Origin of the sequence: Streptomyces sp. NPDC006335 (genome assembly GCF_040612795.1) — a bacterium.
Classification (GTDB): domain Bacteria; phylum Actinomycetota; class Actinomycetes; order Streptomycetales; family Streptomycetaceae; genus Streptomyces.
In genome coordinates, this window is sequence record NZ_JBEXQX010000002.1 from 1 (window position 1) to 55,180 (window position 55,180).

At 70.3% G+C, this 55,180-nt stretch carries 55 protein-coding genes and 1 rRNA gene (1 of these 56 cut by a window edge); 31 read left to right on the forward strand and 25 right to left on the reverse strand.

Annotated elements, in window-relative coordinates; all coding sequences use genetic code 11:
* The first annotated feature begins 134 nt into the window (after positions 1 to 134).
* The 10 genes from rrf to ABZ098_RS05880 all read left to right on the forward strand — a co-directional run bounded on the left by rrf (position 135) and on the right by ABZ098_RS05880 (position 8,065).
* Positions 135 to 251: ribosomal RNA gene (gene rrf, locus ABZ098_RS05835) — 5S ribosomal RNA — on the forward strand.
* A gap of 72 nt (positions 252 to 323) precedes the next feature.
* A complete protein-coding gene (locus ABZ098_RS05840) occupies positions 324 to 968 on the forward strand; it encodes an HAD family hydrolase (RefSeq protein WP_356587656.1) in 645 nt (214 codons plus the stop codon).
* Between the two features lie 69 nt (positions 969 to 1,037).
* Complete coding sequence (locus ABZ098_RS05845; protein ID WP_356587658.1) at positions 1,038 to 1,721, forward strand: VC0807 family protein; 684 nt, start codon at positions 1,038 to 1,040, stop codon at positions 1,719 to 1,721.
* A 66-nt stretch (positions 1,722 to 1,787) separates the two neighbouring features.
* On the forward strand, positions 1,788 to 2,999 hold the full coding sequence (locus ABZ098_RS05850) for an MFS transporter (RefSeq protein ID WP_356587660.1): 1,212 nt from the start codon (positions 1,788 to 1,790) through the stop codon (positions 2,997 to 2,999).
* Positions 2,950 to 4,122, forward strand: a complete 1,173-nt coding sequence (locus tag ABZ098_RS05855) for an acetoin utilization protein AcuC (RefSeq protein ID WP_356587662.1) — start codon at positions 2,950 to 2,952, stop codon at positions 4,120 to 4,122. Before ABZ098_RS05850 ends, ABZ098_RS05855 begins: the two co-directional genes overlap by 50 nt.
* 155 nt (positions 4,123 to 4,277) lie before the next feature.
* A complete protein-coding gene (locus ABZ098_RS05860; protein ID WP_356587664.1) occupies positions 4,278 to 5,093 on the forward strand; it encodes a phosphatase in 816 nt (271 codons plus the stop codon).
* A gap of 129 nt (positions 5,094 to 5,222) precedes the next feature.
* Positions 5,223 to 5,432 carry a helix-turn-helix domain-containing protein gene (locus ABZ098_RS05865; RefSeq protein ID WP_016437488.1) on the forward strand — a complete coding sequence of 70 codons (210 nt, stop codon included), beginning with the start codon at positions 5,223 to 5,225 and terminating at the stop codon, positions 5,430 to 5,432.
* 178 nt (positions 5,433 to 5,610) lie between these two features.
* Complete coding sequence (locus tag ABZ098_RS05870; RefSeq protein ID WP_003948845.1) at positions 5,611 to 5,709, forward strand: AURKAIP1/COX24 domain-containing protein; 99 nt, start codon at positions 5,611 to 5,613, stop codon at positions 5,707 to 5,709.
* A gap of 227 nt (positions 5,710 to 5,936) precedes the next feature.
* Complete coding sequence (locus ABZ098_RS05875; RefSeq protein WP_356587666.1) at positions 5,937 to 6,998, forward strand: NAD-dependent epimerase/dehydratase family protein; 1,062 nt, start codon at positions 5,937 to 5,939, stop codon at positions 6,996 to 6,998.
* Between the two features lie 14 nt (positions 6,999 to 7,012).
* On the forward strand, positions 7,013 to 8,065 hold the full coding sequence (locus ABZ098_RS05880) for a lysophospholipid acyltransferase family protein (protein ID WP_356587668.1): 1,053 nt from the start codon (positions 7,013 to 7,015) through the stop codon (positions 8,063 to 8,065).
* A 69-nt stretch (positions 8,066 to 8,134) separates the two neighbouring features.
* Here ABZ098_RS05880 and ABZ098_RS05885 read toward each other — a convergent pair whose 3' ends face one another.
* The 3 genes from ABZ098_RS05885 to ABZ098_RS05895 form a co-directional block, all read right to left on the reverse strand.
* Positions 8,135 to 9,352 carry a DUF5667 domain-containing protein gene (locus ABZ098_RS05885; protein ID WP_356587670.1) on the reverse strand — a complete coding sequence of 406 codons (1,218 nt, stop codon included), beginning with the start codon at positions 9,350 to 9,352 and terminating at the stop codon, positions 8,135 to 8,137.
* A 233-nt stretch (positions 9,353 to 9,585) separates the two neighbouring features.
* Complete coding sequence (locus ABZ098_RS05890; RefSeq protein WP_356096583.1) at positions 9,586 to 10,359, reverse strand: ECF subfamily RNA polymerase sigma factor, BldN family; 774 nt, start codon at positions 10,357 to 10,359, stop codon at positions 9,586 to 9,588.
* Positions 10,360 to 10,673: 314 nt separating this feature from the next.
* Positions 10,674 to 11,600 (reverse strand): HAD-IB family hydrolase, encoded by a 927-nt coding sequence (locus ABZ098_RS05895; RefSeq protein ID WP_356587672.1) that lies wholly within the window; start codon positions 11,598 to 11,600, stop codon positions 10,674 to 10,676.
* A 116-nt stretch (positions 11,601 to 11,716) separates the two neighbouring features.
* Here ABZ098_RS05895 and ABZ098_RS05900 point away from each other — a divergent pair, with 116 nt between their 5' ends.
* The 5 genes from ABZ098_RS05900 to ABZ098_RS05920 all read left to right on the forward strand — a co-directional run bounded on the left by ABZ098_RS05900 (position 11,717) and on the right by ABZ098_RS05920 (position 17,366).
* Positions 11,717 to 12,004 carry a glutaredoxin family protein gene (locus ABZ098_RS05900; RefSeq protein WP_356587674.1) on the forward strand — a complete coding sequence of 96 codons (288 nt, stop codon included), beginning with the start codon at positions 11,717 to 11,719 and terminating at the stop codon, positions 12,002 to 12,004.
* Between the two features lie 235 nt (positions 12,005 to 12,239).
* Positions 12,240 to 13,007, forward strand: a complete 768-nt coding sequence (locus tag ABZ098_RS05905) for a redox-sensing transcriptional repressor Rex (protein WP_356587676.1) — start codon at positions 12,240 to 12,242, stop codon at positions 13,005 to 13,007.
* Entirely contained in the window at positions 13,004 to 14,707 is a 1,704-nt protein-coding gene (locus ABZ098_RS05910) for a glutamyl-tRNA reductase (RefSeq protein ID WP_356587678.1), read from the forward strand. Before ABZ098_RS05905 ends, ABZ098_RS05910 begins: the two co-directional genes overlap by 4 nt.
* Positions 14,704 to 15,663: a hydroxymethylbilane synthase gene (hemC, locus tag ABZ098_RS05915; RefSeq protein WP_356587680.1), complete on the forward strand. Its 960-nt coding sequence runs from the start codon at positions 14,704 to 14,706 to the stop codon at positions 15,661 to 15,663. Before ABZ098_RS05910 ends, hemC begins: the two co-directional genes overlap by 4 nt.
* Positions 15,660 to 17,366, forward strand: a complete 1,707-nt coding sequence (locus tag ABZ098_RS05920; RefSeq protein WP_356587682.1) for a bifunctional uroporphyrinogen-III C-methyltransferase/uroporphyrinogen-III synthase — start codon at positions 15,660 to 15,662, stop codon at positions 17,364 to 17,366. Before hemC ends, ABZ098_RS05920 begins: the two co-directional genes overlap by 4 nt.
* Positions 17,367 to 17,403: 37 nt before the next feature.
* Here the strand turns inward: ABZ098_RS05920 and ABZ098_RS05925 are convergent, their stop codons facing one another.
* Complete coding sequence (locus tag ABZ098_RS05925) at positions 17,404 to 18,792, reverse strand: FAD-binding oxidoreductase (protein WP_356587684.1); 1,389 nt, start codon at positions 18,790 to 18,792, stop codon at positions 17,404 to 17,406.
* Between the two features lie 343 nt (positions 18,793 to 19,135).
* On the opposite strand from ABZ098_RS05925, the gene hemB reads away from it, so the two are divergent.
* Positions 19,136 to 20,128: a porphobilinogen synthase gene (gene hemB / locus ABZ098_RS05930; RefSeq protein WP_356587686.1), complete on the forward strand. Its 993-nt coding sequence runs from the start codon at positions 19,136 to 19,138 to the stop codon at positions 20,126 to 20,128.
* Between the two features lie 294 nt (positions 20,129 to 20,422).
* Positions 20,423 to 20,779 carry a DUF805 domain-containing protein gene (locus ABZ098_RS05935; protein WP_356587688.1) on the forward strand — a complete coding sequence of 119 codons (357 nt, stop codon included), beginning with the start codon at positions 20,423 to 20,425 and terminating at the stop codon, positions 20,777 to 20,779.
* Between the two features lie 29 nt (positions 20,780 to 20,808).
* Here the strand turns inward: ABZ098_RS05935 and ABZ098_RS05940 are convergent, their stop codons facing one another.
* Complete coding sequence (locus ABZ098_RS05940) at positions 20,809 to 20,991, reverse strand: hypothetical protein (RefSeq protein ID WP_356587690.1); 183 nt, start codon at positions 20,989 to 20,991, stop codon at positions 20,809 to 20,811.
* 243 nt (positions 20,992 to 21,234) lie between these two features.
* On the opposite strand from ABZ098_RS05940, the gene ABZ098_RS05945 reads away from it, so the two are divergent.
* Together ABZ098_RS05945 and ABZ098_RS05950 are read left to right on the forward strand one after the other, a co-directional pair.
* On the forward strand, positions 21,235 to 22,137 hold the full coding sequence (locus tag ABZ098_RS05945; protein ID WP_356587692.1) for an SAM-dependent methyltransferase: 903 nt from the start codon (positions 21,235 to 21,237) through the stop codon (positions 22,135 to 22,137).
* 116 nt (positions 22,138 to 22,253) lie between these two features.
* On the forward strand, positions 22,254 to 23,450 hold the full coding sequence (locus ABZ098_RS05950; protein WP_356587694.1) for a PLP-dependent aminotransferase family protein: 1,197 nt from the start codon (positions 22,254 to 22,256) through the stop codon (positions 23,448 to 23,450).
* Positions 23,451 to 23,537: 87 nt separating this feature from the next.
* Here the strand turns inward: ABZ098_RS05950 and ABZ098_RS05955 are convergent, their stop codons facing one another.
* From ABZ098_RS05955 to argS, 3 genes are read right to left on the reverse strand one after another with little or no spacing between them, the layout of a single operon-like run.
* Entirely contained in the window at positions 23,538 to 24,362 is an 825-nt protein-coding gene (locus ABZ098_RS05955; protein ID WP_356587696.1) for a DUF4253 domain-containing protein, read from the reverse strand.
* 36 nt (positions 24,363 to 24,398) lie between these two features.
* Positions 24,399 to 24,563, reverse strand: coding sequence for a DUF397 domain-containing protein (locus tag ABZ098_RS05960; RefSeq protein WP_356587698.1), 165 nt, complete (start codon positions 24,561 to 24,563; stop codon positions 24,399 to 24,401).
* Positions 24,564 to 24,623: 60 nt separating this feature from the next.
* Positions 24,624 to 26,378, reverse strand: coding sequence for an arginine--tRNA ligase (argS, locus tag ABZ098_RS05965; protein ID WP_356587700.1), 1,755 nt, complete (start codon positions 26,376 to 26,378; stop codon positions 24,624 to 24,626).
* Positions 26,379 to 26,526: 148 nt separating this feature from the next.
* Here argS and lysS point away from each other — a divergent pair, with 148 nt between their 5' ends.
* Entirely contained in the window at positions 26,527 to 28,269 is a 1,743-nt protein-coding gene (lysS, locus tag ABZ098_RS05970; protein WP_356587702.1) for a lysine--tRNA ligase, read from the forward strand.
* 49 nt (positions 28,270 to 28,318) lie between these two features.
* Here the strand turns inward: lysS and ABZ098_RS05975 are convergent, their stop codons facing one another.
* The 3 genes from ABZ098_RS05975 to ABZ098_RS05985 form a co-directional block, all read right to left on the reverse strand.
* Positions 28,319 to 29,572, reverse strand: coding sequence for a DUF2637 domain-containing protein (locus ABZ098_RS05975; RefSeq protein ID WP_356587704.1), 1,254 nt, complete (start codon positions 29,570 to 29,572; stop codon positions 28,319 to 28,321).
* Positions 29,573 to 29,676: 104 nt separating this feature from the next.
* Positions 29,677 to 30,483 (reverse strand): DUF3558 family protein, encoded by an 807-nt coding sequence (locus ABZ098_RS05980; protein ID WP_356587706.1) that lies wholly within the window; start codon positions 30,481 to 30,483, stop codon positions 29,677 to 29,679.
* A gap of 253 nt (positions 30,484 to 30,736) precedes the next feature.
* The gene (locus ABZ098_RS05985; RefSeq protein WP_356587708.1) at positions 30,737 to 31,558 is read right to left on the reverse strand and encodes a DUF3558 domain-containing protein; all 822 of its coding nucleotides are present in this window, start codon (positions 31,556 to 31,558) and stop codon (positions 30,737 to 30,739) included.
* A 204-nt stretch (positions 31,559 to 31,762) separates the two neighbouring features.
* Here ABZ098_RS05985 and ABZ098_RS05990 point away from each other — a divergent pair, with 204 nt between their 5' ends.
* Positions 31,763 to 32,956 (forward strand): RtcB family protein, encoded by a 1,194-nt coding sequence (locus ABZ098_RS05990; RefSeq protein WP_356587710.1) that lies wholly within the window; start codon positions 31,763 to 31,765, stop codon positions 32,954 to 32,956.
* Positions 32,957 to 32,996: 40 nt separating this feature from the next.
* On the opposite strand, the gene ABZ098_RS05995 is transcribed toward ABZ098_RS05990, so the two are convergent.
* The 3 genes from ABZ098_RS05995 to ABZ098_RS06005 all read right to left on the reverse strand — a co-directional run bounded on the left by ABZ098_RS05995 (position 32,997) and on the right by ABZ098_RS06005 (position 34,884).
* The gene (locus ABZ098_RS05995; RefSeq protein ID WP_356587712.1) at positions 32,997 to 33,830 is read right to left on the reverse strand and encodes a hypothetical protein; all 834 of its coding nucleotides are present in this window, start codon (positions 33,828 to 33,830) and stop codon (positions 32,997 to 32,999) included.
* 155 nt (positions 33,831 to 33,985) lie between these two features.
* Positions 33,986 to 34,111 (reverse strand): hypothetical protein, encoded by a 126-nt coding sequence (locus tag ABZ098_RS06000; protein WP_260470693.1) that lies wholly within the window; start codon positions 34,109 to 34,111, stop codon positions 33,986 to 33,988.
* Complete coding sequence (locus ABZ098_RS06005; RefSeq protein ID WP_356587715.1) at positions 34,108 to 34,884, reverse strand: SDR family NAD(P)-dependent oxidoreductase; 777 nt, start codon at positions 34,882 to 34,884, stop codon at positions 34,108 to 34,110. Before ABZ098_RS06005 ends, ABZ098_RS06000 begins: the two co-directional genes overlap by 4 nt.
* 134 nt (positions 34,885 to 35,018) lie before the next feature.
* Here ABZ098_RS06005 and ABZ098_RS06010 point away from each other — a divergent pair, with 134 nt between their 5' ends.
* The gene (locus ABZ098_RS06010; RefSeq protein WP_356587717.1) at positions 35,019 to 35,453 is read left to right on the forward strand and encodes a nuclear transport factor 2 family protein; all 435 of its coding nucleotides are present in this window, start codon (positions 35,019 to 35,021) and stop codon (positions 35,451 to 35,453) included.
* Between the two features lie 10 nt (positions 35,454 to 35,463).
* On the opposite strand, the gene ABZ098_RS06015 is transcribed toward ABZ098_RS06010, so the two are convergent.
* Entirely contained in the window at positions 35,464 to 35,799 is a 336-nt protein-coding gene (locus ABZ098_RS06015; RefSeq protein ID WP_356587719.1) for a YnfA family protein, read from the reverse strand.
* Positions 35,800 to 35,929: 130 nt separating this feature from the next.
* Here ABZ098_RS06015 and ABZ098_RS06020 point away from each other — a divergent pair, with 130 nt between their 5' ends.
* The gene (locus tag ABZ098_RS06020) at positions 35,930 to 36,388 is read left to right on the forward strand and encodes a hypothetical protein (protein ID WP_356587721.1); all 459 of its coding nucleotides are present in this window, start codon (positions 35,930 to 35,932) and stop codon (positions 36,386 to 36,388) included.
* A 10-nt stretch (positions 36,389 to 36,398) separates the two neighbouring features.
* On the opposite strand, the gene ABZ098_RS06025 is transcribed toward ABZ098_RS06020, so the two are convergent.
* A complete protein-coding gene (locus ABZ098_RS06025) occupies positions 36,399 to 36,800 on the reverse strand; it encodes a helix-turn-helix domain-containing protein (protein ID WP_356587723.1) in 402 nt (133 codons plus the stop codon).
* 126 nt (positions 36,801 to 36,926) lie between these two features.
* Between ABZ098_RS06025 and ABZ098_RS06030 the strand changes: the two genes are divergently transcribed.
* Positions 36,927 to 37,814 (forward strand): NADP-dependent oxidoreductase, encoded by an 888-nt coding sequence (locus ABZ098_RS06030; protein ID WP_356587725.1) that lies wholly within the window; start codon positions 36,927 to 36,929, stop codon positions 37,812 to 37,814.
* Positions 37,815 to 37,887: 73 nt separating this feature from the next.
* Here ABZ098_RS06030 and ABZ098_RS06035 read toward each other — a convergent pair whose 3' ends face one another.
* Entirely contained in the window at positions 37,888 to 38,703 is an 816-nt protein-coding gene (locus ABZ098_RS06035) for a helix-turn-helix domain-containing protein (RefSeq protein ID WP_356587727.1), read from the reverse strand.
* 76 nt (positions 38,704 to 38,779) lie between these two features.
* Between ABZ098_RS06035 and ABZ098_RS06040 the strand changes: the two genes are divergently transcribed.
* From ABZ098_RS06040 to ABZ098_RS06060, 5 genes are all read left to right on the forward strand, one after another.
* Positions 38,780 to 39,376, forward strand: coding sequence for a TIGR03086 family metal-binding protein (locus ABZ098_RS06040; protein WP_356587729.1), 597 nt, complete (start codon positions 38,780 to 38,782; stop codon positions 39,374 to 39,376).
* Between the two features lie 203 nt (positions 39,377 to 39,579).
* Complete coding sequence (locus ABZ098_RS06045; protein WP_356587731.1) at positions 39,580 to 40,671, forward strand: LLM class flavin-dependent oxidoreductase; 1,092 nt, start codon at positions 39,580 to 39,582, stop codon at positions 40,669 to 40,671.
* The gene (locus ABZ098_RS06050; protein ID WP_356587733.1) at positions 40,668 to 41,273 is read left to right on the forward strand and encodes an FMN reductase; all 606 of its coding nucleotides are present in this window, start codon (positions 40,668 to 40,670) and stop codon (positions 41,271 to 41,273) included. The genes ABZ098_RS06045 and ABZ098_RS06050 overlap by 4 nt, the downstream gene beginning before the upstream one ends.
* Positions 41,274 to 41,346: 73 nt before the next feature.
* Positions 41,347 to 42,072: a response regulator transcription factor gene (locus ABZ098_RS06055; protein WP_356587735.1), complete on the forward strand. Its 726-nt coding sequence runs from the start codon at positions 41,347 to 41,349 to the stop codon at positions 42,070 to 42,072.
* Positions 42,073 to 43,497: a HAMP domain-containing sensor histidine kinase gene (locus ABZ098_RS06060; protein WP_356587737.1), complete on the forward strand. Its 1,425-nt coding sequence runs from the start codon at positions 42,073 to 42,075 to the stop codon at positions 43,495 to 43,497.
* A 161-nt stretch (positions 43,498 to 43,658) separates the two neighbouring features.
* On the opposite strand, the gene ABZ098_RS06065 is transcribed toward ABZ098_RS06060, so the two are convergent.
* From ABZ098_RS06065 to ABZ098_RS06095, 7 genes are all read right to left on the reverse strand, one after another.
* Complete coding sequence (locus tag ABZ098_RS06065) at positions 43,659 to 44,507, reverse strand: PaaX family transcriptional regulator C-terminal domain-containing protein (protein WP_356587739.1); 849 nt, start codon at positions 44,505 to 44,507, stop codon at positions 43,659 to 43,661.
* A gap of 52 nt (positions 44,508 to 44,559) precedes the next feature.
* On the reverse strand, positions 44,560 to 45,933 hold the full coding sequence (locus ABZ098_RS06070; RefSeq protein WP_356587741.1) for an alpha/beta fold hydrolase: 1,374 nt from the start codon (positions 45,931 to 45,933) through the stop codon (positions 44,560 to 44,562).
* Positions 45,930 to 47,267, reverse strand: a complete 1,338-nt coding sequence (locus ABZ098_RS06075; RefSeq protein ID WP_356587743.1) for an MFS transporter — start codon at positions 47,265 to 47,267, stop codon at positions 45,930 to 45,932. The genes ABZ098_RS06070 and ABZ098_RS06075 overlap by 4 nt, the downstream gene beginning before the upstream one ends.
* 188 nt (positions 47,268 to 47,455) lie before the next feature.
* Positions 47,456 to 48,487 (reverse strand): LacI family DNA-binding transcriptional regulator, encoded by a 1,032-nt coding sequence (locus ABZ098_RS06080; RefSeq protein WP_356587745.1) that lies wholly within the window; start codon positions 48,485 to 48,487, stop codon positions 47,456 to 47,458.
* Between the two features lie 76 nt (positions 48,488 to 48,563).
* The gene (locus ABZ098_RS06085) at positions 48,564 to 49,400 is read right to left on the reverse strand and encodes an ATP-binding cassette domain-containing protein (RefSeq protein WP_280895417.1); all 837 of its coding nucleotides are present in this window, start codon (positions 49,398 to 49,400) and stop codon (positions 48,564 to 48,566) included.
* A complete protein-coding gene (locus tag ABZ098_RS06090; RefSeq protein ID WP_356587748.1) occupies positions 49,397 to 50,410 on the reverse strand; it encodes an ABC transporter permease in 1,014 nt (337 codons plus the stop codon). The genes ABZ098_RS06085 and ABZ098_RS06090 overlap by 4 nt, the downstream gene beginning before the upstream one ends.
* A gap of 131 nt (positions 50,411 to 50,541) precedes the next feature.
* Entirely contained in the window at positions 50,542 to 51,561 is a 1,020-nt protein-coding gene (locus ABZ098_RS06095) for a sugar ABC transporter substrate-binding protein (protein ID WP_356587750.1), read from the reverse strand.
* A gap of 410 nt (positions 51,562 to 51,971) precedes the next feature.
* Here ABZ098_RS06095 and ABZ098_RS06100 point away from each other — a divergent pair, with 410 nt between their 5' ends.
* Positions 51,972 to 54,533, forward strand: a complete 2,562-nt coding sequence (locus ABZ098_RS06100; protein WP_356587752.1) for a GH32 C-terminal domain-containing protein — start codon at positions 51,972 to 51,974, stop codon at positions 54,531 to 54,533.
* A 14-nt stretch (positions 54,534 to 54,547) separates the two neighbouring features.
* Positions 54,548 to 54,841, forward strand: a complete 294-nt coding sequence (locus ABZ098_RS06105) for a putative quinol monooxygenase (RefSeq protein WP_356587754.1) — start codon at positions 54,548 to 54,550, stop codon at positions 54,839 to 54,841.
* On the opposite strand, the gene ABZ098_RS06110 is transcribed toward ABZ098_RS06105, so the two are convergent.
* A protein-coding gene (locus ABZ098_RS06110) for an ROK family transcriptional regulator (protein ID WP_356587756.1) crosses the window boundary here: on the reverse strand, positions 54,792 to 55,180 show its final stretch. Its footprint extends 904 nt past the window's final position; only the last 389 of its 1,293 coding nucleotides appear in the window; its start codon lies beyond the right edge, outside the window; it ends in the stop codon at positions 54,792 to 54,794. The genes ABZ098_RS06105 and ABZ098_RS06110 overlap by 50 nt on opposite strands.

Below are 55,180 nucleotides of genomic sequence, written 5' to 3' on the forward strand. Positions count from 1 at the left end.
CCGGATCTGGAAGGCGGGTAACCGCTGGAGGTGACCGGTACTAATAGGCCGAGGGCTTGTCCATATTTGCTCGCGTCCACTGTGTTAGTTCTGAGGCAACGACCGTGTGTTTTCCGGTCTGAGTTTCATAGTGTTTCGGTGGTCATAGCGTGAGGGAAACGCCCGGTTACATTCCGAACCCGGAAGCTAAGCCTTACAGCGCCGATGGTACTGCAGGGGGGACCCTGTGGGAGAGTAGGACACCGCCGAACAATTATTGAGAAAACCCCCGTGCCATTCGGCACGGGGGTTTTCTGCGTTCAGGGTCGATTAGTGTCAATGACATGCGCCATGACCTCGTCATCTTCGACAACGACGGTGTTCTCGTCGACAGTGAGCCGATCTCCAACCGGCATCTCGCCGCGTATCTGACGGAGCTCGGGCACCCTACTTCCTACGAGGACTCCATCCGTGACTACATGGGCTCCGCCATGCACCGGATCCATGACCTCGTCCTGGAGCGGACCGGGCGGCGATTGCCGTCGGACTTCGACGACGTCTTCCACGCGAGGGTCTTCGCCGCGTTCGAGCGGGAGTTGAGGGCCGTGGCCGGCGTCACCGGTGTGCTGGAGAAGCTGGTCGCGGACGGGGTGCCGTACTGTGTCGCGTCCTCCGGGAGTCATGAGCGGATCCGCGTGGGGCATCGCGCGGCCGGGCTGGACCAGTGGTTCGAGGACGCGCGGATCTTCAGCTCGGAGGATGTGGGGCGGGGCAAGCCGGCTCCGGATCTGTTCCTGTACGCCGCTGAGCGGATGGGGGTCGAGCCCGGGCGGTGTGTGGTCGTCGAGGACAGTCCCCTCGGGGTGCAGGCGGCCAACGCGGCCGGGATGGACGTGTATGGGTTCACCGCGATGACTCCAGCCGCGAAGCTCGCCGGGGCCACTCAACTCTTCTCCGACATGGGTGAGTTGGCGGACCTGCTCGCCTGACATTTGTCATGCCGAGGTCCGGACGATCGTTTCTACTGGCACCCCCTCGCCGGACGAGAAGCTGAGGGCATGACGACGAAGACGAACTCGAAGCGCGCGAACCTGGTTCCTCTGATCGTGGACGTGGCTGTGCCGATCGGGGCGTACTACCTGCTCAAGGACGGGGTCGGGATGAGCACGTTGATGGCGCTGGGCCTCAGCAGTGTCGTTCCGGCCGTGCGGACCGGCTGGAGTGTGGTGAAGGAGCGGGCGGTCAACGGCCTTGCCGCGCTCATCCTCGTCGTCAACGTCGTGGGGCTGCTGCTCAGCTTCGTCGCCGGGGACCCGCGGCTGATGCTCGCCAAGGACAGCGGGGTGAGCAGTGTCATCGGGATCGGCATCCTCGTCTCCGTCGCGCTGGGGAGGCCGATGATGACCGCGGGCATGAAGCCCTGGCTGGTGAAGGGGATCGCGGAGCGGGAGGACGCCTGGACGCGGCTCCAGGCCGGGTCGGAGGACTTCCGGCGGGCCGAGCGGCGGTTCTCCGTGGTGTGGGGGGTCGTACTGCTGACGGAGTGTGTGCTGCGGGTCGTGGGGGCGTACACGCTGCCGGTGGACACGATGGTGTGGGCCGGGTCCGTGGTCATGGTCGTGTCGATGGTGGTGGCCTTCCTGGTCAGCGGGGCGATCGGGGCCGGCCCCATGGCCCGGATGCTGATCGCTGAGACCCGGGCGTGCGCTCCCGCGAGGCCCGAGGTCGCCCTCGCCCGATAAAGCTGAGGGAAACTCATCTTTGGCTGGATCTACCCACGAGTACGCCGGGGCCCTACGCTCGCCGCCATGACAGATGTGCTGCGGCGCGGTAGGGCCTCGCTGGCGTTCAGCTTCTTCGCGCAAGGTATCGCCTTCGCTCTGCTGGTGACGCGGATCCCCGCCATCCAGGACCGGTACGGGGTCTCCGACGCGCTGCTGCCCGCCTTCCTGGCCGCCGTGCCGATCCTCGCCGGGGTCGGAAGCGTCTCGACCGAGCACCTGGTGAAGCGGATCCCGCCCAGCCGGCTGCTGCGGTTCGCCCAGCCCGTCGTCCTCCTGGCGCTGCTCGGGGTGGGGGCCGGGGACACGACGGTCGAGCTGGGTGTCTCGCTCGCCGCCTTCGGGCTCGCCGTCGGCATGCTCGACGCGTCCATGAACATGCTCGGGGTGAGCTTGCAGCGGGCGTACGGGCGCAGCATCATGCTCAGCTTCCATGCCGTGTTCAGCCTCGGCGGGATCGTGGGGGCCTCGCTCGCCTGGGTGGGGGCGCACTGGCATCTGGCGCTGTTCGTGTCCTATCTGCCGGTCGTGGTGGTGCTGGTGCCGCTGTGCCTGCTGGGGAGCCGCTGGTACGTCGACGGGGGCGTGGCTGCCGTGGAGGAGAAGGCCGAAGGCGGGGACGGCGTCGTCTTCAAGCTGCTGCTGCCGCTCTGCCTGGTGATGACCTTCGCCTACATCGGCGACTCCACCGTCTCCAACTGGAGTGCCAAGTACCTCCAGGACGTGCTGGGAAGCAGTGAGCAGTTGGCGACCGTGCCGTACAACGTGTACATGGTGACGACCCTGCTGGGGCGGGCCGTCGGGGACTTCGGGGTACGGCGGTTCGGGGCGGCGGCGGTCGTACGGCTGGGGGCGCTGGTGGCGGCCGGGGGGTTCGCGGTGGTGGCCGTGGCGCCCGGGCCGTGGGTGGGGATGCTCGGGTTCACGCTGCTGGGGATGGGGCTGTGTGTGTTGGTGCCGCAGACGTTCGCGGCGGCCGGGCGGTTGTTCCCGGGGGCGTCGGATGCCGCGGTCGCCCGGCTCAATGTCTTCAACTACGTGGGGTTTCTGGTCGGTTCGCCGTTGGTGGGGGCCCTGGGGGACGCGTGGAGCTATCGCGGGGCCATGCTCGTGCCGATGGTGTTGGTGCTGGTGACGCTGGTGTACGCCAAGTCGTTCGCGGCTCAACCGGACCGATACGGTGGCGGGCATGAGCGGCCGCGCACAGCTGATGTGGGACGAGGCAGTAACGGGCTATGACTTCGGTCCGGACCATCCGATGGATCCGGTCCGGCTCGACCTGACCCGGCGACTGGTGGACGCCTTCGGGTTGGACCGTGACGTGGAGGTCGTGGCCGCGAAGGCGGCGGGCGAGTCGACGCTGCGGCTCGTGCACCGGGAGGACTACGTCGAGGCGGTTAAGGCGGCCTCCGTGGACCCGGGGGCGGCCGACCAGTCGTACGGGCTGGGGACGATGGACGATCCGGCCTTCGCGCGGATGCACGAGGTGTCCGCGCTGATCGCCGGCCAGTCGGTGGGCGCGGCGGAGGCCGTGTGGCGGGGGGACGCGCTGCACGCGGTGAACTTCGCGGGTGGGCTGCACCACGCGATGCCGGGTGGGGCGTCGGGGTTCTGCATCTACAACGACGCCTCGCTGGCGATCGCCCGGCTGCTGGAGTTGGGCGCCTCGCGGGTGGCCTATGTGGATGTCGACGTGCATCACGGGGACGGGGTGCAGGCGGCGTTCTGGGAGGATCCGCGGGTCCTGACGATCTCCTTGCACGAGCATCCCCGGACGCTGTTCCCGCAGACCGGGTGGCCGGAGGAGACGGGCGCGGACTCGGCCGAGGGCAGCGCCGTGAACGTGGCGTTGCCGGCGGGGACGGGGGACGCCGGGTGGCTGCGGGCGTTCCACGCGGTGGTCCCGGAGCTCATCGCCGACTTCCGGCCCGATGTGCTGGTCACGCAGCACGGGGCGGACACGCACTTCGAGGACCCGCTGGCCCACCTCGCGGTGTCGCTGGACGCGCAGCGGGCGGTGCAGGTCGCCTGCCACGAGCTGGCGCACGAGTACGCCGGGGGGAAGTGGATCGCGCTGGGCGGCGGGGGCTATGCCGTGGTGGACGTCGTACCCCGGTCCTGGACGCATCTGGTGGGGATCGCCGCCGGGCGGCCCATCGAGCCCGAGGCGATGGTTCCCGAGGGGTGGCGGCAGGAGGTGTTCGCCCGGACCCGGCAGTTGGCGCCGGCGCGGATGACGGATGGGCGGTGGCCGGTGTCCTACGCGTCGTGGGATGCGGGGTACGACCCTGCGGATCGGCTGGATCAGGCTGTGCTGGCCACTCGGCGGGCGGTGTTTCCGTTGCGGGGTCTGTTGGCCTAGGGCGCCCGAGGATGTGCCGCGTCCGGTCGTAGGGCGGCTGCGGGATTGTTGTGGCTGGTCGCGCAGTTCCCCGCGCCCCTTGGGCGCTACTCCGACTGTGCGGTGTTTTTCAGTTCCCCCACCTTCCTCACTCCCCATCCGCCACCATCACCCTCGTGTTGACCACCGGCGCCCTCCGCGCCCATCTGCTGGCCGCTCGTCTGGCCGGACCCGTGGCCACCTCCCGGGAGGAGAGTCTGCGGAGTTACCGGTTGTTCGCGGCTCGGGACCCGAGGGCGCTGATCGGTATTGATCCTGAGTGGGCATGGACTGAGCGGGATCTGATCGGTCTCATGGCCGACAAGTGCGGGGTTTCGGGCAATCCTCGGCATAGAACAGGCCGTGATGTGATCGATCCTGATCGGACGCTCGCCGCGCTCGACGCCTTCGCGGACCGGCTCGCGGCAGTTGCCCAGCGCAGCGGGGCCGTGCTGCTCGGCACCGGCCATCCGCACCGACTGCTCGGGTTCTACGCCGCCTTCGCGGACGCTCTCTCGGCGGCGGGATGTACCGTCCTCACCCCTGCGCATGGTCGCCGTGTCGACATAACGACCCGGTTCGGTCTACGCACGCACAACCTTGAGTACGTACGAGGAGTCGCGCTCGTGCGGGCACCGGAGGCGAAGAGCTCCGGTGGTGAGCCCGGCGCACACACGCATTCGCCGCTCCCGGTTCGTACTGCCCTGGCGGCCGCGGCGGAGAGCGGCGGGCCGCTTCCCGAGCTCGTGATCGGGGATCACGGATGGGTCTGCGGGGCAGGTCAGCTCGGGTTTGAGGCCATGGGGCCCGCGGATACGAATGACCCCGCGCCCTTTGTGGGGGAGGCCGAGGGGGTCGTGTCCCTCGTCGTTCCACTTGATGACGCTGTGCGGTCTGATTACTACCGTCCGCTGACCCGCTACGTACTCAATCGAGCGTGTCTGTCACAGTAGGCCGCCGATGGGTGCACCTCTTCCCCACTTGCATCACCCGCCCCTACATTGGGGAGTGAGCACGCAGCGACGAAGAGTCACCGGAAGGGGAAGCCGGTGGCCGTCGAGTGCGGAAGGTTCAGGTGTGTCATGGCTGCTGAACAGAGGCCTCTGAGTGAGGTTCAGTTCCTTACCGTGGCGGAAGTCGCCTCGGTGATGCGAGTGTCGAAGATGACCGTGTACCGGCTGGTGCACAGCGGTCATCTGCCCGCGATCAGGGTGGGACGGTCCTTCCGTGTCCCCGAGAACGCGGTTCACGAGTACCTCCGCGAGAGTTATGTGGGGGTGGAGACGGCCTGACGACGACCGGACTCGGGGAGGTTCCAACGGGGCCTCAGGGCACTCGTGGACCCCTGCCGGATCTCCCCGGTTCACCTCGATTACGACCTCAGCGCTCGGGCGGGTAGGCTAGCCCCTCGTAGGTCGTATGGGCCCATGGCGCCCAGCACCGAGTGATGAGAAGTGAGCGAGGGTAGTCGTGGGCTCTGTTATCAAGAAGCGGCGCAAGCGGATGGCCAAGAAGAAGCACCGCAAGCTGCTCAAGCGCACGCGCGTCCAGCGTCGCAACAAGAAGTAAGCGGCGACGCGTAAGCGTGTTTGTGGCCCCCCACCTGATATCGGTGGGGGGCCACACGCGTGTCGGGACGTGCGTGTGGGCCGGATGTCGTCACCTCGTGCAGTGGGCGGTCATCACAGGGCAACATCGAACCGCTAAGTTGGCGGAACACGGGGAACGCGGCACAGGACCGGGCTGTACAAGGGCCCGACCAGGGCTGGACTACGGCGGGAAGGAAGGCGCTGATCTTGGGAAAGGTCGTGCTCGTCACCGGAGTGGCCCGACAGCTCGGGGGCCGTTTCGTACGACGCATACAGCGTGACCCGCGGGTGGACCGGGTGATCGCCGTGGACGCGGTGTCGCCGGAGCACCATCTGGGCGGTGCCGACTTCATCCAGGCGGACATCAGGCAGCCCGGCATCGCACGGGTCCTGGCCGAGACGGCCGCCGACACCGTCGTACACCTGGACGTGACGGCGATGGCGTTGGGCAGCGGGAGCCGGACCACGGTCAAGGAGACCAACGTCATCGGCACCATGCAGCTCCTCGGCGCCTGCCAGAAGTCGCCGAGCGTGCAGCGGCTCGTGGTGAAGTCCAGTACGAACGTGTACGGGTCCGCGCCCCGCGATCCCGCCGTGTTCACGGAGACCACCCCGCCCAAGTCCCTGCCCTCCGGCGGCTTCGCCAAGGACACGGTCGAGGTCGAGGGGTACGTGCGGGGCTTCGCGCGGCGGCGGCCCGACGTGGCGGTGTGCGTGCTCAGGTTCGCCAACATCCTGGGGCCCACGGCGGACACCCCGCTCGCCTCGTACTTCGCGCTGCCGGTGCTGCCGACCGTGTTCGGGTACGACCCCCGGCTCCAGTTCGTGCACGAGGACGACGTGATCGACGTCCTCAGGATCGCCTCGCACGAGCCGGAGCGGGGCACGCTCAACAGCGGCACCTTCAACATCGCGGGCGACGGGGTCCTGTTGCTCTCGCAGTGTTCCCGGCGGCTCGGCCGACCCACCGTGCCCCTGCTGCTGCCGGCCGTCACCTGGGCCGGGTCGCTGGTCCGTACGCTGGGGATGACGGACTTCTCGCCCGAGCAGATCCGGTTGCTCACCCACGGCCGGGTCGTGTCGACGGTCCAGATGCGCGAGACGCTCGGATTCCGGCCGAAGTACACGACGGCGGAGACCTTCGCGGACTTCGCGCGCAGCCAGGGCCCCGGGCTGCTGCCGCCGGAGGCCCTCGCGGGGGCCGTCGACCGGATCGCCGCGCTGCCCCTCGCGGGTGGCGGCAACCCCCCGACGCAGAGCGCCAACTGAGGAGCGCATCAACGATGGCGGACGCCAAGGTCATTCCGTTCGACGACGACCGGTCCCGCGCAGGCGCCGTACAGCGGCCGGCGCGGCGCCGGAGCGCGGGGAGCCGGCGCAAGGGCACCGAGCCCGGGCTGGTCCGCGAGGTCCAGCCCCTGCCCAGCGGGGCTTCCGCGCAGGATGATGATCCCGTGACGCGTGAGGAACAGCCGCCGCAGCAGGCGAACGACGAAGGCGGCCTGGAGCGGCGTATCGCCGGGGGGCTCGGCTTCCTGCGCCGCCGGCTCACCGGGGACTACGAGGTCGACGACTTCGGCTACGACGAGGAACTCACCGACCAGGTCCTGATGTCCCTGCTGCGGCCGGTGTACGAGAAGTACTTCCGGGTCGAGGTGAAGGGCGTCGAGAACATCCCGGCCGAGGGCGGCGCGCTGATCGTCGCCAACCACTCCGGGACGCTGCCGTTGGACGGCCTGATGATGCAGGTCGCCGTCCACGACCACCACCCCGCTAACCGGCATCTGCGGCTGCTGGCGGCGGACCTGGTGTTCATGCTGCCGGTGGTCAACGAACTCGCCCGCAAGCTCGGCCACACCCTGGCGTGCGCGGAGGACGCCGAACGGCTGCTGGGGCAGGGCGAGCTGGTCGGTGTGATGCCGGAGGGCTTCAAGGGCATCGGCAAGCCCTTCAGCGAGCGCTACAAGCTCCAGCGCTTCGGCCGGGGCGGCTTCGTCTCCACGGCCCTGCGCCAGCGCACCCCGATCATCCCGTGCTCGATCGTGGGCGCGGAGGAGATCTACCCGATGATCGGCAACGCGAAGACGCTGGCCCGCCTGCTGGGCTTCCCGTACTTCCCGCTGACGCCGACCTTCCCGTGGCTCGGTCCCCTGGGCGCGGTCCCGCTGCCGACCAAGTGGACGATCCAGTTCGGTGAGCCGATCCCCACGGACGGCTATCCGCCGGAGGCCGCCGAGGACCCGATGCTGATGTTCAACCTGACGGACCAGGTCAGGGAACAGATCCAGCACACGCTGTACAAGCTGTTGGTGCAGCGGAGGTCGGTGTTCTTCTGAGTTCTGTTTCGGTACGACGGTGGGGGCGCCCTTCGCAGGAAGGGCGCCCCCACCGTCGTACCGGGAGAGCTAGTTGGCGTCCTCGCCCTGGATGCCCAGGCCCGGGAGGAGGCCAGGGAGGAGGGGCGGGAGGGTGACGTCCGGGTCGGCCGAGGGGGCCGGGGACGTCGGGGTGGTGGTGCCGGTGTCCTTCGGCGGGTCGAGGAGGCCGCCGGTGTCCCCGCCGAGCAGGCCGTCGTCCTCGCTGCCGGACGGGGCCGACCTGCTGGGGCTGCCGCCGCCGCGGTCCTCGGCGGAGCCGCCGGTTCCGGGGGCCGTCGAGTGGCCGGAACCGGGCGAGGTGTCCGAAGGCGCCGAGCCGGAGCCGCCCTGCCGCCGGCCTCCGCTGTCCCCGCTCGGTGCCGGGGGCTCGGGGAGCAGGGACTGGAGCGGTGCGACCTCTTCGTCTATGGCGTCGAAGACCTCGGACACCTGGTCGCTGACGTCGCCGAGCTGCACGGGCAGCCGGTCGCGGAGTGCGCCCCACGCCTCGCGGTGTGAGCGCGAGAAGCCGGCGAGGGCCTGGATGGGGCCCAGGGAGTTCGGGTCGCGCTCGTACGCCGCGTGCAGCAGGCGGTGGCCCTCGGAGGCGTCGTGCTGCATGCCGGACAGGGCGCGGCGGATCTCGCCCACGGACTCGTGGTCGAGGTGACCGCCCCGGCCGCGCTCCATCAGGCGACGGGCCTCGTTCAGCCGGGTGGAGGCCTGGTCGAGGTAGGCGACCCCGCGCTCGTCGTCCCCGTCGGACAGGTGGTTGAGCTTGAAGTCCTCGATACCGCGCTTGAGGCCGTACAGCGAGTCCCCGGGCAGGGCGTCCGAGCTGGCCGCGGCCACGCCGCCGAAGGCTCCGGCGGCGACTCCGACGCTCAGGCCGCCCGCGGCCAGGCCCTTGGTGAGCCGGGAACGCGGTCGCAGTTTCCCGAGCGGACTCGCCCGGTGGGTGCCCTTGGCCCGATGGGAGCGCTGCTCGGGGACCGCGGGTTCCGCCCCGTCGCCCGCCAGCAGCATGGCCTCCATCGCGGCCACGAGCTGGGCTCGCTGGACGACCTTGACCTCGGGGTCCAGCTCAGGCCTGGGCAGCTCGCCGAGACACTCCGCGAGGGCCAAAAGACGGCCCGGATCGGGGTGTTCAGCGGCGGCCGACGCCTGTCCTTCGGACTGCTCGGCCGCCGGTTCCCGGTCGGACTGCTCCTCCAGGGCCTGGGCGAAGGCGTTCGCCCGCCGGTGCGCCGATACGTTCGCGATCACTGGCGGCACCTCCTCTCGTCGTGACGGTCGACTCCCCAGGGGGTCCTGAGGGTTGCACACCCTGAGCACAAGCACACGATCGGGTGATCGGAGTCGGCCAGGGAGTGACCACAGGGAGCCTGCATCCCGCACAACGAGTGGCGCGGCACTTGGGTTACGGACTGCGGATGATCGGATCGGGGAGTCAACGGACTTTCACCGAGAGCGAGTTGCCGATTACCGGGCGTGCGCCCTCAGCGGGCGTCGTCCGGCAGGAGCCGGGCCAGGGTGCGGACGGCCCGGTACTGAAGGGTCTTGATGGCGCCCTCGTTCTTGCCCATGACCCGGGCGGTCTCGGCGACCGAGAGGCCCTGGAGGAAGCGCAGGGTCACGCACTCCTGCTGCTGTGGATTGAGCCGTCGGACGGCGTCCAGCAGCGCGGCGTTGGAGAGGGACTCCAGGACGGAGTCCTCGGGCGAGCGCTCGACCTCGTTGGCGTCGAGCATCTCGCCGGTGGTGACCTCCAGCCTGAACCGGCTCGACTTGAAGTGGTCGGCGACGAGATTGCGCGCGATGGTGACGAGCCAGGCGCCGAAGTCGCGGCCCTGCCAGGTGAAGGTGCCGATCCTCCTGAGCGCGCGCAGGAACGTCTCGCTCGTCAGGTCCTCGGCGGTGGCCTTACCTCCTACCCGGTAATAGATGTACCGGTACACCGTGTCGCTGTACTGGTCGTACAGGCGGCCGAAGGCGTCGGCCTCGCCGGCCTGGGCGCGTTCGACCAGGTCCATCATGCGGGCGCTGTCGCTGTCCGCGGCGGGACGGCGGGCGGGGGCGGCGCCGGTCGAACGCCCTCGTCTGCCGACGGCCGCGGAACCGTCGGCCAGTGCGTAGCACGGGCCGATCGGTGCCGCGGCTACGGCGAGGGCGGGGACGGCGTACGCGGTGGGGACGAAGCCGCGCAACAGGTCTTGGACCGTTGCGCGCAGCGTAGCCAGGCCCGAGGCGTCAACCCCGACGTGTGGGTACACGGGACTCCCAGAGGCAGAGCTTCCATCACGTGCAGTGCGGGTCCGTTCACCCGTCGTAGCGACGGAGAGGTACCCGAATGCGTTTGAGGAGAATAACGCTTAGTGCAGGCGCTGCTACACCCAGTTGCTCTATTCATCGATTACGTCGCTTCTGTAACCGATTGGGAGCCGTTCAAGTGCCACAGAGTGACCGTTTGTTGATCGAAAACGGTCGTGATCTGTCAGGGAACGGGGCGTGTTGTGGCCGTGTGCAGCCAATGTGCCTGCACACGGAGTTACGCGTATAAAACCCGTGGATCGGTGTGTTTGCCTGGTTACCGGCGGCGCTTGTGCAGGGCGATCGCCGCCGCCGTGCCGCCCGCCACCGCTCCCACGCCCGCGGCCGCCGGGATGCCGACCTTCGCCGCCTTGCGGCCGGTGCGGTAGTCGCGCAGGCGCCAGTCCAGTTGACGGGCGTGCTTGCGGAGCTTGGTGTCCGGGTTGATCGCGTAGGGGTGACCCACCAGCGAGAGCATCGGGATGTCGTTGTGGCTGTCGCTGTACGCGGCGCAGCGCGACAGGTCGAGGCCCTCGGCCGCGGCCAGGGCCCGGACCGCCTCCGCCTTCGCGGGGCCGTGCAGGGGCTCGCCGACCAGCTTGCCGGTGTAGACGCCGTCCACCGACTCCGCCACCGTGCCCAGGGCGCCGGTGAGTCCGAGGCGGCGGGCGATCACCTGGGCGATCTCCACGGGGGCCGCTGTGACCAACCACACCTTCTGACCGGCGTCCAGGTGCGCCTGCGCCAGCGCGCGGGTGCCCGGCCAGATGCGCTCGGCCATGTACTCGTCGTAGATCTCCTCGCCGATCGACTGGAGCTCGGCGACGCGGTGGCCCTTCACGATGGAGAGCGCCGAGTCCCGGGCCTCCTGCATGTGTTCGGGGTCTTCGGAGCCGGCCAGCCGGAACCAGGCCTGCTGCCAGGCGAAGCGGGCGAGATCGCGGGTCTCGAAGAACTTCCGTTTGTACAGGCCGCGGCCGAAGTGGAAGAGGGACGCGCCCTGCATCACGGTGTTGTCCAGGTCGAAGAAGGCGGCGGCCTTTTCGTCGCCCAGGACCGGGAACTGTGACTCCGGTCCCGTACCAGGGGTCTCCTCGACCTCCTGGGAGGACTTGCGCGCAGCCTCCGCCGAGGCCTCGCCTGCCAACACGCTTCGCGCCGTGGCGGAGCGCCTACGGGGGGTGAGCCATCCGAGAGCGGCCATGGCGTGAGCATAGCCAGTTTGTTCGGTGGTTCCGGAGTCGAGAGGTTTGAAGGGTGTGAACACTCCGGGACTGTGCCGTTAAGCGGGCGGTCCGGTCGGCGTCGACGCGCGGGACAATGGCCCGCATGAGTCCCATCTTCCGCCGAAAGCAGGCCAAGGCCCCCGAGGACCGGCTCGTCACGCTGATCCGCAAACCCGGGTGCCATCTGTGCGATGACGCACAGCTCGTGATCGAGAAGGTTTGTGGAGATCTCGGGGTTCCCTGGGAGTACAAGGACATCGACCAGGATCCTCAACTCCACGACCAGTACTGGGAACAGATCCCCGTGGTGCTCGTCGACGGTGAACAGCACACCTTCTGGCGGGTCGACGAGGAGCGCCTCCGCAGGGCCCTGGCGGACTAGTCCGTCCAGGTCGGTCGGTCGCTTAGGATCGATGGCGAAGTGGTCTCGGGGGCGGGATTGATGAGGGAAGTGTGCGGTTTTGCCTCCGAGAGAGACGCGCGTGACCCCGGTCACGTTGGCCGGGCAAATCGGACACCATCTTTGTGCACGCGTTCACAAAGACATAGCCTGCATTCGACGGGGCGGTCCGGGGACGTGTGACCGCCTACAGCCCCGCTCTACCCGCAGGAGCACCGTGGCAACTGGCCGAACTCACCGACCGGCGACCCGTAGCCGAGGGATTCCCGAGGCCACCGTCGCCCGGCTTCCGCTGTACCTCCGCGCCCTGACGGCACTGTCCGAGCGCTCGGTACCCACGGTCTCCTCCGAGGAGCTCGCGGCCGCCGCGGGGGTCAACTCCGCGAAGCTGCGCAAGGACTTCTCCTACCTCGGTTCCTACGGAACCCGCGGTGTCGGCTACGACGTCGAGTATCTCGTCTACCAGATCTCCCGCGAACTCGGCCTGACCCAGGACTGGCCGGTTGTGATCGTCGGTATCGGTAACCTCGGCGCCGCTCTGGCCAACTACGGCGGCTTCGCGTCCCGTGGATTCCGGGTCGCCGCGCTGATCGACGCCGATCCGGCGATGGCCGGAAAGCCCGTCGCGGGCATTCCGGTGCAGCACTCTGACGACCTGGAAAAGATCATCGAGGACAACGGCGTGTCCATCGGTGTCATCGCGACCCCCGCCGGTGCCGCCCAGCCGGTCTGCGACCGGCTCGTGGCCGCCGGGGTCACCTCCATCCTGAACTTCGCGCCCACCGTGCTGTCCGTGCCGGACGGTGTCGACGTGCGCAAGGTCGACCTCTCCATCGAGCTTCAGATCCTCGCCTTCCACGAGCAGCGCAAGGCCGGTGAGGTGGCCGCCGCCTCCGACGGCGCCGCTCATGTCGCCGCGGGCCGCGGTGACTCCGCCGCCGACAAGGGGCCCGACGGGGACGTACCCGCCGTGATGCCGGCATGAGTCTCCTCGTCGTCGGGCTGAGCCACCGCAGCGCGCCGGTCAGTGTGCTGGAGCGGGCGGCGCTGCATGCCGATGCGCAGGTGAAGTTGCTCCAGGACACGGTTGCCGCGGAGCCGGCGGCGGAGGCCGCGGTGCTCGCGACCTGCAACCGCATCGAGCTGTACGCCGACGTGGACAAGTTCCACGCCGGTGTCGCCGAGCTGTCCACGCTGCTCGCCCAGCACAGCGGGGTGGGGCTGGACGAGCTCACTCCCTATCTGTACGTGCACTACGAGGACCGGGCCGTCCACCACCTCTTCTCCGTGGCCTGCGGGCTCGACTCCATGGTCGTGGGGGAGGGCCAGATCCTCGGGCAGATCAAGGACTCGCTGGCGCGGGCGCAGGAACTGCACACCGCCGGGCGGTTGCTGAACGACCTCTTCCAGCAGGCGCTGCGGGTCGGGAAGCGGGCGCACTCCGAGACCGGGATCGACCGGGCCGGGCAGTCGCTGGTCACCTTCGGGCTGGAGCAGCTCGCTCTGGGCGCGGAGGTGCCGGACTGGGCCCGGGGCAAGAAGGCGCTGGTGATCGGGGCCGGGTCGATGTCCTCGCTGGCCGCGGCGACGCTGGCGCGGGTCGGGGTGGCGGAGATCGTCATCGCCAACCGGACCGCTGAGCGGGCCGAGCGGCTCGCGGAGATCCTCAGGGACAGCGGGGACGTGGTCGCCCGTGCGGTACCGATGGATTCGGTGTCGGACGAGCTGACACGTGCCGATGTCGTGGTGTCGTGTACGGGGGCTACCGGGCTGGTGCTCACGGCTGAGGCTGTTGCTGCCGGCCTGGGGTTGGACACGCAGCCCGGCGCTGACGAGGTGCCGTCCTTCCGTGGGTCGGGAGCCGCCCAAGCGGCACGACTGCCCGCAGACGCCGGGACCGAAGAGAACTGCCCGCTCGACCTGGCCCCCATGCCCGCCACCGCCGGGTTCTCCGTGCTCGGGGAAGCCGCCGTCGCCGGGATCGCCGCCTCCGAGCTCGAGCAGCACGCCGCCTGGGTGGACAACGCGCCCCGGCCGCAGGGGGCCGTCGCCCTGGTCGATCCCGTCGAGGAAGCCGACGTCATCGCCGCGCTCGCCGCCACCGCCGCTGCGATCGGCCGAGTGCCCGAGCGGCGCAGGCCCGAGCCCGTCGCCGAGATCCCGCGGCCGACCCCCTCGCTCTTCCTGCTCGACCTCGCCATGCCCCGGGACATCGACCCCGCCGTGCACCGGCTGGTCGGGGTGCGGCTCGTCGACATCGAGTCGCTCGCCGAGGCTTCGGCGGACGCTCCGATGGCGGCCGACGTCGACCAGGTCCGTCGTATCGTCGCGGACGAGGTGGCCGCCTTCGGGGCGGCGCTCAGGGCCGCGCACATCACGCCCACCGTCGTCGCGCTGCGGACCATGGCCGCCGATGTCGTCGCCAGTGAGATCGCGCGGCTCGACGGGCGGCTGCCCGGCCTGGACGACAAGCAGCGCGGGGAGATCACGCAGACCGTGCGGCGCGTGGTCGACAAGCTGCTGCACGCGCCGACCGTACGGGTCAAGCAGCTCGCGGCCGAGCCCGGCGGTGCCGGATACGCGGACGCGCTGCGGACCCTGTTCGACCTCGACCCCGAGACGGTGGCCGCCGTCTCCCGCGCCGAGGACAGCACCACCGATGAGAAAGACCGAGGCTCGTCATGAGTACCAAGGCGCTACGGCTCGGGACCAGGCGGAGCAAACTCGCCATGGCCCAGTCCGGGCGGGTGGCGGAAGCCGTGAGCCAGGTGACCGGGCGGCCCGTCGAGCTCGTCGAGATCACCACGTACGGCGATGTGTCCAAGGAGGCGCTCGCGCAGATCGGCGGCACGGGTGTGTTCGTGACCGCGCTGCGCGAAGCCCTGCTCAAGGGCGAGGTCGACTTCGCGGTGCACTCGCTGAAGGACCTGCCGACCGGGCAGCCGGACGAGCTGGCACTGGCCGCGCTCCCCGAGCGCGAGGACCCGAGGGACGTCCTCGTCGCCCGGGACGCCCTGAAGTTCACCGACCTGCCCCGAGGCGCCCGCATCGGTACCGGTTCGCCCCGGCGCACCGCGCAGCTGAACGCGTACGCCCGCGCGCACGGACTTGATATCGAGACGGTTGCGATCCGGGGGAACATCGACACCCGGGTGCGGTTCGTGCGCGAGGGTGAGCTGGATGCGGTGGTGCTGGCCGCGGCCGGCCTCACTCGCATCGGCCGTATCGACGAAGTGACCGATTTCCTCTCGGTCGACACAGTTTTGCCCGCTCCCGGCCAGGGAGCACTCGCGATCGAGTGCACCGCGGACAACGCGGACCTGATCGCGGCGCTCGGCGAGCTCGACGACCCGTTCACGCGGGTCGCCGTGACCGCCGAGCGGTCACTGCTCGCCGCCCTGGAGGCCGGCTGCTCCGCCCCTGTGGGCGCGCTGGCCGACCTGCTGGCCGACGGGCAGATTGTCAAGGAAATGCGCCTGCGGGGCGTCGTCGGCACCACCGACGGCTCGCGCATGGTGCAGTTGTCCACCACCGGTCCCGTGCCCGAGTCGTACGACCAGGCAATGGCGCTCGGTCGCGAACTCGCGACCGAGATGCTCGCCCAGGGCGCGGCCGGTCTGATGGGGGAGCGAGCACAGTGAGCCCCACCACCCTTCCCGTCGGTCCTGAACACGGGCACGTCACCTTCCTCGGTGCCGGACCCGGAGATCCGGGACTGCTGACCCTGCGCGCCGTCGAGGCGCTCACGAACGCGGACGTTCTCGTCGCCGGGCACGAGGTGCTCGACGTCGTGCGCGTCCACGCTCGGTCGGGCGTCGCCGTCGTGGACACGGACACGGAGTCGCCTTCGACTCCGGTTCCGGGCACGGGCGCGCCCCAACTGACAGTCGTTGACGGCACGTCAACAACCGCTCCCGTCCCCGCTGTACGGGATGCGGCACATCTTGTCATGGAGGCCGCGCGGGGCGGCAGGCGGGTCGTGCGTGCGGTGTCCGGGGACCCCGGGCTCGACGCGTACGCCGCCGAGGAGATGCTGGCCTGCGCCCGCGCGGGCGTTCCCTTCGAGGTCGTGCCCGGTGTGGCCGCGGCCGTCGGCGTGCCCGCGTACGCCGGTGTCCCGCTGCGGGACGCGCAGGGCGCGGACGTACGGTTCGTGGACGCGCGGACGGCCTCCGACCGGTGCTGGACGGAGGTGGGGGTGTCGGACGGGACCGTGGTCGTGTCGACGACCCTGGACTCCGTGGGCGCCGCCGCCGGGGAGCTGGTCGCGGCCGGGCGCAAGCCCGACACCCCGATGACGGTCACCGTCGCCGGTACGACCACGCGCCAGCGGACCTGGACGGCCACCCTGGGCACCATCGCCCAGACGCTCAAGCAGGCCAAGGTGCTGCCCTCGCCCGAGGGCGGGCGGCCGGTGATAGCCGTGGTCGGTGAGCGGTCCGCCGCCGCACAGCGCGACCAGCTGTCGTGGTTCGAGAACAAGCCGCTGTTCGGCTGGAAGGTTCTCGTGCCGCGCACGAAGGAGCAGGCGGCCTCGCTCTCCGACCAGCTCAGGTCCTACGGGGCCGTGCCGCACGAGGTGCCGACGATCGCGGTCGAGCCGCCGAGAACTCCCCAGCAGATGGAGCGGGCGGTCAAGGGGCTGGTCACCGGGCGCTACGAGTGGATCGCCTTCACCTCGGTCAACGCCGTCAAGGCGGTCCGGGAGAAGTTCGAGGAGTACGGGCTCGACGCCCGGGCCTTCGCCGGGATCAAGGTCGCGGCGGTGGGCGAGCAGACCGCCAAGGCGCTCATCGCCTTCGGTGTGAAGCCGGACCTGGTGCCGAGCGGTGAGCAGTCGGCTGCCGGGCTCCTTGAGGACTGGCCGCCGTACGACCCCGTCTTCGACCCGATCGACCGGGTGTTCCTGCCGCGCGCCGACATCGCGACCGAGACGCTGGTCGCCGGGCTCATCGAGCTCGGGTGGGAGGTCGACGACGTCACCGCCTACCGGACCGTGCGCGCCTCGCCGCCGCCCGCGGAGACCCGGGAGGCGATCAAGGGGGGCGGGTTCGACGCCGTGCTCTTCACGTCGTCGTCGACCGTGCGGAACCTGGTCGGTATCGCCGGGAAGCCGCACAACGTGACCGTGATCGCATGCATCGGGCCGGCCACGGCCAAGACCGCCGAGGAGCACGGGCTGCGGGTGGATGTGATGGCTCCCGAGCCGTCCGTGCACAAGCTGGCCGAGGCGCTGGCCGACTTCGGGTTGAAGCGGCGGGCGGCGGCGCTCGAGGCCGGGGATCCGGTGACGCGGCCGAGCGAGCGGCGGCCCGGGGCCAGGCGGCGACGGTCGACGACCTGATCCCTCTCCGTCCTCGCTGTCCTCTCTGTACGGTGCCTCAGGCGGCCGGGGTCACGGTGTGGCCGTAGCGGAGGAGGTTCTCCGGGTCGTACGTCGACTTCGTGCGGCGCAGGCGGTCGTAGACCTCCGGGGTCCAGGCCCGGGCGCGGTCCGTCTCGTCGCCCGGGGTGCCGTGCAGGTTGACCATGGTGCGGCCGGTGCCGTACGCGGACATCGCGCCGTTGAGGGCGGTCGTGGCGCGTTCGACCGCCGCGGCCATGGGGGGTGCCGCCAGGACGCCCACCGCCTCCAGGAGGTACTCGGCGTCCCGGGCGCACACCGCGTCCGCCACGGCGGCGGGGCGGGAGAGCGCCGCGCCCATGTGGCGGATCTCCACCATCAGCAGCGGGAAGTCGCCGGCGCCCGCCGCCGGGCCCACCTGGTCCAGGAACGTGTCGATCGCCTGCGGGGTCAGCTCGCGCAGCAGGGTGCAGGACTCGCGGGCCGGCAGGGGGTCCTGGGGGTCCAGGTAGATGCGGTCGACCGCCGCGTAGTCCATCTCCTCCACCGTGTCGATCACGACCGGTGCGGCCTCGCGGAGCGGGGTCAGGAGCTCCTGGCCCGCTGCCGGGTCGCCGGTCCAGGCGAGGCAGACCCTTGCCCAGAAGCCGCCCCGGAAGGGTTCGGGGATCTCCGGGAAGGGCGGCAGGCGCAGGATGCTGAAGGTGCTGTTCATCTCCGGCGGGACGTCCTGGGTCCAGGTTGCCCACGTGGTCAGCAGGGCCTCGGCGTCCTCGCCCGCGCAGTAGACGCCGCCGCCCAGGACGCGGGCGAGGGGCAGGAGTTCGGTGACCAGGGAGGTCACCACCCCCACGTTGCCCTTGCCGCCGCGCAGCGCCCAGAAGAGGTCGGGTTCGGTGTCGGGGTCGGTGTGGTGGAGCGTTCCGTCGGGGGTGACGACCTCGAAGGAGCGGACCTTGTCGGCCGCGTAGCCGTAGGTCCGGCCGAGCACTGGGAGGCCGCCGCCGAGGGTGTAGCCGACGACGCCCGCGTCGGTGGAGGAGCCGTTGAGGGTGGCGAGGCCGTGGGGAGTGGCGGCGGCCAGGACGTCCCGCCACTTCGCGCCGGCGTCGATTGTCGCGGTGCGGGTGTCCTCGTCGACGCGTACGCCGGTCATGCGGGCGGTGTTGATCAGCAGCCCGTTCTCTATGGGGAAGTTGGCGCCGTGGCCGGTTGCCTGGACGGTGACGGGGGTGTGGGTGGCCGAGGCCCAGCGCAGGGCGGTGACGATGTCCTCGGCGCGGGTGGCGCCGACGACCACGTCGGGGGTGTGCAGGGCGGCCAGGTTGAAGCCGGTGACTTCGTCGGCGTAGCCGGGTTCGCCGGGGCGGATGACGGGGCCGTGGATCTCGTTCAGGGTGGGGTGCGTGGAGTGGGTGGCAGCCATGGGGTCCTCCTGCCTTGTTCTTTCAGCTTGGACCTGGGTGTGGGGTGGCGCATGTGGGGGTGGGGCGGGGTGCGTTGTCGGGTGCGGGGCGGTGGGGGTTGATCGCGCAGTTCCCCGCGCCCCCGAGGGGTTGCAGTCGCCCGCGCCACGACGGGCCGTTCGCTACCTCGTCCGCCACGACGGGCCCGCGGGCCGCCGCAGGCAGCAGGGGCGCGGGGAACTGCGCGACCGGCCACGACGAACCCGCACCCGCCCGGCAACCGAACCCGGCACCCCCTGGGGGCCCGGCCCGGCCGACGCCGCGTCGGCAAAGGGGTCCTCGGGGCGGGCGTAGCGTAGGGATATGACGACGTACGGATCTTTTCCCGGCACGCGGCCCCGGCGGCTGCGGACCAACCCCGTCATGCGCCGCATGGTCGCCGAGACCCGGTTGCACCCCGCTGACTTCATCCTTCCGGCCTTCGTGCGGGAGGGCGTCGGTGAGCCCGTGCCGATCGCGGCCATGCCCGGAGTCGTGCAGCACACCCGGGACAGCTTGAAGAAGGCCGCTGCCGAAGCGGTAGCGGCCGGTGTTTCCGGGATCATGCTCTTCGGGGTGCCGGAGGAGTCGAAGAAGGACGCTGTCGGGACGCCGGGGACCGATCCCGACGGGATTCTGCAGGTCGCCATCCGGGACGTGCGGGCCGAGGTCGGGGACGAGCTGCTCGTGATGTCCGACCTGTGTCTCGACGAGACGACCGATCACGGGCACTGCGGTGTGCTGGACGCCGAGGGGCGCGTCGACAACGACGCCACCCTCGAGCGGTACGCCGAGATGGCCCAGGTGCAGGCCGACGCGGGCGCCCATGTCGTGGGGCCCAGCGGGATGATGGACGGTCAGATCGGGGTCGTACGGGACGCCCTTGATCAGATCGGTCGGGAGGACGTGGCCATCCTGGCGTACACGGCGAAGTACGCGTCCGCGTTCTACGGGCCGTTCCGGGAGGCCGTCGGCTCCTCCTTGCGGGGTGACCGCAAGACGTACCAGCAGGACCCGGCGAACGTGCGGGAGTCGCTGCGGGAGCTCGCCCTCGATCTGGAGGAGGGCGCCGACATGGTGATGGTCAAGCCGGCCGGGCCCTACCTCGACGTCCTCGCGCGGGTCGCCGACGCCGTCGACGTGCCCGTGGCCGCCTACCAGATCTCCGGTGAGTACTCGATGATCGAGGCCGCCGCCGAGAAGGGCTGGATCGACCGGGACCGGGCGATCATGGAGGCGCTGACCGGAATCAAGCGGGCCGGCGCGCAGAACATCCTCACCTACTGGGCCACCGAGGTGGCGCAGAAGCTCGGCTGACGAAGCCGCCGTACGGCGTGTCACGGCAACGGTTCGAGCTCGGTCCGGATACGGGCGGAGCTCGTTCCGGCCAACGTCAGGACAACGCGCCCTGCTTGGCGTGGTGATCTTCTGGTGGTCTGTCCGTAATCCGTCCCTTGGCGTGGTGGATTTGTCGGAGTCTGGCAGGTGCGCGTCTTGATGAACCGCTTACATCCGTCGAATTGACGAGTTCCCGACATCCTCCATATCTTCTGCGCCTGGCCTGATCCAGTCGGAGCAGTTCCGAACGTCGATCCCTGGGGGGACACCACCATGAACTACTTCCTCGATGTACTGAAGAAGTACGCCGTGTTCAGCGGCCGCGCGCGCCGCAAGGAATACTGGATGTACACCCTCTTCGTCACGATCATCTACATCGTGCTGGCCGTCATCGGCGCCGTGGCCAAGCAGGCCTGGATCCCGATCGTCTTCTACGTCGCCATCCTGCTCCCCAGCCTCGCCGTCCTCGTGCGCCGCCTGCACGACACCGGCCGCAGCGGCTGGTGGGTCCTGTTCGGTCTGGTTCCGCTCGCCGGCGGCATCACCCTCCTCGTCTTCACCTGCCTCGACGGTGAGCCCGGCGAGAACAAGTACGGCTCCAACCCGAAGTTCGCCCCCGCGCACGTGTGATGCCGTAGCTCTGCTGCGAGGCCGCCCGGTCAGGTCCGGGCGGCCTTCTGGTTTTCCACGGGGGTGAGGACCGCCGCCTTGTCCTTGGCCGGGCCCTCGTCGCGCACGCCCTGGCCGTCCTTGCAGCCCGTCAGCGTGGCGAGGGCGAGGAGGGCGAGGAGGGCGAGGGCGGTCCTGGTGAGTCTGCGGGGGGTGGGGGGTCGGGTGGGCATGGGATCAGGTTGCGGGGGAGAGCGCGCGATCACCAGGCCTGACCGGGGATTCGGGACAGGATCGCCGCGGGGAACGCGTTCACCTGCACTGATGCCGTTTCCCGACTCTCTTGCGCGGGACGCGGGACGGGGTATCCCGGGCGTCGGGCACCATCAAGTCGCCCCGGGAGTTAGGTTCTTGACCATCGCGGTGGTTGTCCGCTGAAGGACCGAAGGACCGACACATCCACAGGGGAGACGCCCATGTCCGGTGACGCGCTGAGCCAGGACCCGGCCGAACTGGCCAAGAGGATCGACACCACCAGGGCACATCCGGCCCGCGTCTACGACGTCTTCCTCGGCGGCAAGGACAACTACCCCGCCGACCGCGCGGCCGCCGCCGCCGCGCTAGCCGCCAACCCCCGCGGCTACCTCGACGTCCGCCACAACCGCGACTTCATGCGCCGGGCCGTCCACCGGCTGACCGCGCGGGACGGGATCCGGCAGTTCCTCGACGTCGGCACCGGGCTGCCCACCGCGGAGAACGTCCACCAGATCGCCCAGCGGCTCCGGCCCGACGCGCGGGTCGTCTACGTCGACAACGACCCGGTGGTGCTGGCGCACGCCCGCGCACTGCTCACGAGCGGCCCCGAGGGGCGCACGGACTACATCGACGCCGACTTCAAGAGTCCCGCGCGGATCCTCGAACAGGCCGCAAAGACCCTGGACTTCGACCAGCCGATCGCGCTGTGCCTGGTCGCGATCCTGCACTTCGTCGAGGACGACGAGGCCTATCCGATCGTGCGGGAGCTCGTGGAGGCGTTGCCCGCGGGGAGTCGGATCGTGCTCAGCCATCTGACCGACGAGATGCATCCCGAGCCCGCCCGCGCGGTCCAGCGGACCTACACCGAGCGCGGGTTCACCTTCGTGTTCCGGTCCAGGAGCGAGGTGGAGCGGTTCTTCACCGAGGTGCCGGGTGTCTCGCTGGACGAGCCCGGTGTGGTGCCCGCGCATCGGTGGCACCCCGGGCCCGCGCCCGCGCCGCCCGCCATCGACGTGGAGGACTTCGACTCCCTCGACGACATCGAGAAGATCCGGTACCGCGACATCAACGACGTCACGGACGACGACATCAACGTCTACGGGGCGACCGGCACCAAGGCGTGAGGGAGTGACCCCGGTGAGCCGCGTCCGTATCGCGGAAAGGTGATTGTAGGCGGCATCCAATTGCTTAGGCTGCGCTGGACCCAGTCGTCGCAGTCCGCAGTCGAAGGAGCCGTGCCATGACGGTGCCCACGTTCGCTTCCGTGCCGCCGCTCGCCGCCCGGGCCCGGTCGGTCGGCGGCTCACCGGTACGGGACATCCTCGCCGTCACCGCCCGCCCCGAGGTCATCAACTTCGCGGGCGGGCTGCCGGCGCCCGAACTGTTCGACGCCGAGGGGATCGCGGACGCCTACCGGGCGGTGCTGGAGGAGGTGCCCGAGCGGGCGCTCCAGTACTCGACCACCGAGGGCGAGCCCGTGCTGCGGACCGCCCTGGCGGAGCGGACGTCGGCGCGTGGGCTCGCCACCGACGCCGACGACGTCCTGGTCACCACCGGCTCGCAGCAGGCGCTGTCGCTGCTCGCCACCGCCCTGATCGAGCCCGGGGACACGGTGCTCGTCGAGAGCCCCTGTTATCTCGCCGCCCTCCAGGCCTTCGGGTTCGCGGGCGCCCGGGTGGTGGCCGTGCCGGGCGACGACGAGGGCCCCGATCCCGTGGCGCTGGAGGAGCTCGTCGTGCGGGAGCGGCCCAAGCTGCTCTACACCGTGCCCACCTTCCAGAACCCGACCGGACGGACCATGTCCGCGGGGCGCCGGGCCGCCGTGGCGTCCGTGGCCGCGCGGTGCGGGCTGTGGATCGTCGAGGACGACCCGTACGGCGAACTCCGCTTCGAGGGCGAGCGGGTGCCGTGGATCGCCGCCCACGAGGAGGTCCACGACCGGGTCGTGCTGCTCGGCTCCTTCTCCAAGGTCATGGCTCCCGGACTGCGGCTGGGCTGGCTGCGGGCGCCCGACGCGCTGCGGCGGGCCTGCGCGGTCGCCAAGCAGGCCGCAGACCTGCACACCCCGACCGTCAACCAGCTCGCCGCAGCGCGGTACCTGGCGGACCGGGACCTCGACGCGCATGTGCGCCGTGTCGCGGGCGTCTACGGCGAGCGACGGGACGCCATGCTGGCGGGGCTGGCCGAGGCCCTGCCGGAGGGGTCGACCTGGACGCGTCCCGAGGGCGGCATGTTCCTGTGGGCACGGCTTCCTTCGTCGTACGACACCACCGCGCTGCTGCCGCAGGTCGTGGCGCGGGACGTGGCCTACGTCCCGGGGGCGCCCTTCTACGCCGGTGAGCCCGACCGCTCGACCCTGCGGCTCTGCTTCGTGACGCAGACGCCGCAGGAGATCGAGGAGGGGCTGCGGAGGCTGGGGCAGGGACTGTCGGGCTAGCCGGCGGGCTAGCCGAAGGGGGTGACGGACGGGGAGGCTTCCGGTCGGACCACGACGGCTTGCCGCTGCTCACGGGATCTTCCTGGATCAGTCCCACCAGAAGGACCAGACGCGTCGGCCCAGTACCGCGTGTTCGGCGTATGCGCGCAGGGTTTCGTGATCGCCCTGGGTGATGTTGTCCGGGCAGAACGCGAAGTGCTCGGCGGCGACTGCCTCCGCTTCCTCCCTCGTCGTCGGCGGGGCGGCGACGGACACGGTCAACTGGTCGAAGCCGAGGGCGAGTACGCGTATGCCGAAGCGGTCCTCCCAGTCACGGAGGATCGAGCACAGCCGGGCCGTGTCACCCTCGAAGTTCACCGGTCCCGTCCAGCCGATCGCCGCCGGGATGTCCGCGCTGCGGCGGGCCGGGACCAGGGCGAGACGCGGCTCCTTGAACCACGATCCCTCGTCGAGGAGCGCGTCGGCGGTCTCTGCGGCACGGGTGTCGGGGTCGGCGGGGAAGGACTCGGGGGTGGGGGCCAGGCCGGGCCAGGTCTCGTCGTAGGGGGCGATCGTCCCGTCGAGGTCGTCGGGCTCCTCGATCGCGTACGCCCAGTACTCCGCCAGCAACTCCTCCGGGTCGTGATCCCCGGGGTACGACATCTCCCCGGGCATCAACTCCCACTCCTCCGGCCCGCCTTGCGCACCGCCGACGTCTATCAGCACCGGCAGCAGACCCGCTCGCGCGGCCGGGGTGCCCAGTGCGGTCCAGGCGCCGGAGGACGCGGCGTACTCGGCATGCCACAGCAACGGCTCGTGCCACGGGCCGTCGTCGGTCGCGTCGATGAGTCGCCCGAGGGGCAGCCCGAGGCCGAGCGAACGACCGCTCGGGTCTGCCGCCAGGGTGGGCAGCGGGTTGGGAAGAGTCGCCATGTCAGTGACTGTAGGGGGCGCCACTGACAACGGGGGTCACTGCTTGAGGGCGGTGGTGAAGGCGGTCCAGGTGGTGGGGGCGACCTGGAGGGTGGGAGTGGGGTTCTTGGAGTCGCGGATGTGGATGGTGCGGGGGCAGGCGGCTACTTCGACACCTTGGCCGCCCTCATCGCCGCTGTACGTCGACTTGAAGTCGGGCAAGGCGGTGTGGTGCGAGTTCGGGCTGCCGTAGAACTCGCGACCACACCGCCTGCGGGACGGTCAGAGGCGCTCGGGGGTCCTGATGCCGAGCAGGGCCATGCCCTGGTGCAGGGTGCGGGCCGTGAGGTCGCACAGGAACAGGCGGTTCTCGACCTGGGCCGGGGTGTCGGCCTTGATCACCGGGCACTTGTCGTAGAACGACGTGTACAGGGAGGCCAGCTGGTAGAGGTACGCCGCCAGCTTGTGGGGGGCGTACTCCGCGGCGGCCTCGAAGACGGTGTCGCCGAACGCGTCCAGGTGCAGGCCCATCGCCCGCTCCGCCTCGGCCAGTTCGAGCTCCGGGTGGGCGGTCGGCCGTACCTCTCCCGCCTTGCGCAGGATGGACCGGATACGGGCGTACGCGTACTGGAGGTACACGGACGTGTCACCGTTCAGCGAGACCATCTGGTCCAGGTCGAACTTGTAGTCGCGGCTGGGGGAGGTGGACAGGTCGGCGTACTTCACCGCGCCGATGCCCACCTGCGCCGCCCGCTCCTGGATCTCGTCCTCGGTGAGGTCCAGTGCCTTTTCGCGTACGACCTCCGCCGCCCGCTGCACCGCCTCGTCCAGCAGGTCCTCCAGCTTCACGGTCTCGCCCTCACGCGTCTTGAAGGGCTTGCCGTCCGCGCCGAGCACCGTGCCGTAGCCCATGTTGTGCGCGGTGACCTCGTCGGTCAGCCAGCCCGCTCGCCGGGCCGCCTCGAAGACCATCTTGAAGTGCAGGGACTGGCGGACGTCGACGACGTACAGGAGCGAGTTCGCGTGGAGGTCGGTGACCCGGTTCCTGATCGCCGTGAGGTCGGAGGCGGCGTAGCCGAAGCCACCGTCCGCCTTCTGCACGATCAGCGGGACCGGCTGGTCGTCCTTGCCGCGGATCTCGTCGAAGAAGACGACCAGCGCGCCCTCGGAGCGCACCGCGACGCCCATCTCCTCCAGGAGGCGGGCGGTCTCCGGCATGCCGTCGTTGTACGCCGACTCGCCGACGATCTCGTCGTCGCGGATCTCCATGTCCAGCTTCTCGAAGACCGAGTAGAAGTAGACCTTCGACTCGTCCACGAACTGCTGCCAGAGGTCGAGCGTCTCCTTGTCGCCGGACTGGAGGGCCACGACCCGCTTCCGCGCCCGCTCCTTGAACTCCTCGTCGGAGTCGAAGACCACACGGGACGCCTTGTAGACCCGGTTCAGGTTCGACATGGCCTGCTCGCCGTCGACCTGGTCCGCGGGGGCCAGCTCGCCGGGGTTCTCGATCAGGTACTGGATGAGCATGCCGAACTGGGTGCCCCAGTCGCCGATGTGGTGCCGGCCGATCGTCCGCTCACCGGTGAAGTCGAGCATGCTCCGCAACGCGTCACCGATCACCGCGGACCGCAGGTGGCCGACGTGCATCTCCTTCGCCACGTTCGGCTGGGCGTAGTCGATCACCGTGACGCCGGGCTCGTCCTTGAGCGGTACACCGAGACGGTCGCCGTCCTCGTACCGGGCGGCCAGGTTCTCCGTGATCGCCCTGTCGGTGAGCGTCACGTTCAGGAAGCCGGGCCCGGAGACCTCGATGTCCTTGATCACGTCACCGGTGACGATCCGGGACACGACCTGCGCCGCCAGGTCCCGCGGGTTCGCCTTCGCCTTCTTGGCGAGCGCCAGGATGCCGTTCGCCTGGAAGTCGGCCCGGTCGCTGCGTCGCAGCAGGGGGTCCGCGGAGGCCTCCGGCAAGGAGGCGGAGATCGCGGAGCCGAGCTGCTGGTTGACGGAGTCGCTGAGGGACGTGACCGGGGCCATGGGAGTGGGTGCCGTTCTCCTCGGGGGATCAGATAGACACCGTCAGTATCCCATGGGGGGTAAAGCGGTTTTCTTCGGCGCGGTCCGGTCTGGGAGAATGAAACGTCCATCAAGCCTTCAGTACTCCAGTACTTCTGTAAAAGAGGACGTGCCGATCGTGGGTCAGAGCGCTGAGACCACCGACTGGGTCTCCCGTTTCGCGGATGAGGTCATCGAGGAGTCGGAGCGTCGGGCCCCGGGCAAACCGGTCGTCGTCGCGTCCGGGCTGTCCCCCTCGGGACCGATCCACCTGGGGAACCTCCGCGAGGTCATGACCCCGCACCTCGTCGCCGACGAGATCCGCCGCCGCGGACACCAGGTGCGCCACCTCATCTCCTGGGACGACTACGACCGCTACCGCAAGGTGCCGGCCGGAGTCGCCGGGGTCGACGAGTCGTGGGCCGAGCACATCGGCAAGCCCCTGACCTCCGTGCCCGCGCCGAAGGGGTCCGCGCACCCGAACTGGGCCGAGCACTTCAAGGCCGCCATGGTCGAGGCGCTCGCCGAGCTCGGCGTCGAGTTCGACGGGATCAGCCAGACCGCGCAGTACACCTCGGGCGTCTACCGCGAGCAGATCCTGCACGCCATGGCGCACCGCGGGGACATCGACGCGATCCTCGACCAGTACCGGACGAAGAAGGCCCCGGCCAAGAAGCAGCAGCAGAAGGCCGTCGACGAGGCCGAGCTGGAGGCCGCCGAAGGGTCCGGCGCGGCCGCCGAGGACGACGGGTCCTCCGGATCCGCCGGGTACTTCCCGTACAAGCCCTACTGCGGCAACTGCGAGAAGGACCTCACCACCGTCACCTCCTACGACGACGGCACCACCGAGCTGTCGTACACCTGCACCGCCTGCGGGTTCGCCGAGACCGTCCGGCTGAACGAGTTCAACCGCGGCAAGCTCGTCTGGAAGGTCGACTGGCCGATGCGGTGGGCGTACGAGGGCGTCGTCTTCGAGCCCAGCGGGGTCGACCACTCGTCCCCCGGATCCTCCTTCCAGGTCGGCGGGCAGATCGTCGGGATCTTCGGCGGGAAGCAGCCCATCGGACCGATGTACGCCTTCGTCGGCATCTCCGGGATGGCGAAGATGTCGTCGTCCAGGGGCGGCGTCCCGACCCCCGGTGACGCGCTGAAGATCATGGAGCCGCAGCTCCTGCGCTGGCTCTACGCCCGCCGCCGGCCCAACCAGTCCTTCAAGATCGCCTTCGACCAGGAGATCCAGCGGCTCTACGACGAGTGGGACAAGCTGGACGCCAAGGTCGCCGACGGCACCGCGCTCCCGGCCGACGTCGCCGCGCACTCCCGCGCGGTGCGCACGGCCGGCGGGGAGCTGCCCCGCACGGCGCGCCCGCTGCCGTACCGGACCCTCGCGTCCGTCGCCGACATCACCGCCGGGCACGAGGACCAGGCACTGCGGATCCTCAGCGAGCTGGACCCCGACAACCCGCTCTCCGCGCTGGACGAGGCCCGGCCCCGGTACGACAAGGCCGAGGCCTGGATCAACACCCAGGTGCCCGCCGACCAGCGGACCATCGTGCGCGACGAGCCCGACGCCGAACTGCTGAAGTCCCTCGACGAGGCCTCCCAGCAGTCCCTGCGGCTGCTCCTCGACGGACTGGCCTCGCACTGGTCGCTCGACGGGCTCACCCACCTCGTGTACGGCGTGCCCAAGGTGCAGGCCGGGTTCTCCGCGGACGCCACGCCCAAGGAACTGCCCGCCGAGATCAAGACCGCCCAGCGGACGTTCTTCGCCCTGCTGTACCGGCTGCTGGTCTCCCGGGACACCGGGCCCCGGCTGCCCACCCTGCTGCTGGCCGTGGGACAGGAGCGGGTCCGGGCGCTGCTCGGGGAGTAGGCGGTACGACGAAGGGGCCCTCCGGTATGGAGGGCCCCTTCTCCGTGTCTCATGCGATGTGGTCTTCCTGGAGTTCCGCCGTGTGGCGGTTGGTGAAGCGGTTGACCATGCGCTCGGCGTCCCGCTGTGAGAGCACGACGCCGTACGTCGCCTCCACGTCGCCCCTGAGCTGGCCGGGGGAGGGATAGCTGCCGTCTATCGACTTCTTGAAGACCTGGTAGAAGTCTTCCTCCGTCGGTTCGGGGGTGCCGCCGCCCTCGCCCAGCTCGCGGGTGCGGCCGGTGGTCACGGGGATGGGGAAGCTGCCGGTCTCCTCCATCGAGGGTTCCTGGGGAGGCTCCTCGTACTGGATCTGCTGGAGCTCGTACTGCTCGGCTTCCAACTGCTCCTCGTACCAGCGGTTGTACTGCTCCGCGGGGTCGTAGTCGGGGTTGTAGCCGCCCTGGTACTCGACCTGCTTGGGAGTCTCGAACCACGGGCTCTGCTCGGGTTCGGGCTCCGGCTCAGGCTGGGGGGCGGCCTGCGGCGGGGCGGGAGCCGCCACCGCGGGACGACTGTCCGCCGCTACGGCAGGGACGGCCGCGGGGAGTTCGGCGGGCTCCGGAGCCGGAGGCAGCAGGACCGGCTCGATGCCCGCCGCCGCCAGGCCCGCCGGGGCCGTCTCCGCCAGCGGAACCCCGTACCTCGCCAGACGGAGCGGCATCAGGGACTCCACCGGTGCCTTGCGGCGCCAGGCCCGGCCGAAGCGGGAGTGGAGACGGGCGCGGTAGACGAGACGTTCCTGTTCCAGCTTGATGACCTGCTCGTAGGAGCGCAGCTCCCACAGCTTCATCCGGCGCCACAGCAGGAACGTCGGGACGGGGGACAGGAGCCAGCGGGTGAGGCGGACCCCCTCCATGTGCTTGTCCGCCGTGATGTCCGCGATACGGCCGATCGCGTGCCGGGCTGCCTCCACCGCCACCACGAACAGGACCGGGATCACCGCGTGCATGCCCACGCCCAGCGGATCCGGCCAGGCCGCCGCGCCGTTGAACGCGATCGTGGCGGCCGTCAGCAGCCACGCCGTCTGGCGCAGCAGCGGGAACGGGATGCGGATCCACGTCAGGAGCAGGTCCAGGGCCAGCAGGACGCAGATGCCCGCGTCGATGCCGATCGGGAACACGTAACTGAAGTTCCCGAAGCCCTTTTGGATGGCGAGTTCACGGACGGCCGCGTACGACCCCGCGAAGCCGATGCCGGCGATGATCACGGCGCCGAACACGACCACGCCTATGAGCACGCGGTGCGTTCGAGTCAACTGCATGGGCGCGGACACCCGTACTCCCCTCCCTGTACCTGTTGTTGCGCGCAACAGAGTGGCACATGTGTGCTGCGCACGAATGGCCGGTACGGGCCGTCAGCTCTTCCTCAGCCCGACTTCGCGGCCGACTTGGACGGAGATGCCGACTTCGACGCCGACTTCGACGCGGAGGGGGACGGTGACGCGGACTTCGACGGGGCCTTCGAACCCGACGGCGCGTCCGAGGGGGCCGGGTTCGCCGCACCCTCGCCGTTCGCCGCCGACACCGCGGCCACCGCCTCCTTGGCGGCCTTCTCCGCGAGCTTCCCGAGCGTGTCCGCGCTCGGCGCCTTGTCTCCGGCCAGACCCGCGCCGTTGTAGTCGACGGTGACGACGACGTTCTCCACGCGCGTGACGACCGTCTGCTGCTTGAAGGCGCCTTCCTTCTTCTTCAGGTCGTACCGCACCAGCGTCGCCGCGTCACCCGTCCCGGACACCGGCTGCGACTTGGCGTTCTTCGCACCGGCCACCGACTGCGCGTCCTGGATCTGCTGCTCGTAGTACTTCTGCGCCTGCGCCTCACCCGTACCGCGCGAGGTGTCCGACTCGAACCGCAGCAGCGAGACGTTCAGCCAGCGGAACTGGGAGCCCTTCACACCGTTGTTGTCGAGGCTGCTCCAGGAGCAACTGCCGCGCGTACCCGCCTCGGACGTGCCCTTCTTGCCCGCCCTCGAGGCCTCCGGGACCAGCGACTTCAGCGTCTTCGACGACAGCACCTCGCACGACTCGGGAAGCGACTTGTACGCCGCCGCCTGCACCGTCGGCGCCGCGCTCTCCGAGGGCGACGTCGAGGCGGCGCTGTCCGCGCCCTTGGCACTGTCGGAGCCACCGCTGTCGCTGCCGGAGTCGGAGGAGCAGCCGGCGGCGATCAGCATCACCGGGACTGCGGCCGCGCAGACAAGGACGCGGTGAAGACGCTTCGCTCTCCCCCACTGCCCGAAAGACGTGGGAGGGGCCCCCAGGCCACCCTGGTCACGCTCTGCTCGTCGCTGCATGGTTCCTTCACTCATGACGCTTGTGGTTCCTGCCGTCGGATCGGGTCCGAGGGGCCACGGTACGCGGTAAGGATGCCGTGCGGGCCGGCATCGAAGGCTTTGTGCGCACGGGTGAGGGGTGTGTGGAGAGCACTCAGCCGGACAGCGACCCGGCGAGCTGAGAGGCCAGTTTCCGGGCGTTGTCCTGCATTTCCTTGCTGTCCGGGGTGACGCCGATCGTCGTCGGCTGCTCCTCGTACTCGATGGTCACGATCACGTTGGACGTGCGGAACGCCACAGTCACCTTGCGCTGCTGGGCCGTCGAACCGGAGTTGCCCAACACGTCGTTCAGGAACGCCTCGTCGCCCAGATCGTCCAGGAGGCGGGGCTGGAGATCGGAGGGGGTGGCGGAGGCCGAACCGCTCGGGCTCGCGGAACCGCTCGGGGTGGCCGAAGGGGAGCCCGTGGGACTGGCGGTCCCGCTCTCCGCCACGTCCGACGTGGCACTGGCCGTCGCTGTCGCCGCCGCCGGCAGATCGGCCTTCTCCTGGGTCTGCGCGAAGAGCTGCTGCGCCTCGGTGTCGTCGCTGACCGCGTTGTCGTAGGACACCACCCGCTCGAAGTCGACCGACAGGTACTCGGTGGCGTCCGTGGCCTCCACCTTCCAACGGCAGCCGACCTTGCGGTCCGTGTCGTAGGTGAGCGTGGCGTCGCCCTCGTAGGCCTTGGCGCGCTGGTCCGCGTCGGCGATCTGCTGGATGCCGGGCAGAAGCGCGTCGAGGGTGCTCTGACTGACCACGCCACAGGCCTCGGGGAGGGTGCGGTACTTGCCGGGCTGGGCGACGACGGAGGCGGTGCCGGCGTCGCCGGGGTTGGCGTTGTCGGTCGTGCCGTCGTCACCGGAGCTGCCGGTGCAGCCGGCCAGCAGCGCCGCGAGGAGAGCGGCGACGCCGGGTACGTAGGCCTTCCGCTGCACGGTGGGCTCCTCTCGGAATGTCTCCGGCTCGTGGGGATCTCAGCTTCCCCGCAGGTTATTCGCTTGCCGCACGGGGGCGTCCCCGGCAGACAATGTGTATCGCACGCACTGCCGTGGACGCCGGTCCGTCATCCCATACGTCGACCTTGGCACCGGTTTTGCGATTCAAGACTTCTGTTGGTTTTCCGGGGGAATGAGGACGATATGTCGTACGTGGAGATGCCGGGCGCGAAGGTCCCGATCCGTATGTGGACCGACCCGGCGACGGTGGAGGACGTGGCGCTCCAGCAGCTGCGGAACGTGGCCACCCTGCCGTGGATCAAGGGCCTCGCCGTGATGCCGGACGTCCACTACGGCAAGGGTGCGACGGTGGGCTCGGTCATCGCGATGCAGGGTGCGGTGTGCCCGGCGGCGGTGGGCGTGGACATCGGCTGCGGGATGTCGGCGGTCAGGACGTCCCTCACGGCGAACGACCTGCCGGGGGACCTGTCCCGGCTGCGGTCGAAGATCGAACAGGCCATTCCGGTGGGACGGGGGATGCATGACAGTCCCGTCGAGCCGGGCCGGTTCCATGGGCTCGCCACCGCGGGGTGGGACGACTTCTGGGGGCGGTTCGACGGGGTTGCGGAGGCGGTTAAGTTCCGTGAGGAGCGGGCGGCCAAGCAGATGGGGACGCTCGGCAGCGGCAACCACCACCTGGAGGTCTCGTTCGATACGGAGGGTTCGGTGTGGCTCACGCTGCACTCCGGCTCCCGGAACATCGGCAAGGAACTGGCCGAGCACTACATCGGTGTGGCTCAGAAGCTCCCGCACAACCAGGGCCTCGTCGACCGTGACCTCGCAGTCTTCGTCTCGGACACCCCGCAGATGGCTGCGTACAGAAATGACCTTTACTGGGCGCAGGAGTACGCGAAGTACAACCGGTCGATCATGATGGCGCTTCTCAAGGACGTGATCCGGAAGGAGTTCAAGAAGGCGAAGCCGACCTTCGAGATGGAGGTCAGCTGTCACCACAACTATGTGGCGGAGGAACGCTACGAGGGCATGGACCTGTTGGTGACACGCAAGGGTGCGATCAGGGCGGGTTCAGGTGATCTGGGAATCATTCCCGGGTCGATGGGCACGGCAACGTACATCGTGAAGGGCCTCGGTAACGAGAAGGCTTTCAACTCGGCCTCGCACGGCGCGGGCCGGCGCATGAGCCGCAACGCGGCCAAGCGGCGCTTCTCAACACGGGATCTGGAGGAGCAGACGCGAGGCGTGGAGTGCCGTAAGGACTCCGGCGTGGTGGACGAGATTCCGGGGGCCTACAAGAACATCGACCAGGTGATGGAGCAGCAGCGTGATCTTGTCGAGGTCGTGGCGAAGCTGAAGCAGTTCATCTGTGTCAAAGGGTGACGGCCGAGGCCACGGGAACGCCGGGGCCTCGGCCTGTTTGTCACTGATCAGATGGGCGGGGAACCTGGCCGGTGCGTAGGCGCCAGAGGCGTAGGCTGCAGCTCTGAGTAGTTCTGGCGAGCGTTTCTGCCGCCGCTTTGGGGCTGTTGAGCTCCAGCAACATCCGGTCTTCCCCCTCGGTCCACCGACGCTGGGTGTACGCGTTCCGCATACTGGCAGGACGCGCCCAAGCGACGAGGGAGTCGGCTGCCCTGAGCTTACGCTCCAGGGACAGACAGCCCGGGTAGTAGAGATCGGCCGCCAACTTCTGTGCCACTTCCATCATGTAGAGGATGTTGTAGACGGCGTCCCGGGTATTGCGCTTCATGCTGCGCTCGGCCCCGGTCAACTGCTGGGCAAACTGACACAGGTAAGTACCAATGGCGGTACTGGCCGTGGTGAGGGAGACGAAGGGGAATCCCTTGCTGGTGTAGCCGACTGAGCCGTCGGCGTCGATGACTCCGCGAAGGTAGTCGCGCCGAGAGAATTCAGCGAGCGGTGGGGCGATCGTCTTGGACTTGCGGCCGTAGGGAAGGCCGAGCTCATTGAGCTTGGTCCTTGCTTTGAGGGAGCACAGGGTCCAAATCGCCGAGTGAGCGCGCTCGGAGAAGTTCGTGGATCGTGTGCGCTCGGTGATGCTGCTGTTGTACGGCGTCAGCTTCTGGAACCTGCGCAGGAGATCGATATCCCGTGCGGTGATCTCGACAGTCAACCGTCCCCGTTGCCGGGACTGTCTATGGAGATGCCCATCCGCCTGCAAGAACCCGAACATGTACGCGTACTCGGGGACCGTCAGGTCCATGAACTGGGGAGCGTTAGGCTCGCGTTCGGCCACAGGGAAGCCGCTACTTCCTTGCTGGACAGGCCCTCGACTGGGTGGCATCCCGGTCGAGGGCCGTCGTGTTGATGTGGTGGCGTGAGCCTAGGTCGCCAGTTCAGGGGGTGTTCAGGTGATCGAAGAGGTTCATCCCTGTGGGTGATCTGCCGCGCTCACTTCGGGGCGTGGGTCACCGCGTAGATCATGACGAACGCCACGATGTGGATGCCGAAGAGGAAGTAGGCGAGCCACCACCACATGTGGCGTTCGTCGTGGGGGTCCTTCTGGTCTCGGGTCACAGGTCTCGGTGGACCTTGGTGTTGGAGGCCTGGGCGCGGGGGCGCAGGACCAGGAGGTCGACGTTGACGTGGCTGGGGCGGGTGACCGCCCAGGTGATGGTGTCGGCGACGTCGTCGGCGGTGAGGGGCTCGGCGACGCCCTGGTAGACCTTCTCCGCCTTCTCCCGGTCGCCGCCGAAGCGGGTCAGGGCGAACTCGTCGGTCTTGACCATGCCGGGCGCGATCTCGATCACGCGGACCGGGCGGCCGACGATCTCCAGGCGCAGGGTCTCGGCGAGGACGTGGGCGCCGTGCTTGGCGGCGACATAGCCTCCGCCGCCCTCGTAGGTGCCGTGGCCCGCCGTGGAGGAGACGACGACGATCGTGCCGTCGCCGCTCGCGTCGAGCTTGGGCAGCAGGGCCTGGGTGAGGTTCAGGGTGCCGATGACGTTGGTCTCGTACATCGAGCGCCAGTCGGCGGGGTCGCCGGTGGCGACGGGGTCGGCGCCGAGGGCTCCGCCGGCGTTGTTGACGAGGACACCGACCGTCTTGAAGGCCGTCGCGAACTCGTCGACGGCCTCGCGGTCCGTCACGTCCAGCTGGTAGGCCGTGGCCTGGTGGCCGGCCGCGTTGATCTCCTCCGCGAGCGCCTCGATACGGTCCTTGCGGCGGGCGGTCAGGACGACGCGGTACCCGGCCGCGGCGAGCCGGCGGGCCGTCGCCGCACCGATTCCGCTGCTCGCCCCCGTGACGATCGCGATCCGGGACGCGGGGGACGGGGCGGCGGATGCCATGGCTGCTCCTCGGGCGTGCGGGGGTACGGGCTCCCGTCAGGATAGGTCGGCCGCGGGCTGCCGCTCCGGGCGGTCCGGATCGCGGGCCGGTGAGAAAATGAGGTGGGTGATCCTCTGACACACGGAGGTGGACCATGGGAGAAGCGCGTGAGGTCATGGACCGGCTCACCGATGCGGTCACGCACCCGGATCTGAAGGTCATCGCCGAGCTGTACGCGGAGGACGCGGTGGCCGTCACCCCCGACGAGGGGGAGATCCACGGGCGCGACAACATCGTCGCGTACTGGCGGCAGATGACGGAGGCGGTGCCGGACGGCAGGTTCGAGACGAAGCACGCCTACGAGGCCGGGGACACGGCCATCGACGAGGGCATCTTCAGCGGGCGCAACACCGGGCCGATCCAGCTCCCCACCGGGGAGACGCTCCCGGCGACGCAGAAGGAGATCAGCATCCGCGGGGTCGACATCGCCACGGTGCGGGACGGCCGGATCGTGGACTACCGGCTCTACTTCGACGAGATGGAGTTCCTGGGGCAGCTCGGCCTGCTGCCCGACGACGCGACGTCCTGAGTACGGCCGTTCACTCGCCTCGCGGCGCGTACATGATCACCGCCATGCCCGCGAGGCAGATCAGCGCGCCCGCGATGTCCCAGCGGTCGGGGCGGTAGCCGTCCGCCGCCATGCCCCACAGGATCGAGCCGGCCACGAAGATGCCGCCGTACGCGGCGAGGATGCGGCCGAAGTGGGCGTCGGGCTGGAAGGTGGCGACGAAGCCGTAGGCGCCCAGGGCGAGGATGCCGCCCGCGGTCCACATCCAGCCGCGGTGCTCCCGTACGCCCTGCCAGACCAGCCAGGCGCCGCCGATCTCGAAGAGGGCGGCCACGACGAACAGGGCGGCGGAGCGGGCTACGAGCATGTGGGCCAGCTTCGCACGCCGGTCCGGCGGGGCCCGCGTCACCTGATGGAGGGCGCCTGCCGTTCGCCGTACGTGGGATACATCCCTGCGACCGCGGCGGTTCGGGCGGCTGGAGCGAGGAGTGGGTGGCATGCGGGTGCTTGCGGTGTGGGGTGCGGTGCTGGTGGCGCTGGTGGGCGGGGGGACCGCGGTCGCCGTGGGCGGGCCCGAGGCGGATCTGGCGTATCACGGGGCCGCGTCCATGGCGGGCGGGCGGGTGGACGTGCGGTTCACGCCGCGCAATCACGGTCCTGCCGCGGTGCCGGACGCGACCGTACGGCTGCGGTGGTCCGAGCCGCTCGTGAACGAGCAGACGTTGCCGCAGGGGTGTGCGCGCTCGGAGGAGCGGGTGGTGCTGTGCCGGGTGGGGGCGCTGGCGGCGGACGCGATGGGGGAGCGGGTCGAGCTGCGGGTGCGGTTGCGGGGGGTGCCGTCGGAGGTGCTGCTGGAGATCGACACGGTGTGGAACGGCGGCACGGTGGACCGGAACCGGGAGAACGACCGGCAGCGGGTGCTGGTCCTGGACAGCGGGGACGAGTACTACTTCTGACGGGCCGTGCTCAGTCGCTCGCGCCGTCGTAGCGTTCCCGCGCCTCGTGGACTTCCTCGATGTGGGTCTCCGCCCACGCCTTCACCGCGGTGAGCAGGCCGGCCAGGCTGCTGCCCAGGGGCGTGAGGGCGTAGTCGACGCGGACCGGGACCGACGGGGTGACCGTGCGGGTCAGGATGCCGTCGCGCTCCAGGGCGCGCAGGGTCTGGGTGAGCATCTTGGGGCTGACGCCGGCGATCTTGCGGCTGAGGTCGCTGTAGCGCATCGGGCCGGCGGAGAGGGCCGAGACGACGAGGCTGACCCACTTGTCGCTGAGCCGGTCCAGGAGCTGGTTGGTGGGGCAGCCCCTGACGAACGCGTCGTACTCCACGCGTGCCTGCTCGCGCCGCTGGGCCGCCGTCATGGTCGGCATGGCTCACCTCCGGGGTATGTACGCACCTTCAGGTAACTACTTACTGATGGATAGTAGCTCTTCCTAGGGTTGTTGCCAGCGACAGGGATACCGGAGCGAACAATGACCGATGGGGAGTGTTCAGTCATGCGTGCTGCTGTGGTGAGGACCTTCGGCGGGCCCGAGAGCGTGGAGGTGGTGGAGAGCGAACTGCCCGAGCCGGGAGCCCGGCAGATACGGATCAAGGTCGCCGGTGCCGCGCTGAACCCGGTGGACCTGGGTGTCCGGGCCGGTTTCTTCGGCGGGGCGGGCAAGCAGGTCGGCCTCGGCTGGGACGTCGCGGGAACCGTGGACGCGGTGGGCGTCGCGACGGTGTGGAGTGTCGGCGACCAGGTGGTGGCGCTGCACGGCGGTGTGGCGAAGGCGTTGGGCACGCACGCCGAGTACGTCGTCGTGGACACGGACGCGGTGGCCAAGGCGCCGGTCACGGTCGACGCGGTGCACGCGGCGACGCTGCCGCTGAACGCGCTGACGGCCGTACAGGCCCTGGATCTGCTGGAGTTGACCGAGGGGCAGTCGTTGCTGGTCACCGGGGCGGCGGGGGCCGTCGGCGGGTTCGCGGTCCAACTCGCCGCGCATCGGGGGGTGTCGGTGACCGGGCTGGCCCGGGAGGGCGACGAGGAGTTCGTACGGTCCCTGGGGGCCGCCGGGTTCACGACCACCGTCGCCGCCGGGGCCTTCGACGCCGTGCTGGACGCGGCGGTGCTCGCTGAGGCGGCGCTGGAGGGGGTGCGGGACGGGGGTGCCTATGTCGGCGTACGGCCCGGGGCCCATCCCGGGTCGGTGCGCGGGGTGCGGACGGCGTCCGTCGCGGTGAACGCGGACGGGGCGCGGCTCGCCGAGCTGGCGGGGCTGGTGGACGAGGGGGCGCTGACGCTCCGGGTGGCCGACACGTACGCCCTGGACTCGGTGTCCAAGGCGCACGCCCGGCTCGAGGAGGGCGGGGTGCGGGGGCGGCTCGTGCTGGTGCCGTAGCGCCTTCGGCCGGACGGGCGAGGGCCCTTGGCCGGGTGCGGCCCGGCAGCATGTTCCGCGGTCGGGCTCCGGGTCAGCCCGCGGCCGCCAGTGCGTACGCCGTCGGCGGGACCCCGACCGTCGCCGTGAAGTCCCGGACCAGGTGGGCCTGGTCGGCGTAGCCGAGGTCGGCGGCGAGGGCGGCCCAGGCGACCTCGCCCCGGGTGCCCGCGAGCTCCAGGGCCTCGTGGATGCGGTAGCGCAGGATGACCCACTTCGGTCGTACCCCGACGTACGCCGAGAAAAGCCGTTGCAGTGCCCGTACCGAGAGTCCGGCCGTGGCGGCGAGGTCGTCGACGCGGCGGACGGCGCGGTCGTCGCGGGCCCGGTCGGCGAGGGCCGTGGCGAGGTCGGCCCGCGGGTCGGGGGCGGCGGGGGCGAGGGGGAGCAGGAAGGCGTCGAGCGCGGCGACGCGGGCCTCGTCGGTGGCGGGGGCCACGACGGAACCGGCGGTGTCCTCCGTGATCCGCGGGAACACCTCCCGGGCCGGCAGCACCCGGCCCGTCCAGTGGGAGACCGGGTGTTCGGGGGCGTACGGCCGGAAGCCGCCGGGGCGGAACTTCACCCCGCAGACCCGGCCCCGGCCGGTGAGCCTCCTGGTGTAGAGGCCGCGGGGGATGCCGGTCAGCTCCGCGTAGGGCGCGCCCTCGTCCTGCTGGAAGGTGAGGTGGACGGACGGGTGCGGGACGACGTGGGAGACGTAGGGCTCGGGCAGGTCCCAGTCGATGAACCAGTACCGCTCGACGTACCGGCGCAGCGGCTCGGCGGGCTCGTGGCGGCGGAACCTCACCCGGGTCAGCAGCCCGGCCGGGTCGACGATCCCGCGGGTGTCGCGGCGGGGGGCGGCCATGAGGGGATCGTACGTCCGGGGCCGGGCGTCGCGTTTCTTCAAGAAGCAGGGGCGGGGGGCTTCGTACGGTCGGGGCATGGACACGAACGCGGCGAAGAAGACGTACGGCATCGGTGAGCTGCTGGGGATGGCGCGGGAGCGGGCCGTCCCGGTGGTCCGGGGGATCCCGGACGCGGCGCTCGGGGCGGCCACGCCCTGTGCGGAGTGCGACGTGAAGGAGCTCGTCAATCATCTGTTCCAGGTGATCGCGCAGTTCCAGCGGCTGGCGGCGAAGGAGCCGTCGGACTTCGGCGAGGTGGCCGCCGACCGGGTGGCGGAGGGGCCGGACTGGCGGGAGCGGTTCGCTGCGGAGGCGGACCGGCTGGTGTCGGCCTGGTCCGCGCCCGGTGCGGAGGAGGGGACGACCGGGGCGATGGACATGCCGGCGCGGCTGGTCGGCTCCATGGCGCTGCTCGACCTGACCGTGCATGCGTGGGATCTGGCGCGGGCGACGGGGCAGGAGTACGGGGCGCCCGATGAGGCGGTCACGGAGGAGCTGACGGGTGCGGTGGCCCAGCTGGCGCCCACGGCCAGGAAGATGGGGGTGTTCGGGGAGCCGGTGGGGGTGGCGGAGGGCGCGTCGGACTTCGAGCGGCTGCTGGCGGGGACGGGGCGGGACCCTGTTCGGGGCTGAGCCGGGGGGTGTGGCTTGGTCGGGGTCGGGGGGCGGGGCCGGGGCCGGGGCCGGGAGTCGTGCTTTGGCTGCGGGCCGGTGGGGGCTTGTCGCGCAGTTCCCCGCGCCCCTGGCCGGGACGTCGGGAATAGGTGGGGGGCGGGTCTCGTTCTCCAGGCACGCGGTTATAGTTGAACCGTAAACAACCTGGAGGGTGAGCGACCATGCAGTTCGGGATCTTCAGCGTCGGCGATGTCACGCCGGACCCGACGACCGGCCGTACGCCGACCGAGCGTGAGCGGATCAAGGCCATGGTCGCGATCGCGCTGAAGGCGGAGGAGGTCGGGCTCGACGTCTTCGCGACCGGTGAGCACCACAACCCGCCGTTCGTGCCGTCGTCGCCGACCACCATGCTCGGGTACATCGCGGCGCAGACCGAGAGGCTCGTCCTCTCCACCTCGACCACGCTGATCACCACCAACGACCCGGTGAAGATCGCCGAGGACTTCGCGATGCTCCAGCACCTGGCCGACGGGCGCGTGGACCTGATGATGGGGCGCGGGAACACCGGGCCGGTCTACCCCTGGTTCGGCAAGGACATCCGGGAGGGCATCAACCTCGCCATCGAGAACTACGCCCTGCTGCGCCGCCTGTGGCGCGAGGACGTCGTGAACTGGGAGGGGAAGTTCCGCACCCCGCTCCAGGGGTTCACCTCGACGCCCCGGCCGCTGGACGGGGTCCCGCCGTTCGTCTGGCACGGCTCCATCCGCTCGCCGGAGATCGCCGAGCAGGCCGCCTACTACGGCGACGGCTTCTTCCACAACAACATCTTCTGGCCCGCCGACCACACCAAGCGGATGGTCGAGCTGTACCGGCAGCGGTACGCCCACTACGGGCACGGCACGCCCGAGCAGGCGATCGTGGGGCTCGGCGGCCAGGTGTTCATGCGCCGCAACTCGCAGGACGCGGTGAAGGAGTTCCGGCCGTACTTCGACGTCGCGCCGGTGTACGGGCACGGGCCCTCCCTTGAGGACTTCACCGACCAGACCCCGCTGACCGTCGGCTCCCCGGAGCAGGTCATCGAGAAGACGCTGAAGTTCCGCGAGTACGCCGGGGACTACCAGCGCCAGCTCTTCCTGGTGGACCATGCCGGACTGCCCCTGAAGACCGTCCTGGAGCAGATCGACCTGCTCGGCGAGGAGGTCGTCCCGGTACTGCGCAAGGAGTTCGCGGCGGCACGCCCGGCGGACGTCCCCGAGGCTCCCACTCACGCGTCCCTGCTGGCCGCCGAACGCAACAAGGAGGTCGTCGCATGAAGCTCGTCGTCGTGTCCGCGGGGCTGAGCGTCCCCTCGTCCACCCGGCTGCTGGGAGACCGGCTGGCCGCCGCCGTGGGGCGTACGGCCGAGGTGGACACGCAGGTCGTTGAGGTGCGCGAGCTCGCCGTGGAGATCGCGCAGAACCTCACGAACGGCTTCCCGGGGCGTGCCCTGGCCGCGGCGCAGGAAGCGGTGGCCGGAGCCGACGGGCTGATCGTGGTGACCCCGGTGTTCTCGGCGTCGTACAGCGGACTCTTCAAGTCGTTCTTCGACGTGCTCGAACCGGAGGCGCTGGCCGGGAAGCCGGTGCTGATCGCCGCGACCGGCGGCACCGCCCGGCACTCGCTGGTCCTGGAGCACGCGCTGCGGCCGCTCTTCGCCTACCTGAAGGCCGTCGTCGTGCCGACCGGGGTCTACGCCGCCTCGGAGGACTGGGGCGCCGAGGGACTGGACGGGCGGATCGAGCGGGCGGCCGGGGAACTGGCCGCGCTGATGGCCGGACTGTCGGCCGTGCGCGGGCCGCGTACCCCCGAGGCCGACGCGTTCTCGGCGGTGGTGCCGTTCGAGGAGCGGCTCGCCGCGTTGCGTCCCACGGGGTGAGAGGCCAGTAAGAAGGGCGGCCGGTGAGCAGCTCATCACACGTACGACTCGGTGGGCACGGCACACTGAGGGTGTGCCCCAAAATGTGCTGCTCGCCGAAGACGACCGTGCCATCCGTCACGCCCTGGAGCGCGCCCTGACCCTGGAGGGCTACCAGGTCACGGCGGTCGCCGACGGGGTCGAGGCGCTGGCGCAGGCCCACAAGACGCCGCCGGACGTGCTCGTCCTCGACGTGATGATGCCCGGGATCGACGGCCTCCAGGTCTGCCGGGTGCTGCGCGCCGAGGGCGACCGCACACCGATCCTCATGCTGACGGCGCTCGTGGAGACCCAGGACCGGATCGCCGGCCTGGACGCGGGCGCCGACGACTACGTGGTCAAGCCCTTCGACGTCGAGGAGGTCTTCGCCCGGTTGCGCGCTCTGCTGCGGCGGACCAGCCCCGACGGGATGGCCCCGGTCGGCGCCCCTCCCAAGGCCGTCGTGCCCGAGCTCCCCGAGGGGCGGATCGAGGCGGCCGGGCTGCGCATGGACATCCAGGCGCGGCGGGCCTGGCGGGGGACGCGCGAGCTGGAGCTGACCCGCACCGAGTTCGAGCTGCTGGAGCTGCTCGTGCGCAACGCGGGCATCGTGCTCGACCACTCGACCATCTACGACCGCATCTGGGGCTACGACTTCGGGCCCGGCTCCAAGAACCTCGCCGTCTACGTCGGCTACCTGCGCCGCAAGCTCGACGAGCCGGGCGCGCCGCAGCTCATCCACACGGTGCGTGGCGTGGGTTACGTGCTCCGGGAGGACTGAGTGGGGCGGCTGGCTCGGCTGTGGGCCCGGCCGCGGCCCCGGCTGCTGTCCCTGCGGACCACCTTCGCGGTGTCCTTCGCCGCGGTGACGGCCGCGGTGACCGTGCTCGTCGGTGTGCTGTCCTACAGCGCCGCCGCCCGTCTGGTGCGGGTGGACCAGGAGTCCGTGTTCGACCAGGTCGTGCGGGATCTGCGGGACGAGGTGAGCCACGAGCGGATGGCACCGGAGGACTTCTCGTCCTCGGCGCCGGGACACGACCTGGTGCGGCCCGCCCGTACGGATGTGCAGGTGCTGGGGCCCACCGGGGCGATCGCCGATCCCGGGCGCCCCGGACTGCCGGTGACCTCGGGCGACCGGCGGATCGCGGCGGCCGGCCTGGCCGGACGGCTGGTGCTGCACAAGGAGGTCTCGGTCGGCAGCGACGTGTACCGGATCGCCACCGTCTCGCTGGGCGGCGGGCGGGGCGCCGTGCAGGTCGCCCAGGAGTTCAGCGACACCGAGGACCTGCTGCGGGCCCTTCAGCAGCGGACCTTCCTGCTGATGGCGGCCGTGGTGGTGGGCGCCGGGCTGTTCGGCTGGTGGCTGGCCCGGCGGATCACCCGGCGGCTGGTGATCCTCACGTCCGCCGCGGAGGACGTGGCGCGCACCCGCCGGCTCGGGATCGAGGTGCCGGTCACCGGTCACGACGAGGTGGGGCGGCTGGGGCGGGCCTTCGACCGCATGCTGGGACGGCTCGCGCAGTCGGAGGAGGACCAGCGGCGGCTGGTGCAGGACGCGGGGCACGAACTGCGGACACCGCTCACGTCGTTGCGTACGAACATCTCGCTGCTGCGGCGGATCGATGAGCTGCCGCCCGCCACACGCGAGGAGCTGGTCGCCGATCTCACGCAGGAGGCACGGGAGTTGACCGATCTGGTCAACGAGCTGGTCGACCTCGCGGCGGGGCAGGCGGACAACGAGCCCCCGCAGCGGGTGGATCTCGCCGATGTCGCGGAGGAGGTGGCGGGGCTGGCCCGGCGGCGGACCGGGCGGGAGATCGTGGTGCACGCGAGCGGGTCGACGGTGACGGACGGGCGGCCGGGGATGTTGCAGCGGGCCGTGTCGAACCTGGTGGAGAACGCGGCGAAGTTCGACCGGGACGGTACCGGCCCGATCGAGATCTCGGTGTCGGGGTTCACGGTGACCGGGCCGGTGCGGGTGGAGGTGCTGGACCGGGGGCCCGGGATCGCGCACGCCGATCTCGTGCGGGTCTTCGACCGGTTCTACCGGGCGGCGGACGCGCGGTCCCTGCCGGGGTCGGGGCTGGGGTTGTCGATCGTGCGGGAGGTGGCGCTGTCGCACGGGGGAGCGCCGTTCGCGTTTCCGCGCGACGGGGGTGGGACGGTGATCGGCTTCACCGTGGGCGGGGATGCGGTGGGTGGTTGAGGGGGTGCCGGGTCCGGTTGTCGGGCGGGTGCGGGTCGGTGGGGGCGGGCGTTTCGCGCAGTTCCCCGCGCCCCTGAAAGGCACGTCCACTGGGCCTGCTCAAGGGGCGCGGGGAACTGCGCGACCAGCCACAACTCACCCGCACCCGCCCGACAACCCCACTATCGGTGCTGGCGCAGCGGAATCGTCTCCAGTGTCGATCGGGCCGCCGCCAGGGCCGGGTGGGTCTGTTCCGCGACCCGGTGGAAGGTCTCCTGCGCGGTGCGGGCCGGCCAGGCCGGGGGGAGGTGGCGGGCCGGGAGCCTCGGGTCCGTGCGGATGGTCCGGAGCCAGTCGCTGACCAGGCGGAGCCGGGTGCCGACCGGGTCGTCGTCGGTGCCGTTGCCCAGGTGGGCGCTCCAGCGCTTGTCGAAGGCCACATAGCGGGCGGCGATGGACTCCAGGTCCCAGGTGTCGCGGATCATCTGCTCGATGTCGGTCACCTCGGCGGCCTTGGCGTGGAAGATCTTGACGTGGGCCGTGAGCCCGAGGTCGGTGACCACCGCGGAGACGTCCACGTGGCCCGGGGCGATCCACAGGCCGCTGTACAGGGCGCCGAATCCGGACCAGGTGAGCCGTGAGCGCAGGTCGTGGCGCTGGCGCTTCCAGGAGTCGGGCAGGGAGAAGCCGAGCAGGGTCCAGGAGCCGTCCCAGTCGTCGTTGACGGCGCCCTGTTCCCAGATGCGGGTGCGGCCGTCGATCAGGACGCGGGTGGCCTGCGGTGTCAGGCCGAAGAACATCTTGCGTCCCTCGCGCTGACGCTGGAGCAGACCCCGGTTGACCATGCGGGTGAGGGTGGAACGCACGGCCTGTTCGCCCACACCCACGCGGCCCAGGACGTCGATGATGCTGCCCGAGTAGACGCCCAGGACCCCCTCCTCCAGGACGTGGTTGCCGAAGAAGGTGAGCATGAGCGACTGCGGGCGCGGCTGCGGCCCGTCCGCGGTGTCCAGGATGTCGTCGTCCTCCACGGGGGCAAGGGTACGACCGCCCGCCGACCGCGCGGCAGGCGGTCGTACGAGGTCATCGGCGGTCGGCGGGGTGGGCAAGGTCGTACGGGCGCAGGTAGGGCGTCGGGCGGTACGAGACGTAGCGGGTGGGGGTGGTGGGGTCGGCCGCCGTGGCGCGGGCGTTGAGGGACGCCGGGTCGGTGCCCTGCCAGCTGCCGGTGGACAGGCGGTCCTCCAGGGTGTGGAGGGCGGCGAGTTGTTCGGCGGTGCTGAAGGTGCAGTGGCCGGCGTTGTCGACGTACGCCTGGCGCAGGAGGGGGCCGGAACCGGCCGCCGTCACCGCCCGCTTCAGGGCGCTCTCTGTCTGGACGGGGACCAGGGGGTCGCCGATGGTGTGGATGGAGAGCTGGGGCTTGGCCAGCTTGCCGGTGAAGGAGCTCGTGCTGCTCATCCACGTCACGGCGTTCCGGTCCGCCTTGATGCGCGGGGCCCGGTTGAGGGCGGTGAGGTCCTTCTTCAGCGAGAGGCCGGCCTTCTTGTAGAGCTCGGTGACCTCCTTGCGGACGGAGGACTCGGCGAGGAGGCGGGTGTAGTCGACGCCGGTGTTCCAGGACATGTTGCCGCCGGCCCGGACCTCGGCCTCCTGGCGCCGGTTGAAGGCGGCGATCTTCAGCAGGCCCTTGACGGCGTCGTACTGGTTGGCCTGCTGGGCGTCCCAGTCGGTCGCGGCGGGGCGGGTCTGGGTGGGCGCGTTCCAGACCGGGATGTTGTGCAGGGCGGCGGCCAGGGCGATACGGGCCCGGCCCTCGGGCGTCGACTGGGCGGAGTCGACCTTGGCGGTGAGGGTGTTCGCCGCGTCGGTGGCTGCCTGCTGCGTGGGGAGGCTGACCAGGGGGACGTCGGAACCCAGGAGCGTTTTGAGGGCGAAGACCGGGTCCAGGGTGTTGTTCCAGTTGGCCACGCCGCCGTGGACCAGGCCGCACATGGAGAGCGAGCCGTCGATCTCGTCCGGGTGGCGCTCGGCGATCGCGGTGGTGACCAGGCCGCCGTACGACCGTCCCCAGGCCATGGTGCGGGAGGCCTGGCCGAAGCGGTCGGTGAAGGTCTTCAGGGTGGCCATCTGGTCGGGGACCGCGTCGGTGACCGCCCAGCCGGTGCTGGCGTACGAGGAACCGATGAGGGCGTAACCCTGCTGGAGGAGAAGGGCTTTGGTGGCGGCGTCGGGGGCGTCCTGGGCGGGGTTGGCGGGGCCGCCGTTGTAGCCGTGGCTGAAGAGGAGGACGGTGCCGTTCCAGGTGGCCGGCACGTCCATCATGTACGTGGCGCCGGAGGGGAGTTGGCCGTCCACGTGGGTGGTGCCCGTGTCGGCGGTCGCCGTGGCCGCCGGTGCGGTGGTGAGGGTGAGCAGTAGGGCCGCCGCGCAGGCGATGCGGGTGCTGTGCCTCATGCGGTGATCTCCTCCGTGTGGGGGGTGGTGGGGAGTTCGGGGGCGGGGCCGAGTGACGCACGGCTGGTCTCACGGACGAACCACACCGTCAGCGCGGTGATCAGCGAGCCGCCGCACAGCAGGAGGGCGACCGGGGTGCCGTTGCCGCTGCTCGCGACCAGGCTTCCGGCGATCATCGGGGAGAAGCCGGCGCCGACCAGCGTGGCGCCCTGGTAGCCGAGGGAGGCGCCGGTGTAGCGGACCTCGGTGCCGAACATCTCGCTGAACAGGGCGCCGAGCGGGCCGTACATCAGCGACTGGGAGATGCCGTGGCCGATGACGACGGCCAGGATCAGGGCTCCCGACGACTTGGAGTCGACCAGCGCGAGGACGGGGAACGCGGTGGCCGCGGACAGGACCGCGCCGGTGAGGACGACCGGGCGGCGGCCGATCCGGTCGGAGAGCGCGGAGGCGCAGGGCAGGACGACCAGGGCGACCGCGGCGGAGACGGTGAGCGCGGTGAGCACCTGCGGGCGGGGATAGCCGATGCCGGTGGCGTACGAGATCAGGTAACTGGTCAGCAGGGACTGGGCGGTGAAGGCGCCGATGCCGACGCAGCAGGCCAGCAGCACGGGCCTCGGGCGGCGCAGGACGTCGAGGATGGGGAGCCTCGACTCGGCGCGGTCCTTCTTCACCGCGGCGAACAGCGGGCTCTCGACCACCTGGAGGCGGACGAACAGGCCGACGCCGAGCAGCAGCACGCTCAGCAGGAACGGCACGCGCCAGCCCCAGGCCGCGAACTGGTCCTTGGGGAGGGTGGAGACCGACGCGACCACGGCGGCGGAGATCAGGGAGCCGAGCGGGGCTCCCATCTGGGTGAAGCTGGACCACAGTCCGCGCCGCTTCTCGCCCGCGTGCTCGACGACCATGAGCGTGGCGCCGCCCCACTCACCGCCGATGGCGATGCCCTGGAGCACGCGCAGAGTGATCAGCAGGACGGGCGCCCACACGCCGATGGTGTCGTACGTGGGCAGCAGGCCGATGAGGAAACTGGCGCCGCCCATCAGGCCCATGGTGAGCAGCAGCATGTTCTTGCGGCCGAGGCGGTCGCCGAAGTGCCCGAAGACGATGCCGCCGATCGGGCGGGCCACATAGCCGGCGGCGAAGGTGCCGAACGCGGCGATCGTGCCCACGGCGGGGTCGGCGCCGGGGAAGAACAGTTCGCCGAAGACGAGCGCGGCGACGGTGCCGTAGACGAGGAAGTCGTAGAACTCGACTGCGGTGCCTAGCAGTCCGGAGAGGGCGACTCGGCGGAGTTGGCGGGTGCGTTCTGATGCGCTGGGGGACGGGGGCATCGCGGGCTCCCTTGAGCGGGGGAAGGACACCGCGAAATTAGGCTCTCTGGTGACTGCCGTCAATAAAGTGCACAACATTGACAGGTTCGACAGGGATGCGACAGGGGTCACCGGAACGGCCGCCGCCCGCCGCCGGGTTACCGGGGCGGGCGGCGGGTCGGTGTCCGCGTCCTGAAGCGGGAGGTGGGTCAGGCCCGTTGCAGCTGCGGGGCGGGCCGCTCGCCCGAGCCGCGCACGATCAGCCGGGTCGGCACGGTGATGGTCCGGGCCCGGGTGCGGTCGCCGTCGAGGCGGGACAGCGCTGTGGTCGCCGCCGTCCGGCCGATCTCCTCGGGGGCCTGGGCGACGACGGTCAGGGCCGGTTCGAGTGCCTCGGCGAGCGGGACGTCGTCGAAGGAGACGACGGCGACGTCCTTGCGGCCGCTGCGGGCGAGTTCGGCCACTATCCCCAGGGCGACGATGTTGTTGCCGGCGAACAGGGCGGTGGGGGGCTCGGCCAGCCCGAGCAGCCGGGCGGTCGCGGCCGAAGCCCCTTGTTGGTCATGGGCGTTGGTGACCAGGGACCGGTCGTAGGGCAGGCCCGCCCGCTCCAGGGCCTCGCGGTATCCGGCCATGCGCTCACGGCGGGTGTAGAGCTTGACGGGCAGGTCGCCGACGAAGCCGATGCGCCGGTGGCCGTGGGCGATCAGGTGGGCGACCCCGTCGTGGGCGCCGGTGCGGTTGGAGCTGACGACGCTGTCGGCGGCCAGACCCACCCCGGGGCGGTCGAGGAAGACCACGGGCAGCCCGGTCGCCCGGTGGGTCTTGAGGTGGGAGTGGTCGGCGCCGACGGACGGCACGACCAGCAGGATGCTGACCCGGCGGGCCAGGAACTTGTCCGTCAGGGCGCGTTCACGGTCCGGGTCGTCCGCCGAGGAGCCCATGAGCAGGGTCAGTCCGCGGTCGCGGACCGTGTCCTCGATACTGCGGGCCACCGCTCCGAAGAACGGGTTGCCGAGGTCGGGGATGACCAGACCGATGGTGGTGTCGGGCCCGCCCACGCGGATGTTGCGCGCCATCAGGTTCGGCTGGAACCCCAGCTTGGCCACGGCGGCGAGCACCTGTTCCCGGGTCTCGGCCGACGCGGGTCCGTCCTCGTTCAGTACGCGGGAGACCGTCTTGGCGCTGACGCCCACTTCGCGGGCGACGTCGGCCAGGGTCGGGCGGCGGTTCGCTGCCATGGAGGAAACCGTCTCCTGTGCTCGTCGTATCCGGCCGCGGCCTCGGCCGGATGCCGTCGAGTGTCGAGTGCTGTGGTCAGGTGGCCTGGACGCCCGCGGCCTTCGCGGCCTCGGAATCCGCTACGACAGTACCTCCGGCCTCGTCGACGGTGAGCGCGCCCGTCATGATGGCGACGACCTCCGCCATGGAGTAGTCGGAGGGCTTGATGAGGGCGGCTCGCCGGCCCAGCCGGTGGACGTGGATCCGGTCGGCGATCTCGAAGACGTGCGGCATGTTGTGGCTGATCAGGACGACCGGCATGCCCTTGTCGCGGACCCGTCGGATGAGGTCGAGGACCTGTCCTGACTCCTTGACACCCAGCGCGGCGGTGGGTTCGTCCATGACGACGACACTGCGGGCCCAGGCGACGGAACGGGCGACCGCCACGGCCTGCCGCTGGCCCCCGGAGAGGGTCTCGACGGCCTGGGTCAGCGACCGCAACCCGATCTTCAGGTCGGCCATGTGCTCGGCCGCCTCCTGCCGCATCCGCTTCTTGTCGAGCATGCGGAAGACACTGCCGAGGACACCGGGCCGGCGCAGCTCGCGCCCGAGGAACACGTTCGAGGCGATGTCCATCGACGCGGCCACGGCCAGGTCCTGATAGACCGTCTCGATGCCGTGGGCGCGGGCACTTTGCGGCCCCGAGAAGGTGATGGGCTCACCGTTGAGCCGGATCTCGCCCGCGTCGGGCGTCACCGCGCCGGTGAGGGCCTTGATCAGGCTGGTCTTTCCGGCGCCGTTGTCGCCGATGACGGCCAGCACCTCACCGGGCAGCAGGTCGAAGTCGGCGCCGTCGATGGCGGTGACCTGGCCGTAGCGCTTGACCAGACCGCGGGCCTGGAGGACGGGGGTGGGGGAGGCGAGGGCGCTCATCGGGCCTTCTTCCGGGAGATCTGGTCGACGGTCACCGCGAGGATCACCAGCACACCGGTGATCAGGGTCTGGTAGATCGAGGCGACACCCATCAGCTGGAGCCCGTTGCGGAAGACCCCGACGATGAGGACGCCGATGAAGGTGCCGAGGACCGAACCGCGGCCGCCGAAGAGGCTGGTGCCGCCGAGGACCACGGCGGTGATGCTGTCCAGGTTGTCGGTCTGTCCGGCCTGCGGGTCGCCGACTCCGGTGCGGGAGATCAGGAGCAGGGCGGCGACGCCGTACAGCAGGCCCGCCACCGTGTAGACGCCGATGGTCAGGCGGGAGGTGCGGATGCCGTTCAGGCGCGCGGCCTCCTGGCTGTTGCCCAGGGCGTAGACGTGCCGGCCCCAGCCGGTGCTGCTCAACGCGTAGGCGAGGAGCAGGAACAGGGCGATGGTGACGAGGGAGCCGTAGGTGATGTCGGTGTGGCCCATCGGGAAGGTCTCCCCGAGGGCGGTCAGCGGGCCCGGCAGGTTGGTGACCGTCTGCTCCTCGGAGTAGATGTGGGTCAGCGCGAACGCCACGTTGAGCATGCCGAGGGTGACGATGAACGGCGGCAGCGGGATCTTCTGCACCAGCAGCCCGTTCACCAGGCCGAAGCCGCCGCAGACGACCAGGCCCAGCGCGATGGCGACCAGCGGGGGCAGGGAGCCCTCGGCGGCCATCTTGGCGATCACGATGCTGCCGAACGCCATCACCGCGCCGCACGACAGGTCGATGCCCGCGGTCAGGATGATCAGGGTCTGGCCGATGGCGAGGGTGCCGACGACCATGACCTGCTGCACGATCAGCGAGAAGTTCCCGCCGGTGAGGAACTGGTCGGTCGAGACGGCGAAGAAGACGCACGCGAGGAGAAGGGCGACCAGCGGGCCGGTGGTCGGTGCCGTGAGCAGCCTGCGGGCCGTGGTCGGCGCTTTGAGCTCGGCGTACGGCGAGGAGGTGCTCGGAGGCGTGGACGTGGCGGTCATACGAGGTCCTTGTCGGAAGACAGAAGTCCTGGTGGGAGGACAAGGGGGCGGCCGTCCCCCGGTCGGGGAGGTGCGGGGGCCGGCCGCCCCGCTCAGGGGACGGCGGTGTCGTACGGTCCCTGGGGCCGGGCTCAGCCCCAGCAGTTCTCCAGGCCGAAGGCGGTGTCCTTGGACGCGACGCCGGCCTGGGCCTTGTCGGTGATCAGGGTGACGCCGGTGTCGGTGTAACCGGACGCCTTCTTGCCGTCCTTGGCGTACGTCACGACGGCCTTGACGCCCTCGGCGGCCATCTTCAGCGGGTACTGCTGCGAAGTGGCGGCGATCTTGCCGTCCTTGACGGCCTGGGTGCCGGTGCAGCCGCCGTCGACGGAGACGATCAGGACGTCCTTCTCCCGGCCCTTGGCCTTCAGCGCCGTGTACGCGCCCAGCGCGGCCGGCTCGTTGATGGTGTAGACGAGGTTGATGCCGGGTTCCTTCTGGAGGCAGTTCTCCATCGCCGTCTGGCCCTTGGCCTGGTCGCCGCCCGTGTCCTGGGCGCACGCCACGTCCTTCTCGGCGGCGCCGAAGCCCTTGAGGAAGCCGTTGTGCCGCTGGACGCCGACGGAGACACCGGGCGCGAGGTCGAGGGTGGCTATCTTCGCCGCCTTGCCCTTCATCGCGGCCTTGGCGTACTCGCCGATCAGCTCGCCCGCCTTGAGGTTGTCGGTGGCGAAGAGGGCGTCGACGGCGCTCTCCGGCTCGGTCGGCGTGTCCAGGGCGATGACCAGCACGCCCTTCGCCTTGGCCTTCGCGATCGCCGGCACGATCGCCTTGGAGTCGCTCGGGGTGATCAGGATGCCCTTCACCCCGGCGGCCACCATGTTCTCGATGGCGGTGACCTGACCGGCGTTGTCCCCGTCGAACTTGCCCGCCGCGGTCATGAGCTGGACGCCATCCTCCTTGGCGGCCTTCTCCGCGCCCTCCTTCATCTTCACGAAGAACGGGTTGGTGTCGGTCTTGGTGATCAGACCGACCTTGACGCTGCCGCCCGAACCGGAGCCGACGCTGCCCGATCCGGATCCGGAACCGCAGGCCGTCAGGGCGAGGGCCGCGACGGAGGTGCACGCGGCGGCTCTGAGCAGGGAGGAGGGCAGTCGAGAGGTGCGAGACATGAACGACTCCAGCGGGATTGCGGGCGAGCGGCGGGAATGCGGGCGAGCGGCGGCAGCGGAGCATGCCGTCCCCGGATGTCATCGTTGACTTATGTCATCGTTGACACTGCCGAGGATGATGACCCCGTCTCCCCGCAACGTCAATGCCCCCTGCGCGTCACAAGTCCGCAACGGTGGCGGTGGGCGCCCGTTTCGTGCCCGCCCGTTGACGGGGCGCACGGACTGCGGCCATCATCGGGGCCGTCCGATGTCAGCGATGACACAAGTCAACGATGACATCGGCCCTCGGCGTCGTGCCCGCAGCTCAGTCGTGCCCAGTTCAGTCGTGCCTCAGCTCAGCAGCGCTCCAGCTGTCGTGCCCCAGCGCCCTGGTGACCCAGCACGGTCGTGCCCCCAGCACAGGAGACCCCATGAGATCTGGACGTGTGTCCTGGCATGCCCGCACCCGGATGATCGCCGCGGCGGCGACCGTCTGCGCCCTGTCCGCGACCCCGCTCGCCCCGCGGGCCGCCGCGGCCGACACCCCGCCGTACACCGAGACCTACCGCCCCCAGTTCCACTTCACGCCGCAGCAGAACTGGATGAACGACCCCAACGGACTCGTCTACTACCAGGGCGAATACCACCTCTTCTACCAGTACAACCCGAACGGCAACTCCTGGGGAGACATGTCCTGGGGGCACGCGGTGAGCACGGACCTCGTGCACTGGAAGGAGCTGCCGCTCGCCCTGTCGCACGACGACAAGGAGATGGTGTTCTCCGGCAGCGCGGTCGTCGACCGCGACAACACCACCGGGTTCGGCACGAAGAAGAACCCGCCCATGGTGGCGATCTACACCAGCCTTGACAAGAGCACGGGCGTCCAGGCCCAGTCGCTCGCCTACAGCACCGACCGCGGCCGTACCTGGACCAAGTACCAGGGCAATCCGGTCATCGACATCGGCTCGAAGGACTTCCGCGACCCGAAGGTGCAGTGGTACGCACCCACCAAGAGCTGGCTGATGACGGTGTCGCTGTCCGCCGAGCACAAGGTGCGGTTCTACTCGTCCAAGAACCTCAAGGACTGGAGCCTGCTCAGCGAGTTCGGGCCCGCGGGCGCCACGGGCGGCGTGTGGGAGTGCCCCGACCTGTTCCCGCTCGCGGTCGACGGCGACAAGAAGAAGATCAAGTGGGTCCTCGTCGTCAACATCAACCCCGGTGGCATCGCCGGGGGTTCGGGTGCCCAGTACTTCGTGGGCGACTTCGACGGCGAGAAGTTCACCGCCGACGACAAGGGCAGCTACACCCCGCCCGCCGGCACGGTCGTCCAGGACTTCGAGGGCACCGGCTTCGGCAGTTGGACGACCACCGGCACGGCGTTCGGCGCGGCACCGGCGACCGGTGCGCTGGACGGACAGTCGGCGGTCACCGGATACGACGGCAAGGGCTTCGCCGACAGCTTCCACGGCGGCGACTCCACCACCGGCACGCTCACCTCGGCACCCTTCACGGTCACCATCCCCTACCTCAACTTCAAGGTCGGCGGCGGCAAGCACCCGCACCAGGACGGCACCGTCCTGGAACGCGGAGCCCCGCCCGAGGGGACGGTCCTCGCCGACTTCGAGGGCGGCACCTACGGCGACTGGACCCCGACCGGCGACGCCTTCGGCACCGCACCGGCCACCGGCACCCTCCCCGGCCAGCAGGAGGTCACCGGCTGGCTGGGCGACGGCCTGGTCAACACCTTCCGCGACGGCGACGCCGGCACCGGCACCCTCACCTCGCCCGAGTTCACCCTCGACAAGGACTACGTCGACTTCCTCGTCGGCGGCGGCAACCACCCGGCCGGCTCGGACCACCCCACCGCGGTGGAACTCCTCGTCGACGGCCAGGTCGTGCGCAGCGCCACCGGAAGCGACGCGGAGGCCCTGAACTGGGACTCCTGGGACGTGCGCGACCTCGCCGGGAAGAAGGCGCGGATCCAGATCGTCGACGACAACACCGGCGGCTGGGGCCACCTCAACGTCGACCACATCGTGCTGTCCGACACCCGGGCGCAACCTGTCTCCCGGGAGACCTCCGTCAACCTGCTCGTCGACGGCCAGGTCGTCCGCAGCGCCACCGGCTCCGACAGCGAGACCCTGGACTGGGCCTCCTTCGACCTGCGCCCCTACGCGGGACGGCAGGCCCGGATCCAGATCGTCGACAACAACACCGGCGGCTGGGGCCACATCATGGCCGACGGGTTCACCACCGCGTCCGCCCCCGCCAAGTCCGCCGTGCAGCGCGCCGACTGGGCCGACTACGGCAAGGACTACTACGCGGCCGTCTCCTGGGAGGACGCCCCGGACGGCGAGCGGTACATGATCGGCTGGATGAACGACTGGGAGTACGGCGGTGCCGTCCCGACCTCGCCCTGGCGCGGCGCGCAGAGCGTCCCGCGCCGGATGGCACTGCGTACCGTGGACGGCCGTGTCCGGCTGACCAGCCAGCCGGTGGCGACCCTGGCGTCCCTGCGCGAGGGGAGCGCGGCGACGGCGACCGGCGTCAACGTCACCAGCGCCTCACGGCCGCTGATCGGCCCGAAGGCGCAGGGCAGGGCGCTCGACATCGAGGCCACCTTCTCCCTCCGGGACGCCGAACGCTTCGGCCTGAAGGTGCGCACCGGCGCCGGGGGTCAGGAGACCGTCATCGGCTACGACACCACGACCGGGGAGCTGTACGTCGACCGCACCCGCTCCGGCGCCACGGACTTCAGCCCCGCCTTCCCCGGCGTCCAGCGGGCCCCGCTCAAGGCCGTCGACGGCAAGGTCAAGCTGCGGATCCTCGTCGACTGGTCCTCCGTCGAGGTCTTCGGCGGCAGCGGCGAGGCCGTGATCACCGACCAGATCTTCCCCGACCCAGACAGCCAGGGGGTGCGCGTCTTCGCCGAGAACGGCTCGGTGAGGCTGGACCGCGCAAGCGTCCGGCACCTCGGCTCCTACCGCGACTGACAAGGACACGTGACGTGAAGAAGACCCTGCTCGCCGAGTTCACCGCCCGTGAGGGGGCGCGGGACGAAGTCGCCCGCATGATCGTGGAGTACGCCGAGAAGGTGCGTGCGGAGGAGGGCAACCTCGTCTTCGACGTCTACACCAAGGCCTCGCACCCGCGCGCCTTCTGGATCTTCGAGGTGTACCGGGACGAGGACGCCTTCCAGGCGCACCTGAACGCCCCCTACGGCGGCCCCTTCAACGCCGCGCTCACCCCGCTCATCGAGGAGGACGCCTCCGTCCTGACGTTTCTCGACCCGGTGACCTGACCGGCAGGGACGTGCCGGAGGGCGGTGACGAGGCGGGCCGCCCGCCCCGGGCGAAGAAGTCGGCCAGGGTCAGGCTCGCCGCGCCGACGGTGACCGCGTCCGGGCCGAGTTCGCCCAGGTCGATGGAGACGCGTTCGGCGGGGTGGCGCAGCGAGTACGCGTCGGCGTACCGGCGCAGGGCGGGCAGGAGACGGGGGCCGAGCTTCAGGCCCGCCCAGCCGCCGATGAGGATGCGCTCGGGCTGGAAGAGGTTGACCAGATCGGACAGGCCGGCCCCGACGTACTCGGCGGTCTCCTCCAGGACGGCGAGGGCGGTGGGGTCGGCCTCGGGGTGGGCGG

Excerpts from the sequence above, each read along its gene's own strand:
- ABZ098_RS06070 (WP_356587741.1), bottom strand. The coding sequence starts at position 45,933 with ATGAGGCACAGCACCCGCATCGCCTGCGCGGCGGCCCTACTGCTCACC.
- ABZ098_RS05935 (WP_356587688.1), top strand. The coding sequence starts at position 20,423 with ATGAACTACTTCCTCGATGTACTGAAGAAGTACGCCGTGTTCAGCGGC.
- ABZ098_RS06080 (WP_356587745.1), bottom strand. The coding sequence starts at position 48,487 with ATGGCAGCGAACCGCCGCCCGACCCTGGCCGACGTCGCCCGCGAAGTG.
- ABZ098_RS06025 (WP_356587723.1), bottom strand. The coding sequence starts at position 36,800 with ATGCCGACCATGACGGCGGCCCAGCGGCGCGAGCAGGCACGCGTGGAG.
- ABZ098_RS05880 (WP_356587668.1), top strand. The coding sequence starts at position 7,013 with ATGGCGGACGCCAAGGTCATTCCGTTCGACGACGACCGGTCCCGCGCA.
- hemC (WP_356587680.1), top strand. The coding sequence starts at position 14,704 with ATGAGTACCAAGGCGCTACGGCTCGGGACCAGGCGGAGCAAACTCGCC.
- ABZ098_RS06085 (WP_280895417.1), bottom strand. The coding sequence starts at position 49,400 with ATGAGCGCCCTCGCCTCCCCCACCCCCGTCCTCCAGGCCCGCGGTCTG.
- ABZ098_RS05940 (WP_356587690.1), bottom strand. The coding sequence starts at position 20,991 with ATGCCCACCCGACCCCCCACCCCCCGCAGACTCACCAGGACCGCCCTC.
- ABZ098_RS05845 (WP_356587658.1), top strand. The coding sequence starts at position 1,038 with ATGACGACGAAGACGAACTCGAAGCGCGCGAACCTGGTTCCTCTGATC.
- ABZ098_RS06030 (WP_356587725.1), top strand. The coding sequence starts at position 36,927 with ATGCGTGCTGCTGTGGTGAGGACCTTCGGCGGGCCCGAGAGCGTGGAG.
- ABZ098_RS06050 (WP_356587733.1), top strand. The coding sequence starts at position 40,668 with ATGAAGCTCGTCGTCGTGTCCGCGGGGCTGAGCGTCCCCTCGTCCACC.
- ABZ098_RS05840 (WP_356587656.1), top strand. The coding sequence starts at position 324 with ATGCGCCATGACCTCGTCATCTTCGACAACGACGGTGTTCTCGTCGAC.
- ABZ098_RS05895 (WP_356587672.1), bottom strand. The coding sequence starts at position 11,600 with ATGGCCGCTCTCGGATGGCTCACCCCCCGTAGGCGCTCCGCCACGGCG.
- ABZ098_RS05865 (WP_016437488.1), top strand. The coding sequence starts at position 5,223 with ATGGCTGCTGAACAGAGGCCTCTGAGTGAGGTTCAGTTCCTTACCGTG.
- ABZ098_RS05850 (WP_356587660.1), top strand. The coding sequence starts at position 1,788 with ATGACAGATGTGCTGCGGCGCGGTAGGGCCTCGCTGGCGTTCAGCTTC.
- ABZ098_RS06095 (WP_356587750.1), bottom strand. The coding sequence starts at position 51,561 with ATGTCTCGCACCTCTCGACTGCCCTCCTCCCTGCTCAGAGCCGCCGCG.
- ABZ098_RS06040 (WP_356587729.1), top strand. The coding sequence starts at position 38,780 with ATGGACACGAACGCGGCGAAGAAGACGTACGGCATCGGTGAGCTGCTG.
- ABZ098_RS06090 (WP_356587748.1), bottom strand. The coding sequence starts at position 50,410 with ATGACCGCCACGTCCACGCCTCCGAGCACCTCCTCGCCGTACGCCGAG.
- ABZ098_RS06005 (WP_356587715.1), bottom strand. The coding sequence starts at position 34,884 with ATGGCATCCGCCGCCCCGTCCCCCGCGTCCCGGATCGCGATCGTCACG.
- ABZ098_RS06045 (WP_356587731.1), top strand. The coding sequence starts at position 39,580 with ATGCAGTTCGGGATCTTCAGCGTCGGCGATGTCACGCCGGACCCGACG.
- ABZ098_RS05900 (WP_356587674.1), top strand. The coding sequence starts at position 11,717 with ATGGCCCGCATGAGTCCCATCTTCCGCCGAAAGCAGGCCAAGGCCCCC.
- ABZ098_RS05855 (WP_356587662.1), top strand. The coding sequence starts at position 2,950 with ATGAGCGGCCGCGCACAGCTGATGTGGGACGAGGCAGTAACGGGCTAT.
- argS (WP_356587700.1), bottom strand. The coding sequence starts at position 26,378 with ATGGCCCCGGTCACGTCCCTCAGCGACTCCGTCAACCAGCAGCTCGGC.
- ABZ098_RS05990 (WP_356587710.1), top strand. The coding sequence starts at position 31,763 with ATGTCGTACGTGGAGATGCCGGGCGCGAAGGTCCCGATCCGTATGTGG.
- ABZ098_RS05955 (WP_356587696.1), bottom strand. The coding sequence starts at position 24,362 with ATGGCGACTCTTCCCAACCCGCTGCCCACCCTGGCGGCAGACCCGAGC.
- ABZ098_RS06020 (WP_356587721.1), top strand. The coding sequence starts at position 35,930 with ATGCGGGTGCTTGCGGTGTGGGGTGCGGTGCTGGTGGCGCTGGTGGGC.
- ABZ098_RS06035 (WP_356587727.1), bottom strand. The coding sequence starts at position 38,703 with ATGGCCGCCCCCCGCCGCGACACCCGCGGGATCGTCGACCCGGCCGGG.
- ABZ098_RS05950 (WP_356587694.1), top strand. The coding sequence starts at position 22,254 with ATGACGGTGCCCACGTTCGCTTCCGTGCCGCCGCTCGCCGCCCGGGCC.
- hemB (WP_356587686.1), top strand. The coding sequence starts at position 19,136 with ATGACGACGTACGGATCTTTTCCCGGCACGCGGCCCCGGCGGCTGCGG.
- ABZ098_RS06075 (WP_356587743.1), bottom strand. The coding sequence starts at position 47,267 with ATGCCCCCGTCCCCCAGCGCATCAGAACGCACCCGCCAACTCCGCCGA.
- ABZ098_RS06015 (WP_356587719.1), bottom strand. The coding sequence starts at position 35,799 with ATGCTCGTAGCCCGCTCCGCCGCCCTGTTCGTCGTGGCCGCCCTCTTC.
- ABZ098_RS05925 (WP_356587684.1), bottom strand. The coding sequence starts at position 18,792 with ATGGCTGCCACCCACTCCACGCACCCCACCCTGAACGAGATCCACGGC.
- ABZ098_RS05980 (WP_356587706.1), bottom strand. The coding sequence starts at position 30,483 with ATGCTGATCGCCGCCGGCTGCTCCTCCGACTCCGGCAGCGACAGCGGT.
- ABZ098_RS05910 (WP_356587678.1), top strand. The coding sequence starts at position 13,004 with ATGAGTCTCCTCGTCGTCGGGCTGAGCCACCGCAGCGCGCCGGTCAGT.
- ABZ098_RS06100 (WP_356587752.1), top strand. The coding sequence starts at position 51,972 with ATGAGATCTGGACGTGTGTCCTGGCATGCCCGCACCCGGATGATCGCC.
- ABZ098_RS05945 (WP_356587692.1), top strand. The coding sequence starts at position 21,235 with ATGTCCGGTGACGCGCTGAGCCAGGACCCGGCCGAACTGGCCAAGAGG.
- ABZ098_RS05975 (WP_356587704.1), bottom strand. The coding sequence starts at position 29,572 with ATGCAGTTGACTCGAACGCACCGCGTGCTCATAGGCGTGGTCGTGTTC.
- ABZ098_RS06010 (WP_356587717.1), top strand. The coding sequence starts at position 35,019 with ATGGGAGAAGCGCGTGAGGTCATGGACCGGCTCACCGATGCGGTCACG.